50 protein-coding genes and 1 tRNA gene (1 of these 51 cut by a window edge) are annotated in these 57140 nt (G+C 70.7%); 27 read left to right on the top strand and 24 right to left on the bottom strand.

Features of this window, described 5'->3' with window-relative positions; all coding sequences use genetic code 11:
* Positions 1 to 312 precede the first annotated feature (312 nt).
* The 5 genes from ABD240_RS05185 to ABD240_RS05165 all read left to right on the top strand — a co-directional run bounded on the left by ABD240_RS05185 (position 313) and on the right by ABD240_RS05165 (position 5855).
* The gene (locus tag ABD240_RS05185) at positions 313 to 1905 is read left to right on the top strand and encodes a sodium-dependent transporter (RefSeq protein ID WP_425546996.1); all 1593 of its coding nucleotides are present in this window, start codon (positions 313 to 315) and stop codon (positions 1903 to 1905) included.
* Between the two features lies 1 nt (position 1906).
* Positions 1907 to 2020, top strand: coding sequence for a methionine/alanine import family NSS transporter small subunit (locus tag ABD240_RS05180; RefSeq protein ID WP_291798480.1), 114 nt, complete (start codon positions 1907 to 1909; stop codon positions 2018 to 2020).
* A gap of 378 nt (positions 2021 to 2398) precedes the next feature.
* Positions 2399 to 3496, top strand: a complete 1098-nt coding sequence (locus ABD240_RS05175) for an S-(hydroxymethyl)mycothiol dehydrogenase (protein ID WP_291798483.1) — start codon at positions 2399 to 2401, stop codon at positions 3494 to 3496.
* Positions 3493 to 4170, top strand: coding sequence for an MBL fold metallo-hydrolase (locus tag ABD240_RS05170; RefSeq protein ID WP_291798485.1), 678 nt, complete (start codon positions 3493 to 3495; stop codon positions 4168 to 4170). Before ABD240_RS05175 ends, ABD240_RS05170 begins: the two co-directional genes overlap by 4 nt.
* 317 nt (positions 4171 to 4487) lie before the next feature.
* Entirely contained in the window at positions 4488 to 5855 is a 1368-nt protein-coding gene (locus ABD240_RS05165; RefSeq protein WP_291798488.1) for an amino acid permease, read from the top strand.
* A gap of 162 nt (positions 5856 to 6017) precedes the next feature.
* Here the strand turns inward: ABD240_RS05165 and ispF are convergent, their stop codons facing one another.
* From ispF to ABD240_RS05150, 3 genes are all read right to left on the bottom strand, one after another.
* On the bottom strand, positions 6018 to 6509 hold the full coding sequence (gene ispF / locus ABD240_RS05160; protein ID WP_291798491.1) for a 2-C-methyl-D-erythritol 2,4-cyclodiphosphate synthase: 492 nt from the start codon (positions 6507 to 6509) through the stop codon (positions 6018 to 6020).
* Entirely contained in the window at positions 6506 to 7330 is an 825-nt protein-coding gene (gene ispD, locus ABD240_RS05155) for a 2-C-methyl-D-erythritol 4-phosphate cytidylyltransferase (protein WP_344335835.1), read from the bottom strand. Before ispD ends, ispF begins: the two co-directional genes overlap by 4 nt.
* 128 nt (positions 7331 to 7458) lie before the next feature.
* Positions 7459 to 7941: a CarD family transcriptional regulator gene (locus tag ABD240_RS05150; protein ID WP_291798498.1), complete on the bottom strand. Its 483-nt coding sequence runs from the start codon at positions 7939 to 7941 to the stop codon at positions 7459 to 7461.
* A 230-nt stretch (positions 7942 to 8171) separates the two neighbouring features.
* Between ABD240_RS05150 and ABD240_RS05145 the strand changes: the two genes are divergently transcribed.
* Positions 8172 to 8750: a hypothetical protein gene (locus tag ABD240_RS05145; RefSeq protein WP_291798501.1), complete on the top strand. Its 579-nt coding sequence runs from the start codon at positions 8172 to 8174 to the stop codon at positions 8748 to 8750.
* A 258-nt stretch (positions 8751 to 9008) separates the two neighbouring features.
* Here ABD240_RS05145 and ABD240_RS05140 read toward each other — a convergent pair whose 3' ends face one another.
* Together ABD240_RS05140 and ABD240_RS05135 are read right to left on the bottom strand one after the other, a co-directional pair.
* Positions 9009 to 9689, bottom strand: coding sequence for a response regulator transcription factor (locus ABD240_RS05140; protein WP_291793453.1), 681 nt, complete (start codon positions 9687 to 9689; stop codon positions 9009 to 9011).
* Positions 9686 to 11068 carry a sensor histidine kinase gene (locus ABD240_RS05135; RefSeq protein ID WP_291793456.1) on the bottom strand — a complete coding sequence of 461 codons (1383 nt, stop codon included), beginning with the start codon at positions 11066 to 11068 and terminating at the stop codon, positions 9686 to 9688. The genes ABD240_RS05140 and ABD240_RS05135 overlap by 4 nt, the downstream gene beginning before the upstream one ends.
* A gap of 198 nt (positions 11069 to 11266) precedes the next feature.
* On the opposite strand from ABD240_RS05135, the gene phoU reads away from it, so the two are divergent.
* Positions 11267 to 11926, top strand: a complete 660-nt coding sequence (gene phoU / locus ABD240_RS05130; protein ID WP_291793461.1) for a phosphate signaling complex protein PhoU — start codon at positions 11267 to 11269, stop codon at positions 11924 to 11926.
* Positions 11927 to 12117: 191 nt separating this feature from the next.
* Here phoU and ABD240_RS05125 read toward each other — a convergent pair whose 3' ends face one another.
* The 4 genes from ABD240_RS05125 to ABD240_RS05110 all read right to left on the bottom strand — a co-directional run bounded on the left by ABD240_RS05125 (position 12118) and on the right by ABD240_RS05110 (position 16162).
* Positions 12118 to 12864, bottom strand: coding sequence for a phosphoglyceromutase (locus ABD240_RS05125; protein ID WP_291793465.1), 747 nt, complete (start codon positions 12862 to 12864; stop codon positions 12118 to 12120).
* 119 nt (positions 12865 to 12983) lie between these two features.
* Positions 12984 to 14894, bottom strand: a complete 1911-nt coding sequence (locus ABD240_RS05120) for a glycosyltransferase (RefSeq protein WP_344335825.1) — start codon at positions 14892 to 14894, stop codon at positions 12984 to 12986.
* A 77-nt stretch (positions 14895 to 14971) separates the two neighbouring features.
* Positions 14972 to 15646, bottom strand: coding sequence for a hypothetical protein (locus ABD240_RS05115; protein ID WP_344335822.1), 675 nt, complete (start codon positions 15644 to 15646; stop codon positions 14972 to 14974).
* Between the two features lie 237 nt (positions 15647 to 15883).
* Positions 15884 to 16162 carry a hypothetical protein gene (locus tag ABD240_RS05110; protein ID WP_344335820.1) on the bottom strand — a complete coding sequence of 93 codons (279 nt, stop codon included), beginning with the start codon at positions 16160 to 16162 and terminating at the stop codon, positions 15884 to 15886.
* 430 nt (positions 16163 to 16592) lie between these two features.
* On the opposite strand from ABD240_RS05110, the gene ABD240_RS05105 reads away from it, so the two are divergent.
* Positions 16593 to 17822: a sensor histidine kinase gene (locus ABD240_RS05105; RefSeq protein WP_344335817.1), complete on the top strand. Its 1230-nt coding sequence runs from the start codon at positions 16593 to 16595 to the stop codon at positions 17820 to 17822.
* A gap of 276 nt (positions 17823 to 18098) precedes the next feature.
* Positions 18099 to 18749: a response regulator transcription factor gene (locus ABD240_RS05100; protein ID WP_291794743.1), complete on the top strand. Its 651-nt coding sequence runs from the start codon at positions 18099 to 18101 to the stop codon at positions 18747 to 18749.
* A 122-nt stretch (positions 18750 to 18871) separates the two neighbouring features.
* Here the strand turns inward: ABD240_RS05100 and ABD240_RS05095 are convergent, their stop codons facing one another.
* From ABD240_RS05095 to ABD240_RS05085, 3 genes are read right to left on the bottom strand one after another with little or no spacing between them, the layout of a single operon-like run.
* On the bottom strand, positions 18872 to 19498 hold the full coding sequence (locus ABD240_RS05095; protein WP_291794742.1) for a PIN domain-containing protein: 627 nt from the start codon (positions 19496 to 19498) through the stop codon (positions 18872 to 18874).
* Entirely contained in the window at positions 19491 to 20342 is an 852-nt protein-coding gene (locus ABD240_RS05090; protein WP_344335811.1) for an alpha/beta fold hydrolase, read from the bottom strand. The genes ABD240_RS05095 and ABD240_RS05090 overlap by 8 nt, the downstream gene beginning before the upstream one ends.
* Positions 20343 to 20352: 10 nt before the next feature.
* A complete protein-coding gene (locus tag ABD240_RS05085) occupies positions 20353 to 21354 on the bottom strand; it encodes an Lrp/AsnC family transcriptional regulator (protein ID WP_344335809.1) in 1002 nt (333 codons plus the stop codon).
* Positions 21355 to 21475: 121 nt separating this feature from the next.
* On the opposite strand from ABD240_RS05085, the gene ABD240_RS05080 reads away from it, so the two are divergent.
* From ABD240_RS05080 to ABD240_RS05065, 4 genes are all read left to right on the top strand, one after another.
* Positions 21476 to 23098: an MFS transporter gene (locus ABD240_RS05080; protein ID WP_291796593.1), complete on the top strand. Its 1623-nt coding sequence runs from the start codon at positions 21476 to 21478 to the stop codon at positions 23096 to 23098.
* Positions 23099 to 23178: 80 nt separating this feature from the next.
* Entirely contained in the window at positions 23179 to 24408 is a 1230-nt protein-coding gene (locus ABD240_RS05075) for an amidohydrolase (protein ID WP_344335806.1), read from the top strand.
* 225 nt (positions 24409 to 24633) lie between these two features.
* Complete coding sequence (locus tag ABD240_RS05070) at positions 24634 to 25743, top strand: DUF418 domain-containing protein (RefSeq protein ID WP_344335804.1); 1110 nt, start codon at positions 24634 to 24636, stop codon at positions 25741 to 25743.
* A 54-nt stretch (positions 25744 to 25797) separates the two neighbouring features.
* Positions 25798 to 26862 carry an aminotransferase class V-fold PLP-dependent enzyme gene (locus tag ABD240_RS05065; protein WP_291794894.1) on the top strand — a complete coding sequence of 355 codons (1065 nt, stop codon included), beginning with the start codon at positions 25798 to 25800 and terminating at the stop codon, positions 26860 to 26862.
* Positions 26863 to 26928: 66 nt separating this feature from the next.
* On the opposite strand, the gene ABD240_RS05060 is transcribed toward ABD240_RS05065, so the two are convergent.
* Together ABD240_RS05060 and ABD240_RS05055 are read right to left on the bottom strand one after the other, a co-directional pair.
* Entirely contained in the window at positions 26929 to 27618 is a 690-nt protein-coding gene (locus ABD240_RS05060) for a response regulator (protein ID WP_291794896.1), read from the bottom strand.
* 101 nt (positions 27619 to 27719) lie between these two features.
* Positions 27720 to 28949, bottom strand: coding sequence for a sensor histidine kinase (locus ABD240_RS05055; RefSeq protein WP_344335797.1), 1230 nt, complete (start codon positions 28947 to 28949; stop codon positions 27720 to 27722).
* 109 nt (positions 28950 to 29058) lie between these two features.
* Between ABD240_RS05055 and ABD240_RS05050 the strand changes: the two genes are divergently transcribed.
* Positions 29059 to 29904: a GAP family protein gene (locus ABD240_RS05050; protein WP_291794901.1), complete on the top strand. Its 846-nt coding sequence runs from the start codon at positions 29059 to 29061 to the stop codon at positions 29902 to 29904.
* A 90-nt stretch (positions 29905 to 29994) separates the two neighbouring features.
* On the opposite strand, the gene ABD240_RS05045 is transcribed toward ABD240_RS05050, so the two are convergent.
* Both ABD240_RS05045 and ABD240_RS05040 read right to left on the bottom strand, forming a co-directional pair.
* Positions 29995 to 30082, bottom strand: a tRNA-Ser gene (locus ABD240_RS05045).
* 93 nt (positions 30083 to 30175) lie between these two features.
* Entirely contained in the window at positions 30176 to 33199 is a 3024-nt protein-coding gene (locus ABD240_RS05040; RefSeq protein ID WP_344335795.1) for a maltokinase N-terminal cap-like domain-containing protein, read from the bottom strand.
* Between the two features lie 83 nt (positions 33200 to 33282).
* Between ABD240_RS05040 and ilvA the strand changes: the two genes are divergently transcribed.
* From ilvA to ABD240_RS05005, 7 genes are all read left to right on the top strand, one after another.
* A complete protein-coding gene (ilvA, locus tag ABD240_RS05035) occupies positions 33283 to 34566 on the top strand; it encodes a threonine ammonia-lyase IlvA (RefSeq protein WP_344336067.1) in 1284 nt (427 codons plus the stop codon).
* Between the two features lie 36 nt (positions 34567 to 34602).
* A complete protein-coding gene (locus ABD240_RS05030; protein WP_344335792.1) occupies positions 34603 to 35613 on the top strand; it encodes an NAD(P)H-quinone oxidoreductase in 1011 nt (336 codons plus the stop codon).
* 4 nt (positions 35614 to 35617) lie between these two features.
* Complete coding sequence (locus tag ABD240_RS05025) at positions 35618 to 36208, top strand: hypothetical protein (RefSeq protein ID WP_344335789.1); 591 nt, start codon at positions 35618 to 35620, stop codon at positions 36206 to 36208.
* A complete protein-coding gene (locus ABD240_RS05020; RefSeq protein WP_344335786.1) occupies positions 36205 to 37485 on the top strand; it encodes an FAD-dependent oxidoreductase in 1281 nt (426 codons plus the stop codon). The genes ABD240_RS05025 and ABD240_RS05020 overlap by 4 nt, the downstream gene beginning before the upstream one ends.
* A 93-nt stretch (positions 37486 to 37578) precedes the next feature.
* A complete protein-coding gene (locus ABD240_RS05015; RefSeq protein WP_344335783.1) occupies positions 37579 to 39228 on the top strand; it encodes a flotillin family protein in 1650 nt (549 codons plus the stop codon).
* Between the two features lie 73 nt (positions 39229 to 39301).
* On the top strand, positions 39302 to 39916 hold the full coding sequence (locus ABD240_RS05010; RefSeq protein ID WP_344335781.1) for a hypothetical protein: 615 nt from the start codon (positions 39302 to 39304) through the stop codon (positions 39914 to 39916).
* Positions 39917 to 39929: 13 nt separating this feature from the next.
* Positions 39930 to 40217, top strand: coding sequence for a hypothetical protein (locus ABD240_RS05005; protein ID WP_344335778.1), 288 nt, complete (start codon positions 39930 to 39932; stop codon positions 40215 to 40217).
* 27 nt (positions 40218 to 40244) lie between these two features.
* On the opposite strand, the gene ABD240_RS05000 is transcribed toward ABD240_RS05005, so the two are convergent.
* Both ABD240_RS05000 and serS read right to left on the bottom strand, forming a co-directional pair.
* Positions 40245 to 41072, bottom strand: coding sequence for an HAD family hydrolase (locus tag ABD240_RS05000; RefSeq protein WP_291794916.1), 828 nt, complete (start codon positions 41070 to 41072; stop codon positions 40245 to 40247).
* Entirely contained in the window at positions 41069 to 42352 is a 1284-nt protein-coding gene (gene serS / locus ABD240_RS04995) for a serine--tRNA ligase (RefSeq protein WP_291794918.1), read from the bottom strand. Before serS ends, ABD240_RS05000 begins: the two co-directional genes overlap by 4 nt.
* 37 nt (positions 42353 to 42389) lie before the next feature.
* On the opposite strand from serS, the gene ABD240_RS04990 reads away from it, so the two are divergent.
* Positions 42390 to 43580 (top strand): diacylglycerol/lipid kinase family protein, encoded by a 1191-nt coding sequence (locus ABD240_RS04990; RefSeq protein ID WP_344335773.1) that lies wholly within the window; start codon positions 42390 to 42392, stop codon positions 43578 to 43580.
* A 137-nt stretch (positions 43581 to 43717) separates the two neighbouring features.
* On the opposite strand, the gene ABD240_RS04985 is transcribed toward ABD240_RS04990, so the two are convergent.
* Both ABD240_RS04985 and ABD240_RS04980 read right to left on the bottom strand, forming a co-directional pair.
* Positions 43718 to 45418, bottom strand: a complete 1701-nt coding sequence (locus ABD240_RS04985; RefSeq protein ID WP_344335770.1) for a class I adenylate-forming enzyme family protein — start codon at positions 45416 to 45418, stop codon at positions 43718 to 43720.
* A 131-nt stretch (positions 45419 to 45549) separates the two neighbouring features.
* On the bottom strand, positions 45550 to 46503 hold the full coding sequence (locus ABD240_RS04980; RefSeq protein ID WP_291794622.1) for a cyclase family protein: 954 nt from the start codon (positions 46501 to 46503) through the stop codon (positions 45550 to 45552).
* A gap of 354 nt (positions 46504 to 46857) precedes the next feature.
* Here ABD240_RS04980 and ABD240_RS04975 point away from each other — a divergent pair, with 354 nt between their 5' ends.
* From ABD240_RS04975 to ABD240_RS04960, 4 genes are all read left to right on the top strand, one after another.
* The gene (locus tag ABD240_RS04975; RefSeq protein ID WP_344335766.1) at positions 46858 to 48003 is read left to right on the top strand and encodes an ICP22 family protein; all 1146 of its coding nucleotides are present in this window, start codon (positions 46858 to 46860) and stop codon (positions 48001 to 48003) included.
* A gap of 313 nt (positions 48004 to 48316) precedes the next feature.
* Positions 48317 to 49375: an LPXTG cell wall anchor domain-containing protein gene (locus ABD240_RS04970; RefSeq protein ID WP_344335763.1), complete on the top strand. Its 1059-nt coding sequence runs from the start codon at positions 48317 to 48319 to the stop codon at positions 49373 to 49375.
* 327 nt (positions 49376 to 49702) lie between these two features.
* On the top strand, positions 49703 to 51379 hold the full coding sequence (locus ABD240_RS04965; RefSeq protein ID WP_344335761.1) for a DASS family sodium-coupled anion symporter: 1677 nt from the start codon (positions 49703 to 49705) through the stop codon (positions 51377 to 51379).
* A 49-nt stretch (positions 51380 to 51428) separates the two neighbouring features.
* Positions 51429 to 52301, top strand: coding sequence for a maleylpyruvate isomerase N-terminal domain-containing protein (locus ABD240_RS04960; RefSeq protein WP_344335758.1), 873 nt, complete (start codon positions 51429 to 51431; stop codon positions 52299 to 52301).
* A 101-nt stretch (positions 52302 to 52402) separates the two neighbouring features.
* On the opposite strand, the gene ABD240_RS04955 is transcribed toward ABD240_RS04960, so the two are convergent.
* The 4 genes from ABD240_RS04955 to dnaK form a co-directional block, all read right to left on the bottom strand.
* Positions 52403 to 52837 carry a heat shock protein transcriptional repressor HspR gene (locus tag ABD240_RS04955; protein WP_291799242.1) on the bottom strand — a complete coding sequence of 145 codons (435 nt, stop codon included), beginning with the start codon at positions 52835 to 52837 and terminating at the stop codon, positions 52403 to 52405.
* Between the two features lie 6 nt (positions 52838 to 52843).
* Positions 52844 to 53872: a DnaJ C-terminal domain-containing protein gene (locus ABD240_RS04950; RefSeq protein WP_344335753.1), complete on the bottom strand. Its 1029-nt coding sequence runs from the start codon at positions 53870 to 53872 to the stop codon at positions 52844 to 52846.
* Between the two features lie 139 nt (positions 53873 to 54011).
* Positions 54012 to 54716 carry a nucleotide exchange factor GrpE gene (locus ABD240_RS04945; RefSeq protein ID WP_291799248.1) on the bottom strand — a complete coding sequence of 235 codons (705 nt, stop codon included), beginning with the start codon at positions 54714 to 54716 and terminating at the stop codon, positions 54012 to 54014.
* Complete coding sequence (dnaK, locus tag ABD240_RS04940; RefSeq protein ID WP_344335749.1) at positions 54713 to 56566, bottom strand: molecular chaperone DnaK; 1854 nt, start codon at positions 56564 to 56566, stop codon at positions 54713 to 54715. Before dnaK ends, ABD240_RS04945 begins: the two co-directional genes overlap by 4 nt.
* Positions 56567 to 56935: 369 nt before the next feature.
* On the opposite strand from dnaK, the gene ABD240_RS04935 reads away from it, so the two are divergent.
* On the top strand, positions 56936 to 57140 hold the 5' portion of the coding sequence (locus tag ABD240_RS04935; RefSeq protein WP_344335746.1) for a hypothetical protein. Its footprint extends 560 nt past the window's final position; only the first 205 of its 765 coding nucleotides appear in the window; the start codon lies at positions 56936 to 56938; its stop codon lies off the right edge, out of view.

Here is a 57140-nt window from a genome sequence, read left to right as displayed (position 1 = left end):
GGCCCGAGTCTATCGGTGCGCGGACGGCGGCGCGGTGCGCCGGCGCGGGCGAGCTGTGCTCTCCCCACCACAGATCCGTCCGCCCACCACAGACTGCACACAGGCATTTCCCAGCAGACGTGAACTGTGACACAGTAATGGGAACGTCTCACGTACACTCGTGACCCGCTCCTCCGAGCTCGGCGCGGAAGGAACACAGAACATACGCACGCCGCCCGCTGCCAGGCGTCACCGGAGTTCTCCGCCCCTCCGGCGGGGAAGCGTCCGCGGCACCGCATCGGACGGCCCTGACGACAAGGCAGGCACGCCCACATGTCCATGAGAGCACCCACGGCTGGGAGCGGCACCCGCGAGGTCTTCGCCACGCGGGGCGCCTTCATCTTCGCCGCGATCGGCTCCGCCATCGGCCTGGGGAACATCTGGCGGTTCCCCTACGTGGCCTACGAATCCGGTGGCGGCGCGTTCATCATCCCCTATCTGGTCGCGCTGCTGACCGCCGGCATCCCGATCCTCTTCTTCGACTACGCGCTGGGGCACCGCTCGCGCGGTTCCGCTCCCCTGTCCTTCAAGGCGATCCACAGGCGCGCGGAGCCCATCGGCTGGTTCCAGACCGGCGTCGCCACCATGATCGGCATCTACTACGCCGCCATCATCGGCTGGTCCGCCATGTACGCGTGGTTCTCCGTCACCCACGCCTGGGGCGACGACGCGGACAGCTTCTTCTTCGGCTCCTTCCTCCAGGTGCCGGACCTCGAATCGGGCGCCTCCGCGTTCGGCTTCGACTTCGTGCCCGCCGTCCTCATCCCGCTCGTCCTCGTCTGGGTGGTCATCCTGGCCATCCTGCTCGGCGGCGTGCAGAAGGGCATCGCCGGCATCAACAAGATCTTCGTGCCGCTGCTGGTGATCCTCTTCGCCATCATGGTGGTGCGCGCACTGTTCCTGCCCGGCGCGCTCACGGGCCTGGACGCGCTGTTCACACCGGACTTCGCCGCTCTGGCGGATCCGCAGGTGTGGATCGCGGCCTACGGGCAGATCTTCTTCTCCCTGTCCGTGGCCTTCGGCATCATGATCACCTACGCCTCCTACCTCAAGCGCCGGACCAACCTCACCGGCTCCGGCATGGTGGTCGCCTTCTCCAACTCGGGCTTCGAGATCCTCGCGGGCATCGGCGTCTTCGCCGCACTGGGCTTCATGGCCAACGCGGCGGGCAGCGGGGTGGACGAGGTCGCCTCCAGCGGCATCGGCCTGGCGTTCGTGGCGTTCCCCACGCTCATCTCGCAGATGCCCGGCGGCGCGCTGTTCGGCATCCTGTTCTTCGGCAGCCTGTTCGTGGCCGGCGTGACCTCGCTGATCTCCATCGTCCAGGTGCCGGTGGCGGCGATCAGCGACAAGTTCAACATCAGCAACCGCGCCTCCGTGCTCCTCGTGGGCGGCATCATGGCAGTGGTCTCCATCCTCACGATGGGCACCGCGACCGGCATGTACGTGCTCGACACCATCGACGCCTTCGCCAACAACATCGGCATCGTCGGCGCCGCCGTGGTCGCGCTCATCGTCCTCGTCTGGCTCCTGCGGAAGCTGCCGGTCCTGAAGGCGCACCTGAATGCGGTCTCCAGCTTCAAGCTGGGCGGCTACTGGACCGTCACGCTGGGCGTCATCACCCCGGTCGTGCTGATCTACATGCTGGTCTCGCAGATCATCGAGTATGCGGTCAACGGCTACGAGGGCTACCCCACGGCGTTCCTCGGCGTGTTCGGCTGGGGCATGATCGGCCTCCTCGTCGTCCTCAGCTTCGTCCTCACCGCGATCCGCTGGCCCAGGGCCACGGAGGAGCGGCTGCAGAAGACGCTCGAGGAGAACGACGACCTGGAGCAGAACCCCTCCACCTTCGGAACGGAGAAGTGACATGAGCACAGGCGCGATCATCATGCTGGTCATCGCGATGGCCACGGTCTGGGGCGGCCTCGGCGTCGCCATCGCCCATCTGCGCAACCACCCGGACGCGGCGCAGACCGACTGAGCCCGCGCGGCATCCGCCCGTTCCCGAGGCCCCGGCCGGCAGACCTCCGCGGTCGCCGGTCCGGGGCCTCGGGCGCGTGCGGAGGGCACCTCCGCTCTCCCCGCTCACGGCCGGGGCCGGGGCCGGGGCCGGAAGCATCCTCCGGCGCGGACGCGGCCGCTCGGGGCCTCACTCCCGGCGCTCGGGACACGTGCGGAATCCGCCCCGCGGACGCGGCTGTTCTGTGTCCGTCGCCGTCGTTAGAGTGGGGCCCGACACACCCCCGACGTCCCGCACTCCCGCGCGCGATGCAGCGCACCCAGGTGCTTCCTCACGCCCCGCCGGGAGCTGCGGACCCCGAGCTGCACAAGAACCCCACAGCGCACAAGAAGGAGTGACATGCCGTCAACCGTCAAGGGAGTCATCTCCCGCTCCCAGGGAGCTCCGGTGGAACTCGTGGACATCGTCATCCCGGATCCGGGCCCGGGCGAGGTCGTCGTGGACGTGAAGTCCTGCGGCGTCTGCCACACGGACTTCCACTACCGCGAGGGCGGGATCAGCGACGAGTACCCGTTCCTGCTGGGCCATGAGTCCGCCGGCGTCGTCTCGCAGGTGGGCGAGGGCGTCACGCACGTGGAGGTGGGCGACTTCGTCATCCTCAACTGGCGTGCGATCTGCGGCGAGTGCCGCGCCTGCAGGCGCGGCGAGCCCTGGTACTGCTTCGCCACCCACAACGCCGCACAGAAGATGACGCTGGCCGAGGACGGCACGGAGCTCACCGCCGCGCTGGGCATCGGCTCCTTCGCGGAGAAGACCCTGGTCGCCGAGGGCCAGTGCACCAAGGTGCCGGAGTCCGATCCCGCCGTCGTGGGTCTGCTGGGCTGCGGCGTCATGGCCGGGATCGGCGCCGCCGTCAACACCGGCGGCGTCACCCGCGGGCAGTCCATCGCCGTGATCGGCGTGGGCGGCGTGGGCATGGGCTCCGTGGTGGGCGCGCGCCTGGCCGGTGCGAGCCGGATCATCGCGATCGACCGCGACGACGCCAAGCTGGAGTGGGCCAAGGAGCGCGGCGCCACGCACACCATCAACTCCGCGGACCTCGACGAGGACGGCGTGGTCGCCGCGGTCCAGGAGCTCACCGGCGGATTCGGCGCGGACGTCGTGGTGGACGCGGTGGGCCGCCCGGAGACGTGGCGTCAGGCCTTCTACTCCCGGGACCTCGCCGGCACCGTGGTGCTGGTGGGAGTCCCCACCCCGGAGATGGAGCTCAGCGTGCCGCTGCTCGACGTGTTCGGCCGCGGCGGCAGCCTCAAGTCCTCCTGGTACGGCGACTGTCTGCCGGAACGGGACTTCCCCATGCTCGTGGACCTCTACGAGCAGGGCCGCCTGCCGCTGGACAGCTTCGTCTCCGAGCGCATCGGGATCGAGGACGTCGAGGAGGCCTTCGCGAAGATGGGCCGCGGCGAGGTCCTGCGCTCCGTGGTGGAGATCCGATGAGCGCGCGCATCGAACGCCTCGTCACCTCCGGCACCTTCTCCCTGGACGGCGGCACGTGGGAGGTGGACAACAACGTGTGGATCGTCGGTGACGACTCCTCCGTCATCGTCGTCGACCCGGCCCATGACCCCGCCGCCATCGCACAGGCGGTGGGCAGCCGGACGGTGGAGGCCATCCTCCTCACCCACGGCCACGACGACCACGTGCGCTTCGCACTCGAGGCCAAGGCCGCACTGGGCGATCCGCCCGTGCACCTCAACCCCGAGGACCGGGTGCTGTGGGACATGGTCCACGGGACGGCACCCGATGCGGAGGTGTCCGAGGGCCAGGAGTTCTCCGTGGGCGGAGTGCGCCTCACGGCCCTCCACACGCCCGGCCACTCCCCCGGCTCCACGTGCTTCTCCGTGAGCGCTCCGGTGGAGCTGCCCGCGGACGTGCTCCCGGCCGGTGCCGTGAACCCCGCACCCGTGCTGCTCTCCGGCGACACGCTGTTCCAGGGCGGCCCGGGCGCCACGGGACGGTCGTACTCGAGCTTCGACACGATCATCGAGTCGATCTCGCAGCGGCTGTTCACGCTCCCGGAGGTCACCGTCGTCCTCACCGGTCACGGGGACGCGACGACGATCGGAGCCGAGAAGCCGCATCTGCAGGAGTGGGTGGACCGCGGACACTGAGCCTCCGCACGCGCCGTGCTGCTGCATGCGCCGCGCCGTGCGGGTGCACGGCGAGGCAACCCGCTTACGCACTCAGCCGCCCACTCACAGGTGGGCGGCTGAGCCGTTTCACGGGGTGGCCTCCGGGGAGCACCCGCATACCCACCCCGCCACCCCACGTATACGTGGGTGGCCGGATGGATTCGCGGGGTGACGTCAACGCCGCACCCGCGGTGCCCGCACTGCACCCCGGAGCGCACCGTCGCGTACCCGCGCCCCGGAGCGCAGCGTCGCGTACCCGCGCCCCGGAGCGCAGCGTCGTGCCCTAGAGTGCACCTGTGACTGCGCAGAATCCTGAGACCGGCCTCCGCGCCGGGATGAAGCCTCGGCATCTCGTGATGATGAGCCTGGGTTCGGCGATCGGCGCGGGGCTGTTCGTGGGCTCCGGGGCGGGCGTGGCCGCCGCCGGGCCCGCCGTCCTCGTCTCCTACGCGCTCGCCGGCCTCATCGTCATCGCGGTGATGCGGATGCTCGGAGAGATGGTCGCCGCGGACCCCCACCCCGGCGCCTTCTCCTACTACGCGGGCAAGGCGATGGGGCCGTCCGTCGCATTCGCGGTGGGCTGGCTCTGGTGGGGCACGCTGTGCCTCGTGGTCGCCGCGGAGGCCACCGCCGCCGCCCAGATCATGGCCGGCCTCGTCCCCCTCTTCCCGCAGTGGGTCTACGCCGCGGCGTTCATGGTGCTCTTCACGTGGATCAACCTGTGGGGTGTGCGGAACTTCGGCGAGTTCGAGTTCTGGTTCGCGTTCCTCAAGGTGGCCTTCGTCGTGGTGTTCCTGGTGGTGGGGGTGCTCTTCCTGCTGAATCTCACCCCGGCACCCAGCCCGGGCCTCGGCGTGATCGGGGACTCGGGGTTCGCACCCACGGGCCTCAGCGGGATCGCGGCGGGCCTGCTGGTCGTGGTCTTCTCCTTCGGCGGGACGGAGATCGTCGCAGTCGCCGCGGCGGAGACCGCCGAACCGCAGAAGTCCATCGCCCGGGCCACCCGCACCATCATCTGGCGGATCCTGTTCTTCTACATGGGCTCCGTGGCCATCATGGTCCTCGTGCTGCCGTGGGACGATCCCCAGCTGCTCGCCAGCCCCTTCGTCGCGGTGCTGAACACCGCGGGCCTGCCTCTGCTGGGAGCCGTGCTGGGACTCGTGATCGTCGCCGCGCTGCTGTCCTCCCTCAACGCCAACGTCTACGGCTCCTCCCGCATGTTCTACTCGCTGGCACGCACCGGCATGGCCCCGCGCAGGCTCGCCACCGTCAGCGGCACGGGTGTGCCGGTCCCGGGGGTGCTCGCCTCCTCCGCATTCGGCTTCGCCGCGGTGGCGCTCAACTACTTCTGGGCGGAGTCCGCGCTGGGGACGCTTCTCAACATCACCGGCGCGACCCTCCTCATCACGTGGACCTCAGCGATCGTCTCCCACATCCTCCTGCGGCGCCGTGCAGAGGCGGAGGGCAGAGAGCTGCCCCTGCGCATGTGGGGCTTCCCGCACCTGTCGTGGCTGACGCTGGCGGGAGTGGCCTGCATCGTCCTGCTGGGCATGACGGAGCCCGATGTGCGCTTCCAGCTGCTGGGCACCTTCGCCGTCACCGCCGCGCTGTGGGGACTGGGCGTGTACGTGACGCGCCGGAACACTCACGCGGCCCAGTCCTGAGCCTCCGTGCGCACGCCGGGCGTGCGCGCTCCAGTCGCACGCGTTCCGGCCACGGTCACGAAAACTCCGCTTCGGCACGCAATTGCGCGGCGGGCCTGCGCTTTCGTGCACGCAGGAGCCAGCCGTGCGCGCCCCCGCCGCGCACTCCGGCCTGGGCGGGGGTCAGCGCACCGGCACCACGAGCGCGGTGGCGATCGCTGCGGCACCCTCACCCCGGCCCGTGAGCCCCAGGCCGTCCGTGGTGGTCCCGGAGACGGAGACGGGTGCGCCCACGGCTTCACTGAGCACGCGCTGCGCCTCCTCCCGCCGCGCGCCGATCCGCGGGCGCACGCACACCGCCTGCACGGAGACGTTGCCCACGGCGAAGCCGGCCTCCCGCACCAGCCGGGCCGCCTCTGCGAGCAGCTCCGCCCCCGAGGTCCCGGCCAGCTCCTGCCTGTCTGTACCGAAGTGCGCGCCCAGGTCGCCGATGCCTGCGGCCGCGAACAGTGCGTCACAGCAGGCGTGGGCCACGACATCGGAATCCGAATGCCCCTCCAGCCCGGTCTGCCCCTCCCAGAGGAGGCCGGCGATCCACAGCGGACGCTGCGGGTCCGCGGAATAGGCGTGCACATCCACGCCGGTGCCCACGCGGGGCAGGGCCGGAAGGGTCATGACGGGTTCTCCTCGGATAGGGGGTTCTGCATGGGAAGAGGCACCTGGGCGCTCTGCGGGGACGGGTGCGGGTCAGGCGGCGGCGTCTCCGCAGAGAACAGCTGCGGGTCCTCCAGCAGCAGTGCCGCAATGCGGAGGTCGAGCGGGTAGGTGATCTTCAGAGCCGATTCGTCCCCGGGCACCCCCACCACCTGCGCGCCGAGGCGCGCCGCGAGCCCGGCGTCGTCCGTGGCCGCAGGATCAGGGTCCTCATGGTGAAGGGCATGTGCGCGGAACAGCACCTCCCGCGAGAAGCCCTGCGGGGTCTGCACCCTGCGCAGGGCGGAGCGGTCGAGACTCCCCGCAAGAAGCTCGCCGCCGGCAGAGGTGGGAGTGCCGAGGCCTGCCTCGACCGTGCGGACGGTGTCCGTCACCGGGAGCACGGGGACCACCGCCTCCGCACCGGCGCGCAGGGCCCTGAGGACGCGGAGGTGCACGGCAGGAGGGGTGAGGCACCGCGCTGCGTCGTGCACCAGGACGTGCTCGGCGGAGGGCACGGCTGCGAGTGCGGCGGCCACGGAACCCGCCCGGTCGTCCGCACCGGGCACCACCTCCACGGCGCACGGATGCTCACCCACGGCCTCGGCGGCAATGCGTGCGGCCTCTCCGATCAGCGCGTCCGGGGCGGCGATGACGACGGCGTCCACCGCCCCGGTCCGCACCGCACCGCGGAGAGCATGCCAGAGCAGCGGCCGGCCGGCGAGGGGCACGAACGCCTTGGGCCTGGCGGCACCCAGCCGGGTGCCGGAACCGGCGGCGGGGACGAGGAGTGCGGTGCGCATGTGACGATCCTAGGCACTGCGGCGTCGCAGGCCGGAATGCGCACCCCGCGGCCGCAGGAGCCCGAATGGGAGAAGCGGCCGATCACCCGTGGTGATCGGCCGCTCTCAGCGTTCTGCGGCGGAGGGGCTCAGGAGGCGAGGACCTCGTCGAGGAGTGCCTCTGCCTCGTCCTCTTCCTTCTTCTCCGCCAGGGCCAGCTCCGAGACGAGCACCTGACGTGCCTTGGAGAGCATGCGCTTCTCACCGGTGGAGAGACCGCGGTCCTGCTCGCGGCGCCAGAGGTCGCGCACCACCTCGGCGACCTTGATGACGTCGCCGGACTGGAACTTCTCCAGGTTGGCCTTGTAGCGGCGGGACCAGTTGGTGGGTTCCTCCGTCACCTCCGCACGGAGCACCTGGAAGACCTTCTCGAGGCCCTCCTCGCCCACGACATCGCGCACGCCCACGAGGTCGCAGTTGTCTGCGGGGACCTCGATCACGAGATCGCCGTGCGAAACCTGCAGTTTCAGATAGAGCTTTTCCTCGCCTTTGATCGTCCGAGTCTTGATCTCCTGAACGGTAGCCGCGCCGTGATGCGGATAGACGACGGTGTCGCCGACCTGAAATGCCATATGTTCGAACCCCTTTCGCGAAGCTGAGTCTACCATGAGACACGCCGGGAAGATGAGGCACATCACTGCGGCTTGGTGATAGGGTCCCGCGCCCGCCGTCCGCCCTGCCCGCTCACCTCGGCCGCAGGCGCATTCACAGGGATCGCTGAGCGAGTTCTACGTTGGGTCGAATCAGCGGTACGATGAGAGGCGAATCCGACAGTCGCCCATCCGTCCTAGGAGCCTGGAACGTGAAGAAGAGGCCCGTGCGCATCGCACTCGCGCTCACCGCAGTCGCAGCAATCGTCCCCCTGAGCGGATGCGCCGCCCTGCTGTCCTCGCAGCAGACTGCCCAGTACGAATACAGCGGCGGCGACGGCGCATGGACCGAACTGGACGGCGTGAAGGTCCGCGGCCTGGTCTTCGCCCAGAACGAGCAGGGCGAGGCGCAGGTCTTCTACACCCTCGTGAACTCCACGAACGAGCCGCGCACCGTCTCCATCTCCGCCGGTGCCGGTTCGCCTCTCACGCACTCGCTCGAGCCCAATGAGGTCTTCGAGCAGTACCCCGCAGGCGTCGAGGCGCGCTCGGGTGCCGCCGCCTCGGAGCCGGTCATCGTCGAGGGCCTCGACGCGGTCCCCGGCGAGCAGGTCGACGTGGACGTGACCGTGGGCTCCGAGTCGGAGACCCTGCGGGTCCAGGTCCTCAACGACGAGATCCCCTACTACGACGGCCTCGTGCCCACCACCTCCCCCTCGGGAGACCCCACCGAGGACGCCGAGGACGCGTCCGGTGCACAGGGCGCCGGCGCCGAGGGCGCGGAGGGCTGAGACCCTCCCCCGCTCCGCGGAGCACGGCCTTCGCAGAGCACCGCATCCGATGAGCGCGGAGAAGGGCCGGCGCGGCAGGATCTCTCCTGCCGCGCCGGCCCTTCTCCGCATTCACCCGGGCTTCCGGCACCGAGGCACCGGCCGCGGCAGGCGCATCCGCAGCGGGCCTGCGCTCGGCGGGCGTCCGCCCGGTGGGCGCGCCCTTCCCCTGCGCGGGCGCGCCGCGGCAGGCGCACGCCCGCCTCCGGGCGGGGTCTCTCAGGCCTCGAACTTGTAGCCGAGGCCGCGCACCGTCACGAGCAGCGAGGGCGAGGACGGCTCCTTCTCGACCTTGGCGCGGAGCCGCTTGACGTGGACGTCGAGGGTCTTGGTGTCGCCCACGTAGTCCTGGCCCCAGATGCGGTCGATGAGCTGCCCGCGGGTCATCACGCGCCCGGCGTTGCGCACCAGCATCTCCAGCAGTTCGAACTCCTTGAGCGGCAGCGACAGCTCCTCGCCGCGGACGGAGGCCACGTGGCGGTCCACGTCGATCCGGACGCCGCCGGCCTCGATCACGGCCTCCTCCAGATCCGCGGGCTCCGCGTTGCGCCGCAGCACCGCACGGATGCGCGCCAGCAGTTCGCGTGACGAGTACGGCTTCGTCACGTAGTCGTCCGCGCCGAGCTCCAGCCCCACCACCTTGTCGATCTCCGAATCCTTGGCAGTGAGCATGATGATCGGCACGTTCGACTTCGCGCGCAGCTGACGACACACCTCGGTGCCCGAGGCGCCGGGGAGCATGAGGTCGAGGAGCACCAGGTCCGCGCCGCCGCGGTCGAACTCCGCAAGGGCGTCGAGACCGTCCGCGGCAACCGCGACCTCGTACCCCTCCTTGCCCAGCAGGTAGGAGAGCGGGTCCGAGAACGACTCCTCGTCCTCGACAAGCAGAATGCGCGTCACGTCGTCTTCCTTCTTTCTCTCGGGTCACCGGGCGGCGCCTCCTCGGCGCTCTGCGCGGCGAGCTCTTCCTGGGAGTCTAGGCGGACCGCCGCCGGGGCCTCGGCAGCCTGGTCGGTCTGCCCGCCGGCGGCGGAGGCGGAGGCCGGGCCCGCGTCCCCTGCGGGCACGTCCCCTGCAGGCCGGTCGCGTGCAGGCCCATCGCCGGGCGCAGCGTCCTCCCGGGAGGCATGACCCTCCTCCACGTGGGGCAGCTGGCCCGTCTGCGGTGCCTGCGGCAGGACGATGGTGAAAGTGGAGCCCTGCCCGGGCCGCGACCACACGCGGACCTCTCCGCCGTGCGTCGCCACGATGTGCTTGACGATGCTCAGGCCCAGACCGGTGCCGCCGGTCATCCGGGAGCGGGCGGGATCCACACGGTAGAACCGCTCGAAGACGCGCTCCGTCTCCGCCGAGGACATGCCGATGCCCTGGTCCGTCACCGTGATGACGACGCGTTCGTCCTCCAGCCGCGTGCCCACGCCCACGCGGGTGCCCTCGTTCGAGTAGCTCACGGCGTTGTCCAGCAGATTGCGCACGGCATTGACCAGCAGCTCGTAGCTGCCGTCCACATACCAGTCGCCGCCCGGCGCCACGGAGAGCTCGATGTCCTTGCCCGCGGCACCCGTGCTCGCCCGGTCCACGGCGTCCGCGATGACCTCGGTGACGGAGACGCGCGCCGTGCTCTGAGGCGTCTCGTGGTCCTGCACGCGGGAGAGGTCGATGATCTCCTGAACCAGTTGCGTGAGACGCGTGGACTCCTTCTGCATGCGGGTGCCGAACCGGGCCACGGCCTCGGGGTCGTCCGCGAAGTCCGTGACGGCCTCCGCGAGCAGGGCGATCGCGCCGATGGGCGTCTTGAGCTCGTGGGAGACGTTCGCGACGAAGTCCCTCCGGATCGCATCCACCCGGCGCGCATCCGTCTGGTCGTCGCAGAGGACGAGGACGAACGCCTGCCCCAGTGCGGCGACCCGGGCGTGGAGGAAGCGGGGATGCGAGGCCTCGCTCGCGGAGTGCTCGAAGTCGAGTTCCTCGATGAGCCCGCGAGTGCGCACCCGGGCGACGATCTCCTCGAGCCTGCGAGAGATGAGCCGGTGTCCGCGCACCAGACCGTAGGTGTAGGCGGCGGGAGAGGCCTTGACGACATCGTCCCCGGCATCCACCACGATGGCGGCGCTGGGCAGCACCGCGAGCACCTCCGCGATGCCGTCCGGCAGCTCGCTCTCCGAGTGCAGGTCGGCGGTGCTCCGGCTCGCCGCAGAGAGCCGGAAGGCCATGATGCCGGCGATTCCCACCGCGAGGCCGACCACCCCGGTGACCACGGCGACGATGAGCAGTTCCACGTGCACCAGCCTAAACGGACGGTGAACGGTCCATGCACCTCCACGGGGCCTGCACCTAAGATGAATGCAAAGGTTCACTCGGAGGACGTGAACGGTTCACCCGCCACTGAGACAGTGAGCGGCGGATCCCTGCTCGCCGGCACCGCCGAATGACGGTTCGATCCACCTCGTCCGGTACATGGGAAAGGAAACCTGCGAATGCGCGAAGTGTTCCAGAACGAGCTCGACGGGCTCGCCGACAAGCTCACCGCGATGGCCGAGAAGGTCGTCACGGCCATCGACAAGGCCAGCGAGGCCCTGCACGAGAACAACCTCGAGCTCGCGGAGGAGGTCATCGCCGCGGACGCCGCGATCGACAGGCTGCAGCTCGAACTCGACAAGTCCGCCGCGGAGATCCTCGCGCTGCAGGCGCCCGTGGCGGCAGATCTGCGCGTGGTCATCTCCTCGCTGCGGATGAGTGCCTCCCTGGAGCGCATGGGCGACCTGGCGCGCCACGTGGCCCAGCAGGTGCGCATCCGCTACCCCGATTCCGCCGTCCCCGCCGGCTTCGAGCCGGTGTTCTCGCGGATGACGGAGGCCGCCGGGCGCATCGCCCGGGCGATCCACCACCTGGTCTCCAACCCGGGCCTCGAGGCCGTGCCCACCATCGACGACCTCGACGAGAGCCTCGACACCCTGCACCTGCGGGTCTTTTCGCAGATCTCCGATTCTGACATCAAGCCCGCCGAGGTCGCGGACGTCACCCTGCTCTCCCGCTACCTCGAGCGGTTCGGCGACCACGCCGTCTCCGTCGCCCAGCGGATCGAGTACCTGCTGACCGGCAACTGGGACTCCAAGCTCATCCCCGGCACGGACTGACACAGCCGGGGCCGGGCGCAGGCAGCGCCCGTGGGTCCCACCTGCAGGCGCGCCTTCCGACTAATGCGTGTGCCGATGCCAGGTGCATGCAGAAGCCCTGCACGCATGTGCGCCCGTCACTCCACTTCCGTGGAGTGACGGGCGCACATGCGTCTGTATGGGCAGGCGGCCTGCTCAGAGGCGAGCCGGCGTCACCGGCCCTGGTTCGCGACGGCTGCGGCGGCCTCGGCGGCGGCATCTGCATCCAGGTAGGTGCCCCGCGCGGTGACCGGTGCCAGCGTCTCCTCGTCCAGCTCGTAGTGCAGCGGGATGCCGGTGGGGATGTTGAGGCCGGTGATCTCCTCGTCGCTGATCCCGTCCAGGTGCTTGACGAGGGCGCGCAGGGAGTTGCCGTGGGCGGCGACGAGCACGGTGCGACCCAGCTGCAGATCCGGCACGATGGAGTCGTACCAGTAGGGCAGCAGGCGCACGATGACGTCCTTGAGGCATTCGGTGCGGGGCAGCGCCGCGCCCAGGTTCGCATAGCGCGGGTCTCCGGCCTGCGACCACTCGCTCGAGTCCTCGAGCTCCGGCGGCGGGGTGTCGAAGGAGCGGCGCCAGGTCATGAACTGCTCCTCGCCGAACTCGTCCCGGATCTCCTTCTTGTTCTTGCCCTGCAGCGCGCCGTAGTGGCGCTCGTTGAGGCGCCAGGAGCGGTGGGTGTCGATCCAGGACCGGTCCGCGGCCTCGAGCGCGATCTGCGAGGTGAGGATCGCGCGCTTGAGGCGGGAGGTGTGGACGACGTCCGGCAGCAGGCCGCTCTCCGCGAGCAGCTCGCCGGCGCGCACGCCCTCCGCACGGCCCTTGTCCGTGAGGGTGACGTCCACCCAGCCGGTGAACAGGTTCTTCTGGTTCCAATCGCTCTCGCCGTGGCGGAGCAGCACGAGGTTGTACGCCATGCCGACATTCTGGCACGTGCTGCGGGCTGCACGCGCCACCGTCCCGCGGGTGGGACGGCAGCGGAGCCGAGGTTGGACGCTTGTGGGACGGCGGCGGGACGCCCGTTGGTCCGCGGCGTTCAGTCCTCGCGGGGCAGCGGGGTGAACGTGCCCACGAACTCGTTGTCGTCCGTGTCCACGAGGTGGCGGAACGCCTCGAGATTGCGGGTGGACTCACCGCGGGCCAGCCGCCACGCCCATTCCCGCTTCATGGAGGTGAGGAAGCCCAGGGTCAGCAGCTCGTTGAAGGACGAGTCCGCGATGGTGAGGAAGCGTCCCAGGTAGGAGTCGAGCACGTCCTCTGCGCCATCCTGGACGCGCCCGTCCTCCTGCACGAACGCTGTGGGAGGCAGGGAGGCGTTGAGGTAGACGTCGTCGTAGCCGTCCACGGAGAAGGAGAGCCCGCCCAGGCGCCCGTTCTGCTGCAGCATCCACTGGAAGAAGCGCTCGCGGTTCTCGTCCGGGCGGCGCACCACGAAGGCCTGGAAGTCCACCGAATGCCTGCCGGCGCGGATGGAGACGTTGGTCTTGAGCTTCTTCTCCCCCGGCAGCACCACGACGATCTGGTCCGGAGCCACGGACTCGACCTCGACCTCGTTCTCGGCGGCCCAGGAGCGGATGAGCCCGATGACGGGATCGGAGGCTGAGGGCATACCCGCGTCGCCTGCACCGGCCTCGGAGGCGGATGCCGGGGCGGACGCGGCCTCAGGGGCCGGTGCCGAGGCGGACGCGGGCTCAGAGACGGGCGTGGTGCCGGCCTCGGGCACGGGAGCCGTCACCACGGCCTCGAGTGCGGTGAGCATGCCCCGCTCCGCGCGGTCCCAGCCCAGGTCCGCCGCATCCGCTGCGGCGGTGGCCCCCAGCCGAGCCCGGAGCGCGGGATCGAGGAGCAGGCCGGTGAGCGCCTGCGCCCACACCACGGGGTCGTCGCCGTCCACCAGGATGCCTCCGCAGCCGTGCCGCACCACGTGCGTGAGCCCGCCCACCGCGGTGGCGAGGACGGGCGCACCGGCGGCCTGCGCCTCGGCGGCGACCAGGCCGAAGGACTCGGAGCGCGAGGGGACGACCACCAGGTCAGCGGCCCGGTACCACTGGGCCACCTGGTCCGCCGGCACGGGCGGGCGGAACTCGATGAGAGGGGCCGCGGCCGAGGCCGTCGCCGCCTCCCGCAGGCCGCTCGGGTCCGCCTCTCCGGAGGCATCACCGAGGAACACGGCGCGCACTCTGCCGGCAAGCGCGGGTTCCGTGCGGACGAGTTCGCTGAGGGCGTCGATGAGCACGTCCGTGCCCTTGATGTGCTGCATCCGGCCCACGCAGAGCACCAGGAGATCCGTGTCCTCCTCGCCCAGCGCGCGCCGGGCGTCCTGCATGGAGCCGGGGCGGAAGGTGGCGGTGTCGATTCCGGGCGGGGTCACGGCGATGCGGGAGGGAGAGGCGTGGAGGAGGTGCTGGGCGTCTGCGGCCTCGGACGGGGAGTTCGCGAGGATCAGGTCCGCCTCCGCAGCGATCCGTGCCTCAGCCTCGAGCCGAGCCTGCGGTTCGCGGTCCTCCCCCAGGTCCCGGTCCTTCACTGCGCCCAGGGTGTGGAAGGTGACGGCGAGGGGAGGCGTGTGAGTGCCCTCTGCACGCAGGAGTGCGCGGAGGTGACATGCGGTGAGTCCGGAGACCCAGTAGTGGGCCCACAGGAGATCCGCGCCGCGCAGGAGCGCACCCAGGCGGTCGTCCGCGAGCAGGGCGCGGGCGATGTCCTCCGCCTGCGCTCCCATCTCGTCCTTGGTCCGTGCCGTGGTGGGGACGTGGTGGACCGTGACGCCGCTGGGCAGCACGGACGGGCCGTGCTGTGTGGGATCGCAGGTGAGGACGTCGACGGTGTGGCCCGCGCGCACCAGCATGGCAACGGTGTGGGAGACGTAGACATTCATGCCGCCGGCATCACCGGCGCCCGGCTGCGCCGCCGGCGAGGTGTGGAGGGAGAGGACGACTGCGTGCACGGCTCCGAGTCTACCGCCGGGGCGGAGGGTCGGCGTGGGGCGGGAGCGGGGCTTGGGTCCAGGACAGGCTTGCTCCACTACAGATGCATCGAGCCCTCTTCACTGTCCGCCTGGCCACTCACCACGTCACCCCAGCGGCTCAGATCGTCCCTGGCCTCCACGATGTAGGACTCAAACCTCGCATCAGAGCGGATCGAGTGGATGAGCTGAGAGCTTCCGCCCACAATCGTGAAGTCAAGATCGACGTCACCGCCGATCACCCACTCATGAGTGGCGGGCCAGAACAATTGCGGAAACACCCCCGGGAATCCGGGACCCCAGCCAATGCCGGCAGAGTACACCCACCGAGGGTCAGAAAGCTCCGCCAGTGACGAGCAGAACAAGAGATACTCCCGACCTGGAAGTTCGAAGAACGGACCAGACGTCACAGCCTCCGCGACCTGTCTGGAAACGAGATGCACCACACCGTCATCGGCACTCAGGCAACGGACGTCCACTCCCAGCTCATTCCAACCCGCACTATCCGCAGAAAGGGACTCACGGTGATTGAGTGCGCCAAAACCGTTCCAGACTGCAGCAACAACATCCTCCGCACTTCTGGATGACCGATGAATGTGCGCAACAAGACGGGAAAGGAAGGCCGCCCCAAGGAAGTAGTCAGGCGGTCGCTCAACGCTCCACCCGTCAGGGAACGAGAGGGCGCCTTGGTCCTCTTCGTTGCTGAGCTGACGCCACTGAACCAGCGGGTGCATGCTTCTGCCGTTCCTCCGAGCAATTTCAGCCCAGGGCCAGCAGGACTCGTCGGGCGCACCTTCCGCATCCGTGTGACTCAAACGAGAGGGAGCATCGCGGCTCACAGACACCGGGTGAAGAATCCGCAGGTAGGCCTCAAATCCCGCCCCCACAATGCCGGCCGGGGTAGCCGCGCGGGCTGCGCTGACCCGCGGAATGAGCCACGATCCCAGCTCCACGTGCTCCGTAACCTCCATCTAGACCACCGCTCCACGCTTCTCTGCCTGTGCTGCTCGGCGTGAAAGCGCAATGGTGACGACGAGCGAAGCAACACCACCCAGCAGCGGCACGAGGACGGTCAGTGCAACGAGGAGTGCTTTCTCCAAGGACGTCAGAGGCGAGCGGACGGTGAGGATGATGGCGGTGATGGTGATCACCAGCATCAGGATTGGTATGACCACGAACGCCACATCGTAGAGCGGCGGAAGGATCGGATTCGCCAACTCAGCCTCGTTGCCCTTCACAGCAATCAGCATCCTGCACCGGCCTCCCTGGGCGCCTTCTCAGCTTCCCTGCGGTTTGACTATCTTGCCGTTGGCTCAGCCCCGGTTACCGGCTCCGCGACCGCTGCGGATGAGGAACCGCATCCAGAGTGCGATGGCCGCTCCACCGATGCCAAGGGCGAGCCCAATGCCCACGAGCGCCACGATGCCCGTGCCCAGGCACCGCTCCTCGTACGCGCGCGTGCTTCATGCTGAGCTCACCGGCATCCATGCGTCTCCAATCGTTGCGTTCTCAGCGCCTGTCCGGCACAGCTCGCATGACGCGAGCAACGAGGTGCTGCGCAAGTCATTCAACCTTCCTACAGGAACGCCGGGACGTCGTCACCCCTGCGGGTGATCTTGTCCCGCCTGATCGCCGGTCACGGCGGGCAGCAGCGCGTTCGGCTCCCGGTAGATTGGAGCGGTGACACGTCTTCGCCTGCCTCCGCGGCTCCAGTCCCTGTGGCGCTGGTTCCTCGGAACCCGCTTCATCGACCCCGCCGTCAGGGTCTGGTACCTGGCGATGGCGCTGCTCATGGTGCCTCCCACCACGGCGGAAGGCGATGGGGGTATGAGCGAGTACCTCGCAGTAGATCTGCTCCCCATGCTCCTGACACTCATTGCGCCGTGGCTGCCGGGAACCTCGACGTGGGTACTGACGGGCCTGGCCGTGGCCACCCTCCTGGGCATGCCGCTTCCCGGCGGGCCTTCTCAGGAACTCATGGGGCTGGTCCTCCTCGGCGCCCAGCTCGGCACAGCAACGCTGCTGATCGCATTCGGCCGCTGGCGCACAGCCGTGCTGGCCTTCGCAGCGAATGTCCTGCTCTCAACCGCACTCACCATGCAGATGATGGGTCTTTCGGTTTCGTCACTGTCCTTTCCCACGCTCGCGCAGACTGCAGCAGAGCCGTTCCCTGACGTCGCCCTCGGAATAGCCTTCCTCTACTTCGAACGCACCTTTCAGCGACGCAGGGTCGAGATCGCAGCAGCGGCCGCAGCGCATCAGCGCGAACTCGACCGTCAGCATGACTCGATCATCAGGGACACACATGACGTGGTCTCGCATACCTTCTCCGCTGCACGCTCCCTCACCGCCGTGCAGCAGCGATGCGAGGACCCTGAGCAGCGGCGGGAGATCGAAGCGGAGCTGTCCGTGGTCCTCTCCGCCGGTGAGGAGAACTTCCGCCAGTACATCCTGCGGATGCGCAGAGGGCCGGACAACAGGCAGGTCGACTTCCCCGCCGCCTTCTCCCAGTGGTGTGAGCGTCTCGCCGCGACGATGAGGATGGCGCAGCACCCGACGACGTTCCGCCTGGAGGAGCTTCCGCAGACACTGGACGACGTCCTCCTCGCCGAGGCCACCCTGCTCACCCAGGAGATATGCACCAACATCATCCGTCACTGCCCGGAAGGCGTGCCCAGCACCGTCCACGGGCACGGCACTGAGGACGCACTGGTGCTGCGCGTCGAGAGCGGCGTGCAGGCGAGAACACAGGTCACGCCCGATTTCGCCGCCTCACTGCGCCGGCGTGCCGAGGCGATGGGAGGGACTGCGACCTTCGAACTCGTGGAGAACGAAGACGGTTCCGTGCTTCGCACCGTGCTCACGCTGCCGGTGACCGGTCGCCCAGAGGAGAATCACCCTGACGGGTGACGAACCCCGCGCCGCACACAGCTACAGTTCGAATCATGCCGAAACCGACGCTCCGCCTCAGGACCGCGCCGCTCCTGCTCGCGGGACTCTCGCTGGCCTTCGCCCAGGTGGGAGCAGGTGTGCAGCCCCCACAAGCGCTCCCCACTCTGGAGCGGACTCATGCTTCCGAACAGGTGGTACCGGCGGCCGGGGCGCTGCCACACAGGCCTGCGCGATGCTCAGTGTGGAAGAAGACCAACCCCGCGCTCTACAAGAAGTACTGCAGGTGACGCTTCCGTGACCGCAGATCTGAAGCTCCTGCTGGTCGATGACGACCACTACACCCTGCGTGCGCTCCGGGCATTTCTGGGAGACCTGCCCGACACGACGATCGCAGGCACCGCCTCGGACGGCGCAACCGCCGTGGAGGAGTACGAGCGCCTGCGCCCGGACCTCACCCTCATGGACCTGAACATGCCCGTCATGACAGGGGTGGCGGCAACGCAGAGGATCCGGAAGCTCGATCCCGAGGCGAGGATCCTCGTCCTCACCACCGTGGCTCCCGGTCCCGGCCTCGCGCACGCACTGCATGCAGGTGCGCTCGCCGCCATCCGGAAGACCGCTCCGCCCGAGGTCCTCGGTCAGGCCATCCGCTCAGTCCTCGACGATGATCCCTCGGCGCTGTTCATGGATCTGCCCGGTGACCTCATCATCAGCGGCGGGCTCACGGCCCTCAACGGTCCCATCCCTCAGCTCGCGCCGGCCGAGCTGCGGGTTCTCACACTCATCTGCCGGGGAATGGGGCGGGCGGAGGCGGCAGAGGAGCTGTTCATCAGCCCCAACACGGTCAAGACCCACACCGCACGCCTGCTGCAGAAGTTCGAGGTCTCCACGCAGGCACAACTGGTGGTCCGAGCGCTCGAGTACGGCTTCGTCTCAGGGCTGTGAAGGCCGCGCTGCGACATAGAGCAGGTGACCGCTCGCGGCCCGAACAGTGCCGCTGTTCCCCTGACAGGTGACCGCGGCACGCGGTGCACCTCACCGCATGCTCCCCTCACTGCCCGCTGCGGTCACGGTCCGCTGCGGCGGAGGGCTCGGGAGACCCGTTTGGCGAAGCGACGGGCGTGGGAACGACGCAGCAGATGGCTGGCGATGCCGGCAGACGGTTCGACGCCGATCTTCCGCGCCGCCTCCGCCCTGTGCATCTCATAGTGCTCCAGGGCGGCGGCGAAATCGGCAGCCGCCCACTCCTCCGTCTGCTCGCAGAGGAAGTCGTCCGCCGTGACGACGCGGTACGGCCGCTCCGGGTGCTCGGCGAAAGCATGGACGTCATCGGTGATGATCGCATCGATGCCGGAGACGACTGCTGCAGCGTCGAGGTGCACATCTCCGGGGTCGAGCACCCACGGACTGCGCACCTCGACGATGCCTGTGGTGCTGAGCGGTGTCATCGAGAGAACCCGCTGTCTTGCGGCTTCGTACAGCTGTTCCCGCTCATAGTCCGGGCAGATCCGCCGCAGAGCAGGATAGAGCTCTCTCTTGATGCCGAACGTGCAGAGAAGGTCGAGGTTCGGCGACCGCCGTTTGCGCACAGCTCGCAACCACAGCCACAGCGGTTCCGGAGCGAGCACCGAGGTGTCCACCAGTGCCCGGCAGAGCTGCGGCACGTCCGAATCGGCACTTTCTCCCTCAGTCATTGAAGAACTCGGTGAGGATGCGCCGCACCTCCGCCCGGCCGCGCCACAGGATCGATCCCGGCGGCAGCACTTCGAGGCGCGCCCGCGGGAACGCCTGCGCGTACTCCTGTGCGACCTGAACGGGATGCGAGGGATCGTCCTCATGCGTGAGCACGAGCACCTCACCGGAGAACCGTGCGGCATCCGCCGAGGCCGTCGCCGGATCCGCCACCGCGATCTGTGCCGCCAGGCCCACACCGTCGGACATGTCCGTCTCCAGCAGCGCGTCCACCTTCTGCGCAGCCCAGGCCCGCGCGGGCTCCAGCGCCTGCACCTCCACCGGCTCCCGCGCCAGGAAGTGGGCGATGAGCCCCGCCCGGTCCCCCGCCTCCAGCAGCGCGCACACCTGCGACACACCGGCGTCGATCACCGCCTGCTGCTCCGCTGCGAACCTCGCCCACGAGGCCGGCAGGACGAACGCGACCTTCTCCAGGGCGAGCGCCGCAGCGTCGCCGGAGGTGAGCAGACGCGCGAACCCGCCCGCACTCATCGAGACCCCCAGGGCGCGGGTGACAGGCGCTCCCGCGGCGGCCTCGGCGGCGGTGAGCGCCTGCGAGAGCTGGGAGGCGATGGTCCCGTAGTCCCAGCCGGGGCCCGGCGAGGGGCGGCCGCCGTGCCCGCCCAGGTTCACCAGCGCGCGCGTCCCCTCGATCCCCGCGGCGAACGGCCGGGTGTCCCGGATCTGTCCGGAGAACCCGTGGCCGAACAGGGTCACGGGCTCGCCGCTGCCGAACACGGACACCCACCCCGTCTCCGGGCCGGGACGGTTGCGGTCGGCGGAGCGCGGGTGCGAAGCGGAGGTCATGCTTCGCAGACTATGCAGTGCAGGCCGGCGCCGCCAGCGGATGGGTGAACACTCCGGTCGCGTGGCCGTTCGCATCCAGATGGTGCCCCATGTGCTTGGCCGTCGAGAACACCACGCCGCGATCACGGATGCGTGCCCCGCGCAGCGCCGCCTCCACCGCGGCCTCGAACCGGGAGACCTCGCTGAGGTCCCGCAGCCACACGGCCATGATGAGGTTGTGCTCGCTGGCTACGGACATGGCGGTGCGCACCTCCGGCACCTGCCGCAGCAGCGTCGCCATCCGCGGGATGAGCGCGGCGGGGGCGCTCACGAAGTACCAGGTGTAGACGGGCCAGCCCGTCACCGGGCGCGCCACATCGGTGCGCAGGATGAGGTCTCCGTCCGCCAGCATGCGGGCAAGACCGTCCGCCACCCGCTGTTCGCTCAGCCCGTGCGCCTGCGCGATCCGGCTCACCGGCACGCGCGCGTCACGCGGCAGCTCCTCGCGCAGCGCGGCCTCGACCTCGGGCGCCGTCAGCCTGGGGGCGCGTCTGCGCGGAGGCCTGGGCAGAGGCACCCGCGCCTGCTCGGAGGCGGAGAGCGCTCGCATGCGCCACACCGAGGCCTCGACGTGCATGGCCGTGACGAAGTGCGTCTGCGTGCGCAGGACGCCGGGGATCGCGCCGATGCGCCTGGTGACGAGCGCGCCGACCTCCTGGTGCGAGCGGGTCATGGCGGTGGCGATGATGTCCCGCTGACCGGCGGTGTGGTCGATGGTGATGAGCTCCGGGAACTCGCTGAGCGCCGTCATCGCCCCGGCCACGTGCCGCGGCTCGCAGGAGATGTCGATGAGCGCACCGATCCCGGAGGGCAGGAACGCGGTCGTCCACGCCAGCCCCTCAGCCCGCAGCCGGTCCCAGTGCCGGGCGAGTGTGGTGGGCGCCGCACCCAGCACCGGGGCGAGCTCGCTCCACTGCGCCCGCGGGTTCACCTGAAGCGCATGGATGATCCTCTTCTCCAGCGGAGAAAGCACGGATTCCTGCACATATCCCCCTTCTTCCGAGCATTTCTCATCCTAGCGCGCACCGGGACTCGTCCCGCTCCACCGTGGTGCCGGTCACCATGTTCCAGCCCTGAACTCCCGCGGAGCGCACATGCCCACCACTACTCCTCTGTCCACCCGCGCCTCGGCGGTCGTGGGCTTCCTCGTCTGCATGGAGCTGGCCAGCGGCCTCCTGCAGGGCTGGTTCCCGCCGCTCCTCTCCTCGCTGGGCGAGAGCTACGGCGTCTCCGCCGCCTCGCTCAACTGGGTCAACGCCTCCTACATGCTCGCCACCATCATGGTGGTGCCGCTGCTGTCCAAGCTGGGCGACGTCTACGGGCACAAGCGCCTGCTGCTCATCTCCTCGATCATCGTGGCCCTGGCCTCCGTGCTGGTCGCCCTCGCCCCCACCTACTGGCTGTTCCTGCTGGGCAGGGCGATCCAGGCGCCCCTGGCCACCTTCCTCCCGCTGGAGTTCGCCATCGTCCACCAGCGCGACCCGGAGCACGCCGGCCGCAGCATCGGAAAGCTCGTCGGCGCGCTCACGCTCGGCGCCGCCCTGGGCGGGCTCGTCGCAGGCGCCCTGCTGGACGCGATCGGCAGCCTCACCCTCACCATGCTGGTCCCCGCGGCGTTCATGGCGCTGTGCGCCGTGGGCGTGGCCTTCCTCGTCAAGGAGACGCCGCTGCGCAAGGAGGGCCGGGCCGACCTCGCCGGCGCGCTCCTGCTGGGTGCGGGACTCGTCCTCGTCCTGGGCGCGGTCTCCAATCTCACGAGCTGGTCCGCGGCACTCACCGTCCCCGCCGTCGCAGCGGGACTGGTGCTCCTCCTCGTCTGGGTCCGCCACACCCGCCGCAGCGCGGATCCCCTCATCGACCTGCAGGTGCTGCTCCACGGAGGGATCGGTCTGCCCATCGTCGTGGCGTTCCTCTACGGCGCGCAGATGTTCGGCTCCCAGGCGCCCATCTCCCTCTACCTCCGGTCCGACCCCGGCCTGCTGGGCTACGGATTCGGGGTCTCCGCGACGGTCGCCGGTCTCACGATCGCGATCAACGCGGGAGCGGCGTTCCTCGGCGCCACCCTCAGCGACCGGGTGGCCCGGCTGCTCTCCGGTCCGCGCGCCGTCGCCGCGGGCGGCCTCATGTCCGCCGTGGCCTTCGCGCTCATGATCCTGGTGCCCGGCACGCTGGTCCTCTTCACCGTCTGGCTGGTGCTGGCGGGACTGGGTGCCGGCATCGTGATCGGCGCACTGCCCACCATCGTCGTGGACCGCGCGGAGGCAGACTCCGTGGGCATCGCCTCGGGCCTCTACAACACCGCACGGACTGCCGCCGGTGCCGTCTCCGGCGCCGTGTTCGCCCTCGTCATGGCCTCCCTCTCCACCACCGGTGCAGACGGTGCCGCAATCGCCACCCATGCCTCGTTCCACACCGTCTGGTGGATCTGCGCCGGCCTCTGCGCACTGTTCGCCGTGCTCGCCCTGTTCATCCGCCCGCGCGGCGCGGGCGCTGACCCCTCCGGCTCGGGCGTGGGCAGCGCTGACCCCTCCGGCGCAGGCGTGAGCGGCTCGGGCGTGAGCGGCGCAGACGCCGGCTCTCCCGGCACGGGCGCGGGCTCCGCAGGCGAGGCCGGACAGCCCGGGCACGCCCCGTCCGTGCAGCATGCGGACCGGGACGCCGCGGCGGCCGCCCGTGCGGCAGACTCTGCTGCAGGCACCTCCTCCCCTCACCGCTGAGACCCGCGGAGCCGGACCGCACCGCCGTACCGAGCAGCACCACCCGAACCCACACCCCACCCTCCGAAGGAGCCACGCAAATGACACAGAACGCCCCCGCCCCCTCCCTCCAGGAGCTGCGCAGTTCCGTGCTCGACACCGTCGACACGGCCGGAGACGCCCTCCTCGAGTTCAGCCGCACCATCCACGAACTCAACGAGCTCTCCTGGGAGGAGCACGAGTCCGCCAAGGCCGTCGCCCACGTCATGTCCGAGGCCGGGTTCGAGACGACCACGGGCGCCTACGGCGTGGAGACCGCGGTCGAGGCCGTCTACGGCACCGGCGACCTCACCGTGGTCGTCTGCGCGGAGTACGACGCGCTGCCCGGCGTGGGCCACGCCTGCGGACACAACATCATCGCCACGGCGGGAGTGGGCGCCGCGCTGGCGCTCAAGCCGGTGGCGGACGCCGCGGGGCTGCGGATCAAGCTCCTGGGCACCCCCGCCGAGGAGCACGGCGGCGGCAAGGTCGAACTGCTCAAGGCGGGCGCATGGGAGGACGCCGCCTTCTCCCTCATGGTGCACGGCTCCCCGCAGCAGGAGAACGAGATCGGCAAGACGCACTCCACTGCGGTGGAGCGGCTCGAGGTCACCTTCACGGGCAAGGAGGCCCACGCCGCGGCCGCACCGTGGGCCGCGGTCAACGCGGGAGCCGCCGCCACCCTCGCGCTCACCAACCTCGCCATGCTGCGTCAGCACCTCCCGCCGCACTCCAACGCCAACGCCTTCATCTCCCAGGCCGGTGAGGCGACCAACATCATCCCGGACTCCGCGACGCTCCAGGTGGAGTACCGCGCCGGCGACATCGAGACCTGGCGCGGGGTCAAGCACCGCGTGCTCGCCTGCTTCGAGGGTGCTGCGATCGCCACCGGCTGCTCCTGGGAGCACCGGCAGACGGAGTACCCCTACGCCCCCGTGCTCACCCACGAGGGCCTCGGCGCCGCCTGGGACGCGAACCTGGAGTCGCTGGGCCGCCCCGTGCTCCACGAGACCGCCTTCGGCGGAGGTTCGACGGACATGGGCAACGTCTCCCAGGTGGTGCCCGCCATCCACGGCATGATCTGGGTGCGCGGCTCTGAGAACGCCCCGCACACCGTCGGCTTCACGGCCGATGCGATCTCCCCCGCCGGCGACGAGGCCGCCCTCGACGGCGCCAAGGCACTCGCCCTCACCGCCCTGGACGCCGCCCTGAACCCGGAGCTGCGCGCGGAGCTGCTGCGTCTGCAGGCCGAGAGGGAGTCCGGCGCCACCACCCCCGTGCTCGAGGTCTGAGGTTCGGGAGAGCGCAGACGGGAACGCCGAGCTCCCTCGTTCCCGTCTGTGGATCGGCCGCCTCTGCGTTGCAGAACGGGCCGATCCGCAGACGGGAGTGCCTGGGGAACGGGTTCCCGTCTGCTGCTCCACATGTCGGAGGGTGTACCGGCGGCGGGTTTTCCTCCGCCGAGGCGCGGGCAAGCCCCCTGCCTCTCATACCTACCGCTCAGTAATCTTCTGGTCATGACCTCCACGCATCTCCCTGCCGTGCCACCGCAGACGGTCGCACAGACCGCGGGCCCGCCTCATGCCCAGTACCCGGAACGGCCCTCCGCACAGACCGGCGAGCGCCGGTCACACGGCGAGCGCGGTTCCCGCATCGCCGGCCTCGACGCCCTGCGCGGATTCGCACTCGCCGGGATCATCTTCGTGAACGCCCCGAGCATCCTCGGGCTCTCTCCGCTGCTGCCGGACGGTTCGCCCAATCCCGTCTCGCACTGGCTCGACCTCTTCGTCCAGCAGCGCTTCTTCCCGATCTTCAGCCTGCTGTTCGGCGTGGGCTTCGGGATGCTCTGGCGCATCGCCGGCACGCGGACGCCCCGGCCGCGGCTGGCACTGGCCCGCCGCCTCGGCGTCCTGGTCCTCCTGGGCGCCGCCCACCAGTTCCTCCAGCCCGGGGAGGCGCTGCTGCCCTACGGTCTCGCAGGACTCGTCTTCCTCCTGCCGGCCACCTTCCTCCCGGACCGCCGCTGGGCGCGGGTGCTCGTGCCCGCTGCGGGCGCTGCGCTGCTGCTGACCGCACTCCTCCTCACCGGCGGCGGGCCCGCACTCATCCCGGGCCTGTTCCTGCTGGGGTTCGCCGCAGGCGAGGCCGATCTGGCGCGCCGGATCGAGAGCTCGCCGCGCACCTGGTGGATCGCTTCGCTCCTCGCCGTGACGACGGCCGCGGCAGGCACCGCACTCCTCACCACCACGAGCTACACGGAACGCGCCCTCTGGCAGGGCTTCGCCCTCGAGTCCGCGCTCGGACTCGTCATGGCTGCGGCCTACGTGAGTGCGTTCATCGCCGTGCTCCATTCGCCGCTGCGGCGCGTCCTCACTGCGGCGTTCGGACCTCTGGGCCGCATGGCGCTCACCAACTACGTGACCGCCACGCTGCTCCTGGTGGGGCTGCGGCTTCTGCCGAGCGGCCTCGACCCCGCCGGCGCCGGCGTGCGCGACTGGACACTGACGATGGTGTTCTGCGGTGCCGTGCTCGCCGTGCAGTGGATCTGGTCCTCGCTGTGGCTGATGCGGTTCCGCCAGGGACCCCTCGAGCGGATGTGGCGCATGGCGACCTGGTGGCGGGTCTGAACCGGGGATCTGTCCGGGCCCTTCCCCCGCCGCCCGCTCTCCTAGACTGACGGGATGAGCAGCGCCGCGCGTCTTCGCCCCTTCGACCCTGCCGTGGTCCCCCACCTCTTCGCCATGCGCCCGGGCTACCTCAACGCCGCCGCGCTGGGACTGCCGTTCTACGACAGTCTCGCGGCACTGCGTAGCCACCTCGACCGCTGGGAGGCCGGCCAGGTGAGCGCCACGGACTTCGACGTCCTCGTGGACAGGGCACGCCGCGCGTACGCCTCGCTGGTGGGCGTCGCGCCGGAACGCACGGCGATCGGCTCGCAGACCTCGGTCCAGGTGTCCCTCCTCGCACAGTCCCTCCCGGCCGGGTCCACGGTGGTCACGGTGGACGGGGACTTCTCCTCCGTCACCGCTCCCTTCCACGTGCGGCCCGAGGTGACGGTGCGGCCGGTGCCGCTCGCAGACCTCGCCGAGGCCCTCACCCCGGACGTCGCCGCCGTCGTCTTCTCGCTCGTCCAGTCCGCGGACGGCAGGCAGGCGGACGCCGAGGCCGTGCGCACCGCCGCGCGGGAGCACGGCATCCTCACCCTCTGCGACCTCACGCAGGCGGCGGGCAGCGTGCCCTGCAGCGCCGAGTGGTGGGACATGGCGATCTGCCACACCTACAAGTGGCTCTCCTGCCCGCGCGGCCTGTCGTTCCTCACAGTCTCGGCCGACCTCACCGAACGGCTCGTCCCCGCGCAGGCCGGTTGGTTCGCGGGAGCGGACCCCTGGGCATCGACCTACGGACCCGCACTCGAACTCGCCGGCGACGCCCGCCGCTTCGACGTCTCACCTGCGTGGCCGTCCGTCGTGGGCGCGGTTCCGGTGCTCGAGTGGTTCGCGCAGGCGGACATCGCGGGGATCCGCGCGCACGCCGCAGGCCTGGGCGACGCACTGTGCCGCGGGCTGGGCCTGCCGGAGAGGGGCCAGGCGATCGTGGCGTGGCCGGACCCGGACGGCAGCGACCTGGCGGCACTGCAGCGTGCCGGGGTGACGGCCTCGGGCAGAGCCGGCGGCGTGCGCGCCTCCTTCCACGTGTGGAGCACGGAGGAGGACGTGGACATGGCGCTCGGCGCACTGGGGAGATAGGGGCGACGCGGAGGCTCAGCGGCCAGCAGACGGGAACACTGCGCTCCGCCGCTCGCGTCTGCAGTCCTACAGAGACACCCCGCGCGCCAGCGCTGCGGCATGGGTGCGACTCTCCGCACCGAGCTTGGCCAGGATGCTGGAGACGTGCGTCTTCACCGTGGGCACGGAGATGTGGAGTTCGGCGGCGACCTGTGCGTTCGAGCGTCCGTCGCGCACAGCCGCGAGGATCTGCCGTTCCCGGGCAGTGAGCTGGTCGAGGCCGTGCAGCCGCTTCTGGGCCCGTGGGGCGGAGTCGTCCGGGGCCGAGGCCACGGCGGCGAGCGCCCGCCGCGTCACCCTCGGGTCCAGCACGCCCTCGCCGGCGGCCACCCGGCGCACGGCATCAACGAGGAGCGCCGCCTCCGTGGTCTTGAGGAGGAACCCCGCGGCACCCGCCCGGATCGCGCCGAACACGAGTTCGTCCTCGTCGAAGCTGGTCAGCACCAGCACCTGCGCGGATCCGGCCTCCACGATCTCCCTGGTCGCCCGCACACCGTCCGTCCCCGGCATCCGCAGGTCCATCAGCACCACGTCCGGACGCAGCGCGGCCGCATTGCGCACGGCCACCGCACCGTCCGCGGCCTCGCCGACGACCACCGCGCCGTGGGACTCGAGGATCATCCGGAGTCCCTCACGGATCATGCCGTGGTCGTCTGCGACGAGCACCCGCGGTGCAGAATCCCTCGCAGTGGCGCGCCCGCCCGTGCTGCCGTCCATGTCCTCCGCCCCTTCCGTGCCTGTCCGGTCCCCACTCTGCCCTGCGCCGTCCGCCCCGGGGAGCCCCACCCCTGAGACCCGCACGGCCGATGCACCTCTGCTCATACCGTCACGTCGAGCGGGAGGACGGCGCGCACCTCCCAGTCCCCGGCCTCGGGCCCGGTTTGCAGCGCCCCTGCGGTCAGCGTCCCTCCCAGCGCCCGCGCCCGCTCACCCAGCAGTTCGAGACCGAGGCCGCTGCCGGAGAGCTCAGGTCGCCGCAGAGGGGCGCCGCCCCGGGAGGTGACGGTGACGTGCACGCCGTCCTCCTTCCTCTCCATCCGCACCTGCACGGAGGAACCGGCCGCGTGACGAACGGCGTTGGCGAGCGCCTCCTGCACGATCCGGCCCACGGCATGATCGACCGGTGCAGGCAGCGCCTCGCCCACGCGGTCGTCCACGGCGACCTCCACGCCGGAGCTGCGGGCCTGTGCGGCCAGTTCCGGAACCGTCTCGCGGCCCGGCGGCGTCACCAGCCCCTCACCGCCGGCGCGCAGCACGGCGATCATGGACCTCAGCGCCGTGTGCGCGTCGAGGCTGGCGTCGCGGACCGCATGGAGGGCACGCCGCTCAGGGCTCGGCTCCTCCGAATCTCCCACGGACAGTGCGGCCTCGCTGCGGATCGCCACCGCGGACACGTGGCCGGCGACCACGTCGTGGAGCTCCCGCGCCATGTGTTCGCGTTCGCGCTGCACGGCTTCCACCCTGTCGCGTTCGGCCAGCAGCGCGGCGTCCTCGGCACGCCTGCGGTGCAGTTCGACCAGCTCCTGCGACTGCGCGACGGCTGTGCCGTACCAGTACCCGGTGCCCAGCACCGCGCCCATCTGCAGGCCGATCGCCACGGTGAACCCCGCGTCGCGGGTGAGCGCATAGGCGGAGGCGGCGATGACCGCGGTTCCCGCAGCGACTGCCCCCAGCAGACGGGAACGCCGTCCGGCGGGGAGGGCCACGGCCGCCGTGTAGAGCAGATCGAGCACCAGGATGAAGGTGATCAGGCCGCTCGTCGTCAGCAGGTCGAGGACGAAGAATGCGGTCGCGGCGATGAGGGAGGCCACCGGCGCCCTGCGCTTCGTGAGGACGAGTGCGCACGCGGGGAGGCCCGGGGCCAGGGTCCACCAGGAGGAGACCGGTTCCGGCAGCAGCGAGAACAGGTCCCAGGTCCGGAAGCCGAATGCCGCGGACAGCACCGCCACGGTCACATAGCCGAGGAGCTCCTTCCAGGGGCTGGGCGTCCGCCACCAGGCGCGCGTGCGGCGCGAGCCCGCCGAGGTGTCCGTTCCGTTCCGACCCATGCCTCCATCCAAGCAGGGGTGGGTCCTCGCTGTCTCCGTCCAAAGTATGAGTCCGGTCTGCGTCCATCAGCCGATGCGCACCCGCGCGGGCACGCGCAGGCTCGAGGGCATGGACCTTCTCTCCGCCCTCCCCCTGCCCGCCGCGCTGGGACTGCTCGCGCTCCTCGACGGGCTCAGCGTGGGCACGCTGCTGATCCCCGTCTTCTTCCTCATCGCCCCCGGCCGGCCCCGGGTGGGACGGATATTCCTCTACCTGGGGACGATCACGCTGTTCTACCTGGCGGTGGGCGTCCTGTTCACCCTGGGCCTGGTGAGCGTCGTGGACGTGGGCCGCGAGTTCCTCGACTCGACGGCGGGACAGACGGTGCTGTTCGTGGTGGGCCTCGGGATGCTGGGCGCCGGGATCCTCATGGGCGTCTCCGACGCTCGGACGAGGAAGGCCGGCGCCTCTGTCAGCGGTGTGCCCGAGGCCGGCGGTGCGCAGGCGGCAGCGCTGGCCCGCACGCAGCCCGGGGAGCACCCTGCCGGGCACTCCGGCGGGTCCGGCAGCAGGCGCTCCGGCGGGCGCATCCTCGCGTGGCGCGATCGCCTGCTCGCACCGCACACCTCGCGCGGCACCGTCATCGCGGTGGCACTCGCCGCGGGCCTGGTCGAGGTGGCGACGATGCTGCCCTATCTCATCGGGATGACCATGCTGGCGAACTCCCCGATGAGCATGAGCCTGCGGATCGTACTGCTCGCCGGATACTGCATCGTCATGATCGTGCCCGCTCTGGTGCTGCTCGCCGCGCGCGTCGTCGCCGCCCGTGCAGTCGAGGGTCCTCTGCAGAGACTCGCCGCATGGCTGCAGCGCACCGGGGCGGAGAACACCGCCTGGATCCTCGGCATCTTCGGCTTTCTGCTTGCACGCGCCGGCGCTTCGCAGCTGGGACTGGATCTCCCCTTCGTCGGGTGACGGGAGCCCGCCCCTGCCCGCAAAGGGGGCAGGCCCGCCTCGACGCTCGAGACGGGCCTGCCTTCACTACCCCTGTGACCAGGGAAAACGCGGTGAGTGTGGGATTTGAACCCACGGAAGGGGGTTGCCCTTCAACGGTTTTCAAGACCGTCACATTCGGCCGCTCTGTCAACTCACCTGCGCGCCGAGGAACACTCCGCGCGCCACCATTCTGCCACAGCGGCACCGCCGCACTCGCAGGTGTATGCCCCACCTGGTGAGGCACGGCGGCTCAGAAGGTGAAGTCGTCCTCGCTCCACCGCCGCGCACGCACCGGCTTGGGACGCGGGGCGCCGCCTGGGCTGCCCATGTCGTCCTCCGCGAGGTCCTCGTCCTCGTCGTCCTCCGCGAGGTCCTCGTCCGGGAGATCGTCCTCCGGGAAGTCGTCGGTGGGATCTCCCGCATGGGATTCGTCGGGCTCGTCGGACTCGTGGCCCCCGCCGGCTGGATCGTCTCCACGAAACGCAGGAGGCTCGTAGGCCTGGCCGGCGGGAACGTCCTCGTGGGACTCATGGATCTGGCCGGCCTGACTGGTCTCGGCGTGATCCCCGGTCTCGGCGTGATCGCTGGACTCGGGGTGACCGCGAGTCTCAGCCACAGCCTCCGGCTCAACCTCGGGACTGTTCTCATCCTCGTCCTCAACCGCACCCTCGGGCTCGGGTTCAGGCTCGGCTCCAGCCTCGGGACTGTTCTCACCCTCGGCCTCGGCCGCGGCCGTCGCCTCGGGCTCGGGCTCGGGCTCGGGCTCGGGCTCGGGCTCGGGCTCGGGCTCGGAGCGATTCTCGACGACCTCAGACGCTCCGCCTGCCTCCCCGTCTCCAGCCTCCGCAGCCGATGCCTCCTTGGCCGCCGTGACCACAGCCGCGACGTTCCGGGCAGAGGCGTCCGGATCCAGCGGCGCGGGAACCGGAGCCGCGGCGAGCGCAGGAGGCGTGCCCACCGCAGGCATGTCCACGAGCACCGGAAGGGCGAGGCCGTCCTGTCCCGCAGACTCCTGCCGCTTCTGTGCCGGTTCCTTCTCCGACCGCTTCCGGGCAACCTCCGGCGCCGTCTCGGTGCGCTTCGCAGAGCGTTTCGCATCGTGCTGCGCGGCCGCGGGGCCGGAGGCGACCGGTAGCCCGAACGCGTTCGTGGCCCCGCCCTCCGCGCGGCTCCCGGTCACCGCGCTCTTCGCCGCAGTCGCGGTCGCGGTCTCCGCAGTGCGAGCACTCACGGCCCCCGGAGCCCGCGACGCTGCGGCCTCCGCATCACCGATGACCGAGACGGCGGCTTCCGTGTCTCCGTCGGGATCTCCGCCGGCCGAGGCGGCAGCCTCCTCATCAGCAGGTGAAGCCTCCTCATCAGCGGGCGCCTCCTCCGCGACAGACGCCGCCCCTCGGACGGGCACGTCGTCCTCGCCCGCAGCAACGGCCTCACCCGCCGCGTCGTCCTCGCCCGCAGCAAGGGCCTCGGCCGCCTCGGCGTCCGTTCCCTCGTCTTCCACAGCTCCCGGCTCAACGACTCCCGGCTCAACAGCTCCGGCCTCCGCGGTCCCCTGCTCCGCTGCCCTGAACTCCGCAGCGCCGGCTCCTGCCCCGCCGCCCACAGCGCCGCCCACAGCGTCACCGACCTCGGCTGCGGCCTCGGTGGCGGATGGGAGCACATCGGGCGCCTCCGGACAGGCGGAGGCGGAAGCGGCCTCGGCGGGCACCGGCGCGTCCGCGATCACGTCCACCGTCTCCGGCGGGCCCAGCAGCGCGCTCAGCGCCGCCAGCGGCACGATCACCCAGGCCGGACGGTTCCGCCGCTCCGTCACGATCTCCACGAGCAGCCGGTCCACCAGCGCCGCACGCAGCACCGGATCGCTGAGGCTCGCCGTTCCGCCCACCGCATGCGAATACCCGGACAACAGCGAGTTGATCGCCTGCCCGCACCACAGCCGCTCGGGTGCGCTCGCGTACTCCTCGCGCAGCTCCGCGCCCCGGCTGTCCGCGGAGAAGAGTCCCTCCGTCGCCACCTGCCTCAGCAGCGGCGACTTCTCCGCGAACCCGCCCGTGCGCCGCAGCCAGGAGTACCCGGCCGCGTAGTCCACGCTGCGCAGCAGCGCCACGAGATCCAGCGCCACCGGCCGCGGCTCGTCGTCCGCATCCGTGGAGAACGAGATGATGCGCGGGCCCTCCGCGGTGCCCGTGAGGATGTGGTCGAGGGTGAGCTCGCCGTGGATCCGCTGCAGGGGCCCCACCGAGGTGAGCGTCTCGAGGCTCCGCGCGTGCTCGCGCAGCTGCTCGTGCAGACCGGTGAGCGCGCCCGAGGCCGTCCGCAGCGCCCAGCCGATCCGGCTCTGCCACTTGCCCACCAGCCTTGCGGTGGGCTCGCCGCCGCTCTGGACCAGACCGAACTCGCCGGCGAGGTCCCCGTGCAGCTCCCCCACGGCCGTGCCGAGCACGGAGGCCTGCCGGTTGAAGGAGCCGACCGAGCCGGAGTCCGTGCGCATCGCGAGGCTCACGGCGTCCTGCCATGCCGGATAGGAACCCGGCAGCGCATGGGAGACGAAGGCGAAGGGCGCGGACAGCGTCTCCTGGGCGGTCACGTCGAACCAGCGCGTCTGCACCCAGCCCACCACCGGGTGCACCGTCTGCGAGCCCACCGCGGTGAGCGCCAGCGGAACCCGCACCGCAGGAGGCTGCCGCTCGCTGAGCGTCCGCAGGAACGTCATGACGAAGGTCCCGTCCGGGGAGTCGACGACCGTGCGGGTCTCCTGCCCCCGGGAGGCAGCCACACGGACGGTGAGCTCGTCCGACCGGCGGAGGAGCTCCCCCGGTTCCGGTGCGAACGGCGTGGGCCGTTCGGGAGCGCCCAGTTCCTCACCTGCGAGGTGACCGGACACGTGCTGCTCCGGGAGAGAGGCCGGGACCGAGGCGAGGTCCAGCAGCGCCTGCACGCAGACGGGATCCGCGGCACCGTCGTAGACCCCCACCCGGCCGAGCAGGAGGTCGTCGACCTCGCCGATCCGGTGCTCCCGCAGCGCCACGGCCTCACGGGTGCGGAAGGTCAGCGGCAGGGCGATCCGGGCGGAGCGGCGGCCTGCGGCCACGCTGAGCACCGCCGCGAGCACGCGCACCACTCCCGTGTCACGGTCCTCGGCGTCCGCCAGTCGCACCACTGAGACCGGCGTGAGGTCAGGTTCCTGACCCGCGCGGCCGCCCAGCTCCGGATACCAGCGCTGTCGCGGCAGCCAGCGCGCAAGGAGTCGCTCGAGATCGCTGCTGAAGGCCATAGCTGTCATGCTATCGGCCGCAGCGGTCGGAATGTGGGATGTTTCAGCGGAGGCTGAGGATTCTGGAGCACAATGGATCGGTGCTGATCGAACAGAGGAACCGCCGGCCGCTGCCCACCTCCGCTGATGTGGAGGACGCCGCAGCGCGGATCTCGGACGAGATCGTCACGACCCCGCTGCACGTCTCGGACCGGCTCTCGCAGCTCACCGGGGCCACCGTCCACCTCAAGCGCGAGGACCTCCAGCCGGTGCGGTCGTACAAGATCCGCGGTGCATTCAACTTCATCCTGCAGCTCGACGAGGAGCAGCACCGGCGCGGAGTGGTGTGCGCCTCTGCGGGCAACCACGCCCAGGGATTCGCACGCGCGTGCCGGGCATTAGGCGTCAAGGGCACCATCTTCGTGCCCAAGACGACGCCGCGGCAGAAGATCGAGCGCATCCGCTACTTCGGCGGGGAGCACGTCGAGGTGATCATCGACGGCTCCACCTATGACGACGCCTCTGACCTGGCCAAGCGCCACTCCGAGCTGACGGACGCCCTCGTCATCTCCGCGTTCGACGACCCGCTCACCATCGCCGGACAGGGCACCATCGCGCTGGAGATCCTCGAGCAGCTGGGCCGCGCCCCTGACGTCATCGTGGTGCCGGTGGGAGGCGGCGGCCTCATCGCCGGCATGGCCGCGTACGCGTCCGTCCACATGCCGCAGACCCGGGTCGTGGGCGTCGAGCCGCACGGCGCGGCATCCATGACCGCGGCGATCGCCGCGGGCCGGCCGGTGACCCTGGGCAACATCGACACCTTCGCGGACGGCACCGCGGTCCGCCGCGCCGGGGACTACACGCTGGAGATGATCCGGCAGTACGACGTGCCGATGACCACCGTGCAGGAGGGCCGCGCGGCCACGGAGATGCTCAGCCTCTACCAGGTGGACGGCATCATCGCGGAGCCCTCCGGCGCCATCGCCCCCGCCGCGGTGGGACCGGTGGGCTCCGGAGCGCCGGTGGAGGTGGCTCCGGGCAGCGATGTCGTGTGCATCATCTCCGGCGGCAACAACGACATCTCCCGCTACGCAGAGGTCCTCGAGCGCTCGCTCGTCCACGAGGGCCTCAAGCACTACTTCATCGTCAACTTCCCCCAGGAGCCCGGAGCGCTGCGCAGCTTCCTCAACGACGTCCTGGGCCCGGACGACGACATCGCGCTCTTCGACTACGTCAAGCGCAACGACCGGGAGACCGGGCCCGCGTTCGTGGGCATCACCCTGGGTTCGCAGGAGGATCTGGGGCCTCTCCTGGAGCGCATGGACGCCTCGCCGCTGGAGATCGAGCGGGTGAGCCAGGACTCGCCGCTGTTCCGCATGTTCGTGTGAGGCCCGCCCCTGCACCCGCGCGGCTACAGTGGTGGCATGCGCGCAATCACACTCACGGAACACGGCGGCCCCGAGGTCCTCGGCCTCGGCGAGGCCCCCACGCCCACCGCCCGCCCCGGCCATGTGGTGGTCCGAGTGCACACCGCCGGCGTGAACCGCGCCGATGTCCTGCAGCGACAGGGCCACTACACCCCGCCGCCCGGAGCGAACACGGAGGTGGAGATCCCCGGGCTCGAGGCCTCGGGCTGGATCCACGAGGTGGGTGAGCAGGTCACCGGCTGGGCAGAGGGCGACCGCGTCGCCGCGCTTCTCACGGAGGGGGGCTACGCGGAGTACGTCGAGGTGCCGGCCGGCCAGCTCCTCGCCGTTCCGGAGGAGCTCTCGCTCGAGGACGCGGCAGCGCTGCCGGAGGTGCTGTGCACCGTCCAGTCCAACGTCTTCGCCGCCGGTGCGCTGCGCCCGGGTGAGTGGCTGCTGGTCCACGGCGGCGGGTCCGGGATCGGCACCGCCGCGATCCAGATGGCCAAGGCGCAGAGCGCCAAGGTCGCCGTGACGGTGGGCAGCGAGCGGAAGGCGGAGTTCTGCCGCGAACTGGGCGCGGACGCCGTCATCAACTACCGGGAGGAGGACTTCGTGGAGCGCATCCGCGAGATCACCTCGACCGGTGAGGGCCCCGGCGACGGCGCGGACGTCATCCTCGACGTCATGGGAGCCAAGTACCTCGACCGCAACCTCCGGGCGCTCGCGGTGGACGGCCGCCTCGTGATCATCGGCCTGCAGGGCGGCACCAAGGCCGAGGCGAACCTAGGCCGCATGCTCCCCCGCCGCCTCTCCGTCATCGCCACGACCCTGCGCGCCCGGCCGGCGGAGCAGAAGGCCCGCATCGTCGCCGAGGTCGCGGACACCTTCTGGAAGCAGGCCGCCGAGGGCCGCATCCGCGCCGTCGTGGACACCGTCTTCCCTCTTGCCGAGGCGTCCTCGGCCCACGCGCGGATGGAAGCCGGGGAGAACATCGGCAAGCTGCTGCTGCGGGTCGCGGAGGACTGACCGGATGGGGCTGCGGGAGGCCCTGGGCGGACGTCTCTTCACCCGGGACCGCAGGTCCCCGGAGGAGAAGCGCTTCGGCACCGGCCTGTGGCGTCAGCACCGGGACCGCTTCTCGCGGTCCGTGGACCGCTACTTCGAGACGGCCGAGGCCCTGCACCGGGAGTTCGGGGACGTGGACGGCACCGCCGTGCAGGACGTGGGCGCCGGCGCTCCCGTCACTCCGGTCGCGGCGGCCGTCGGTGAGATCTCCGCACTCACCGCCACGCTGAACGCGCTCGACGACCGCGTCGCCGAGCTGATGGCACGCTGCCACCGCACCGTTCCCCTCGACGGCCTCGTCTTCCCCGCGGAGGGGCGGAAGCTCCTGGGGGACGTGCCCGAGGCCGTCTCCCGCGCCGCGTCACTCGTGGCCCAGGCGGCCCAGACCGCCGCGATGCTGCGCGCTCACCTGCGGATGCACGGTGCTGCGGATGCCGCACAGCTGTTGGAGTACCCCGCCTCCGCCCGGAGGTACGCGGACCGAGCGGCAGAACTGCTCCAGGCGGCCTCGGCCACGGCTGACGGGAACGGCGCCGCGAGAGGGGAACGACCATGACCGACGCCGAGGCCGGCACAGGCCCCGTCTCCCGGACCACCTGTGCGATCGCGGGCGGCGGCCCCGCCGGGCTCGTGCTCGGACTCCTGCTGGCACGTGCCGGCGTTCACGTGACGGTGCTCGAGAAGCACGCCGACTTCCTCCGTGACTTCCGCGGCGACACCGTCCACCCGACCACATTGGCCCTTCTCGACGATCTCGGGCTCTTCGGCCGCTTCGCCGCGCTGCCGCAGTCCCGGATCACCCACGTGAAGCTGCCCGGCCCTGACGGCCGGGATGCCGTCATGGCCGACTTCAGCAGGCTTCCGGTGCGTCATCCCTACATCGCCATGGTCCCGCAGTGGGATCTGCTCGACCTCCTCTCCGAGGCGGCTGCGGCCGAGCCGACGTTCACGCTGCTCACCGAGCACGAGGTGACCGGTGTGGTCCGCGAAGGCGACAGGGTCACCGGAGTCGACTACTCCTCACCGGGCGGGCCCGGCCGTCTGCTGGCCGATCTGACGGTCGCCTGCGACGGCCGCTGGTCGGCGGTGCGACATGCGCTCGACCTGCCGACGAAGAGGTTCCCCGTCGGCTTCGACGTCTGGTGGTACAAGGTGCCGACCGCACAGGACGTGGGCGAATCGCTGCTGCCCCGCATGCGAGGCGGCAGGGTGGCGATCGGCATTCCCCGTGAGGGATACCTGCAGGTGGCGCAGATCGGCCTCAAGGGGACCGACGACGCCGTCCGGGCGAAGGGGATCGACGCGTTCCGCGCCGAGGCCGCCGAGATCCTGCCCGCGCTCGCCGCGGACGTGTCCGGCATCAGGTCGATGGACGACGTCAAGCACCTCGACGTGCGTGTGGATCGCCTCCGCAGGTGGCACCGCGCAGGTGCGCTGTGCATCGGCGACGCCGCGCATGCGATGTCCCCCGTCGGCGGAGTCGGCATCAATCTCGCCGTGCAGGACGCAGTCGCCGCCGCGCGCCTGCTCGCCGGCGCGCTCGCACGCGGAGAGATGCGCGAACCGGCCGCGGAGCGCCTGCTCGGGCGCGTGCACCGCCGGCGTGCGGTCCCCACGGCCGCTGTCCAGGGGCTGCAGCGGATCATGCATGCCGGCATCATCATGCCGACGCTCTCTGGCAGACCGGTGCGACCCCCGCGCACCCTCGTCGCACTCCTGAGGCACCTGCCGGTCCTGAGCGTGATCCCCGCATTCCTCGTCGGAATCGGCCCCCGGCCCGAGAAGGCGCCTTCGTGGGCGCACCGCAGCGCGTCCCCGGCGAAGGCGGGCTGAGCCTCTCGTCCGGCAGCTGCTGCGTGTTCCAGCCCCGCCACATGCCCGCAGCTCCCTTTCGTCCGGCCTTTCGAGTCGCATAGGGTTCGGAACATGGACACTCTTCTGCTGGGCGGAGCCGGCCTCGTCGCCGTCCTCGTCATCCTCCTCATCGCGTACATCGTCTTCCGGCGCTCCTATCGGGTCGCGGCGCCCAATGAGGCGCTCATCATCACGGGCGGCAAGCAGCGCTCGCGCGGCGGGGACGTGGGCCTCGACGAAGGCTCCCGCGTGGTGGTGGGCGGACGCGCCTTCGTGCGTCCCCTCTTCGACCGCGCCCACACGCTCTCCCTGTCCTCCCGGCAGATCCTCGTCGAGATCGAGGCGCTGAGCTCCAACGACATCCCGCTCAAGCTCCGCGGGGTCGCGCAGATCAAGATCGGCGAGCGCACCACGGACGTCCGCAAGGCCGCACAGCGCTTCCTCGACCAGCAGGACGACATCGACTCCTATTCGCAGGAGGTCCTCTCCGGCACCATGCGTTCGGCGGTGGGCACGCTGACCGTCGAGACCATCCTGCGCGACCGCAAGAGCTTCGCGGAGAAGGTCCAGGAGGACGCCCTGGACTCGATGAACAACCAGGGCCTGGTGATCGACACCTTCCAGATCACCTCCATCGCGGACGACGGCGGCTCCTACCTCGAGGACCTGGGCAAGCCGGAGGCCGCTGCCGCCGCCAAGCGCGCTGCGATCGCGGAGTCCGAGGCAACACGGCAGGCCACCGAGGCGCGCAACGCGGACCAGGAGGCCATCGCGGAGTCGCAGAAGGCCCTGGAGCTCCGGCAGGCCGCCATCCAGCGCGAGACGGCGCGGGAGAAGGCCGAGGCCGAGGCGGCCGAGGATCTGGCCCGCGCTCAGCAGGAGCAGCGGATCCTCGAGGAGAAGCAGAAGATCGCGGAGCAGCAGAACGAGCTGCGCGAGCGCGAGCTGGTCGCGGAGATCCGCAAGCCCGCAGACGCCAAGAAGTACGAGGTGGAGCGCCAGGCGGACGCCCAGCGCTACCAGGCCGGCCAGAAGGCCGATGCCCAGCGCTATGCCCGCGAGCAGGACTCCGAGGCCGCGCTGGCGGAGGAGAAGAACCGTGCCGCGGCCGTCGAGGCCGCCGGTCGTGCCGAGGCCGCGAGCGTCCGTGCGCGCGGTGAGGCGGAGGCGGAGACCGCCGCCGCCAAGGGTCGTGCGGAGGCGGAATCCGCTGCGGCGCTCGGCCGGGCGGAGGCGGAGTCCACGGCCGCCCGGGGCCGGGCGGAGGCCGAGTCCATCGAGGCCGCGGCGGAGGCGTACGCGAAGTACAACGACGCCGCCGTCCTCTCCCAGATCCTCGAGGCGCTGCCCAAGGTCGCCCACGAGGTCGCCGCTCCCTACGGCAACATCGAGAACCTCTCCGTCGTCTCCTCCGACGGCGAGTCGAAGCTGTCGAAGAACGTCGCCGTGGGCATGCAGGAGACACTCAGGATGGTCCAGTCCACCACCGGCCTGGACCTGGGCGAGTTCCTCCAGAACGCCATGGCCTCCCGGACGGAGGCGGGCGGCGGCTCCACCGGCCGCTCCGGCACCACCGGAGGCACTGGCACCGGTCGCTCCGGCAGCGCCCGCTCAGCCGAAGGCACCGCGCCCGAGGCCGTCACCGGTGCGGCTGACACCGCCCGTGCCGCCAGCGCCTCCGGTGCGGCAGGCGCTCACGACGGCGAGGACGCCACGCAGTAGCAGTCCTCTCCGGCAGCACCACCGCGCCTCCGCCTTGCCACGCTGCAGCGCGGCGAGGCGGAGGAGCAGCATCGTGAAGCCGAACGACAGCGGCAGCGTGGGAGCTGCAGCGCACAGCGATGTCCGGCATATGCCACGGAGAACCTCGCCGGGCAGGCAGCGGGAGCTGTGGCTCTCCCTGGTCGCACTGCTCGTCCTCGCCGCGGTCCTCACCCTGCGCGGTGCGATCCCCGCGGACATGGTCATGCTGATCCTCATGGCCGCCTTCGTCGTCCTCTGGGCGGTGATGATGGATCCCGTCCTGCGGAGTATGTTGGGGCACCGCGTCCCCGGAGCCCGCAGGCCGGGAACTGCTGCGGAAGAGACCCGCAAGAACTGGCCCTCCGGGAAGCCGGGCCTCGAAGCCGCCGCGGAGTACGGCTACTTCACCGGCCTCCACCGCCACTGGGTGCTGGGGATCGTCCTGCCGCTGCTGGCCGCAGTGCTGGTGCCGCTCGTGTACCCGGGGCAGGAGATCGTGGGAGTCTCCGCCAAGCTGCCGGCCTGGACGCTCATCCTGCTCGTCTGCTCCGTCGTCAGCTGGTTTCTGGGATACGTGGCGTGGATCCTCGTGGGCGCGCTGCTGCGGCTGTTCGCAGACAGCATCGTCCGCATCCGTCGCAGCGAAGCGCGGAGCGCTGAGCGCTGAGCGGGAATCCGGCGTGGGCAGCCTCTTCCTCGCCCTCATCTGGTTCACCCTGCTGTTCGCCTGCGTCGCCGCGCCGCTGGGCACGGAGGTCTCCGGCTCGTTCGGGAGCCCCGGATACGCGGGCGGTCAGCTGCGTGCGCTGCTGGGGCTCGATCCCTGGGTCGTCAGCTCACCCGCCTGGCTGCTGACAACGCAGCTGTCCTTCATCGCGGGACTGGTCGTTCTCCCCGTGCTCAGCTGGATCGTCGGAAAGGTCATGAAGAAGCGGCGCACCGCAGAGGATCCGCCGGCACAGGCCTGACCCCGCTGGACACTCCCTGCACCCCGCTCAGAGCTCCAGGAGGGACTCCAGCGCAGTCGCGAGGCCGTCCTCCTCGATGGGGCCGGCGACGAGCGTCGCGGCCTCCTTCACCACGTCGCGGGCCTGGCCCATCGCGATGCTCTGCGCGGTCCAGCCCAGCATCTCCAGGTCGTTGAGGCCGTCGCCGGCGCTGATCGTGTCCGCGTGGTCCACCTCGAGCAGCGGCGCGATGATCTCCAGACCGTGTGCCTTGCTCACCCCGTCCGGCGCGATGTCCAGCCAGTTGCTCCAGCCCACGGCGTAGGACACCCCGTGGAGACCGATCCGCTCGACCGCCTCCTGGAACTCCTCCGTGGTGCCGTTGGGCTCGCGCAGGACGATGCGGGTGGCCCGATGCGCACGCAGCTCGTCGAAGGGCACGATCTCCATCGAATCCATGTCCGCGAGCTCGTTGTCCGGGAACTCCCCACTCGCGTACCGGACGAGGTTCGCGTCCTCGACCATGTAGAGCGCGGTGGGCAGCACCTCCGACATGCGGTCGAGCGCGTCCGCCGGGTCGAAGGTCTCCGCGCGGATGACCTCCCAGCCGTGCTCCAGCTCAGGATCCAGCCGCAGGAGCACCGCTCCGTTGGAGGCCACGACGTAGCCGTGGGTGAGGTCCAGCCGGTTCGCGGTCTCCAGCGCACCGTGGGCGGACCGGCCGGTGGCGATGACGACGTGGTGGCCGGCGTCCACGGCGGCTCGCAGCACTGAACGCTGCCGCTCGGAGAGGCGGTTGTCGTAGTCGACGATCGTGCCGTCGACGTCCAGCGCGATGAGCTTGGGCCCCGCGCCGTTCTGCCCTGCCTGCCTCATGCGTACCGTGCACCCTCCGGGCCGTAGGCCGTCATTCCGCCCAGGTAGGGCCGCAGCGCCTCCGGGATGCGGACGGAGCCGTCCGCCTGCTGATGGTTCTCCAGGAGCGCGACGAGCCACCGGGTGTTCGCCGCCGTGCCGTTGAGGGTGGCGACGGGGCGTGTGCCGTCCTCCCCGCGCTCACGGATCTTGAGACGGCGGGACTGGAAGGTCGTGCAGTTCGAGGTGGAGGTGAGCTCGCGGTAGGTTCCCTGCGTGGGGATCCAGGCCTCGGTGTCGAACTTGCGGGCCGCGGAGTCGCCCAGATCGCCGGCGGCGATGTCCAGCACGCGGTAGGCGAGCTCGCACTTCGCCAGCATCTCCTCCTGGATCGCGAGCATGCGGGCGTGTTCGGCCTCGGCGTCCTCGGCCCGCACGTAGGAGAACATCTCCACCTTCTGGAACTGGTGGACGCGGAGGATGCCGCGGGTGTCCTTGCCGTAGGAGCCCGCTTCGCGGCGGTAGCACGGGGACCAGCCGGCGTAGCGCCTGGGCCCGCCGGAGAGGTCGAGGATCTCGTCCATGTGGTAGCCGGCCAGCGGCACCTCGGAGGTGCCCACGAGGAACAGGTCGTCCGCCTCGAGGCGGTACACCTCGTCCGCGTGCTCGCCCAGGAAGCCGGTGCCGCCCATGACCTCCGGCTTCACCAGGGTGGGGGTGATGGTGGCGGTGAAGCCGTGCTTCTCCACGACGTCGAGCGCCATGGTGAGCAGCGCCAGCTCCAGCCGCGCACCGAACCCCGTGAGGTAGTAGAAGCGGGCCCCGGAGACCTTGGCGCCGCGAGAGGTGTCGATCGCGCCGAGCAGCTCGCCCAGCTCCTGGTGGTCCTTGGGCTCGAAGCCGTCCGCGGAGAAGTCGCGCGGCGTGCCCTCGCGGCGCAGCTCCGCCGAATCCTCCTCGCCGCCGGCCGGAACGCCGTCGATGATGAGGTTGGGCAGCTTGCGCAGCAGCGCGTCGAAGGCGAACTCCGCCTCGTCCGCGTCCGCCTGCAGCGCCTTCACCCTGGAGGAGAGCTCCTTCGCCTGTGCCACCAGCGCGGCCTTCTCCTCGCCCTTGGCCTGGGCGACCTGCTTGCCGAAGCCCTTCTGCTCCGCGCGTGCGGCCTCGAACGCGGTGAGGGCGGAGCGGCGGGAGGCGTCCGCGGACAGGATCTCGTCGACCAGGGACTCGCTCGCCCCGCGGGCTCGCTGTGAGGCCTTGAAACGGTCCGGGTTCTCGCGCAGCTGCGTCAGGTCGATCATGGAGCCAAGCCTACAGTTCGCCGGGTACCGTTTCATCATGGTCCTCGAGCTCCACATCGCGCTTCTCGCGCTTCTCCTCGTCGCCGCCCTCGTCGTGGGTGCGCTGGTCGGCCGTACGGCCGCCGTCCGCAGCCGGGGACGGCCGGAGCCGGGTGCCGCTGCAGCGGCGGGAGCGGCCTCGGATGCGGAGACGGAGGACGCCGCCGAGGCCCCGGTCCCGGCCCAGCCCGCCCCCACCCAGGCGGCGCTCGTCCTCAACCCCGTCAAGGACGCCGCTCGCGCCGCGCGGGAGCAGCTCGTGCAGCTCTGCCGGGAGGAGGGCATGCCGGAGCCGCTGGTGTTCGAGACGACGGAGGAGGACCCCGGCCGCGGTCAGGCGCGCGCCGCGCTGGAGGCCGGTGCGGATCTCGTCATCGTCGCGGGCGGGGACGGGACCGTGCGGCTCGTCGCGGAGCAGCTGGTGGGCACCGATGTGCCCATGGGCATCGTGCCGGCGGGCACGGGCAACCTCCTCGCGCGGAACCTCGACGTGGTGCGCGACCGCACCGAGTGGGCGCTGCGCACCGCCCTGCACGGACGGGACACCGCGATCGACACCGGCACCATCCTGCTCGCGGACGAGGAGACTCCCCACACCTTCCTCGTGATGGCCGGGATCGGGTTCGACGCCGCCGTCATGGCCGATGTGAGCTCGGACAGGAAGTCGAAGGTGGGCTGGCTGGCGTACGTGGAGGAGGGTTCGCGGAAGCTGCTGGGCAACCGGGTGACCGTGCACGTGGCCGTCGACGAGGACCCGGAGAAGGAGCTGAAGGTGCGCTCCGTCGTCGCGGGCAACTGCGGGAAGCTGCAGGGCGGGGTCTGGCTGTTCCCGGACGCGGAGATCGACGACGGGCAGCTGGACCTGCTGGTGGTGAGCCCCAAGAACCTCGCGGAGTGGGTGGGCGTGGTGGCCTCGATCGCGGGCAAGCGCGTGCGGCGCGGACTGCACACCGCCACCGCCCAGGGCGAGCGGTTCACGGTGCGGGCCGAGGAGCCGGTGGAGGTCCAGATCGACGGGGACCCCTTCGGCCTCACCACCTCGATGGAGCTGCGGGTGGTCCCCGCCTCGCTGATGGTCCGCACGCCCACCCCGGAGCTCAAGCGGCAGATCCGGCTGGACGCCTTCCGCCTGGCCGGGGGCGGATTCACCTCCGAGGACACGCGCCTCCTGGGCAGCCACGTGGGCTGAGGCGGCGGGGCCGAGGCGGGCGGGCTGAGGCGGCGCGAGGCCGCAGCGTGCGGGGCTGAGGCCGGCGCGGCGTGGCGCCCAGACCGGCGCGGCGCGGGGCCGGGAGAACGCCCTGCGGCCCGCCGCGCCCGCCCCGCTCAGTCGCGCAGAGACCTCCGCATGATCTTGCCGGTGGCGGTCTTGGGCATCTCGTCGATGATCTCCAGCACCCTGGGCCGCTTGTAGGCGGAGAGATTCTCCCGGCAGAACTCCGCGAGCTCCTCCACGGTGGTGTGCGCCCCGGCCTTGAGGGTGACGTACGCCTTGACGGTCTCGCCCCGGTACTCGTCCGGTGCTCCCACCACCGCGGCTTCGGACACCGCCGGGTGGTCGTAGAGCACGCCCTCCACCTCCCGCGGCCACACCTTGTAGCCGCTGGCGTTGATCATGTCCTTCTTGCGGTCCACCAGGTAGATCCAGCCGTCCTCGTCGCGGACCGCCACGTCGCCGGTGTGGAGCCAGCCGTCCGTGATCTCCGCGGCCGTGGCCTCGGGCCGGTTCCAGTACTCGGGGGTGATCTGCGGGCCCCTCCCCCAGATCTCGCCCTGCTCGCCCACGGCCACGTCCACGCCGTCCGGATCGACCAGCCGCACCTCGGTGTCGTAGACGGGCTTGCCCACGGACAGCGCGCCCGAGGCCGGGTCCACCGGTCCGCGCACTCCTCGCGGGGTCGCCGTGAACGGGGAGGCCGTCTCGCTCATGCCGTAGATGTTGTGGATGTAGGTGCCGTAGACCTGCTCCAGGCGGTCCCCCAGCGAGGGCGCGATGGGTGCCCCGCCGGAGTAGATGACCTCGAAGCTCTCCAGATCGCCCTCCTGCAGGGCGGGTGAGTCCGCGAGCGCCATGAGCGCCGTGATCGCCCCCACCGTGAAGGCGGGCCGCCACGCGCGGATGGTCCGGAGCATGGCCTCGGGCTGGAACCTGTGGCTGAGCACGAGCGGCGAGCCGAGCCGGATCGCATAGGCCAGGTGGCCCACCGAGCCGGTGATGTGGAACAGGGGCGCGATCGCCAGGATGGGCTGCCCGGACGCGATGCCCACCAGCCGGGTGTAGGTCTCCGCGTTGAAGGTGACGTTCGCATGGGTGTTCACGGCCCCCTTGGGGCTGCCGGTGGTGCCCGAGGTGTAGGTGAGGAACGCGGGGTCACGGCCGGTGAGACGGGGTTCGGGGACGGAGCCGGCGGTCGGATAGGCTCCCGTCCGGCCGTCGCCGGAGCCCCCTGCCTGCGCCGGATCCGCGGCCGCACGCGGCTGTGCGGCGTAGAGCTCCTCGGCCCGCAGCAGCGTGACCCCGGCCGGGGCGGAGACGCGTGCGTCCAGGACCGCGGCGACCCGCTCGGTTCCGATGCCGCCTTCGTCCTCGGTCCAGCGCGTGAAGTCACCCGTGATCACCACGTCCACCCCGGTGTCGCCCACCACGCCGGCGGCCACCTCGTCCCAGAGGGTGGGCAGCGTGACGAGCGCCTTCGCCCCGGAGTCCTCCAGGTGGTAGCGGAGCTCCCGCGCGGTGTTCATGGGGTTGATGGGGACCACGATCGCCCCGAGCTTCCAGCCGGCCAGCACGCCCACCACGAACAGCGGATCGTTCTGGGCGTACAGCGCCACCCGGTCCCCCTGCGCCAGGCCTGCGGCGGCGAGCGCCCGGGCCAGCGCCTCGGCCTGCGCGTCCGCCGCGGCGAACGTGACGGTCTCGTCGAAGACGTGGAGGAACGGCGCCTCCGGGGTGTCCTGCACGCGGCTGTTCCACAGCGCGAGCATGGTGGGGTGCGAGGGCGTGAGATGGGCGTCGAAGCCGGACATGTGCTGCTCCTGGGGATGAGTGGTGAGTCACGGAGGCGTGGGCGCTCCTGCGCAGGAGCGCCCACGCCGGGTGAGCCGGGGCCCGCCGGCGGGCCCCGGCTGGAACCGGAGAACCGGGGCCGAGGTGCCGGTCAGCGGATGGCGACCGGATTCACCGGCGAACCGCTGGCGCCGTGGATCTTCAGCGGGGCCGCGACGTAGAAGAAGTCGTAGCGCCCGTCCGCGGCGGCCGCCTCCGCAAGGCTCTCCAGGTCGCAGATCTCCGTGAACACGACGCCCAGGTTGCGCATCAGCGCATTGTGGAGGGTCAGTGCCACACCGGTGTCCGGATCCGAGGTGACCTCGTTGGCGATCGTGTCCGTGACGAGGTTGGGGATCTCCTTGTCCTTGAACCACTGCACCAGCTCCGGGGAGTACTGGAGCCCCGGCTCGCAGAAGTCGTCGTAGAAGGCGTCCCCCTGCTCGAAGAAGAGCTTGAGGTGATTGGTGCGGAGGACGAGGATGTCGTGCGGCTCGATGGTCAGGCCCTGCGCCTCCGCGCACTCCTCCAGATCCGTGTGGTCGAAGGTGCGGCCGGCCTCCACCGCCTCGACGCCCCAGTGGCGGGCGAGGTCGAGGAGGATCCCGCGCCCCACCACGCCCCGCTGCCCGATCGGCTCCACGCTCGCCTTCTCGAGCTTGCCCACGGTGGTGCGTGCGTCGTAGCCGTTGTAGATCTGGCCGCCGTACCAGACGTGGCCCAGCGCGTCGTACTGCGTGGATCCCTGCAGGAAGGCGACGAGCTTGTCGTCCGCATAGTGGAGACCGCCGGGGAACTGCGGGGCGTCGTCCGAATCCCAGGTGGACTCGTCGAAGACCACCTCGCGGACGGCGGGTTCCCGCGAGGGCCAGACGGGATCCCCGTTCGGATCGCCGATCAGCCGCTGGAGCGTGTGGACCTCTCCGTCCCGGATGCTCCGAGCACCCCGCAGCACCTCCTGGCTCGTGAGGAAGTTGAGGGCTCCCACCTCGTCGTCGGGGCCCCAGCGGCCCCAGTTGGTGGGGGCGTCGGCGAGGAGTTCGGTGAGATCAGGGGCATCTGCCATGTGCGTGTCCTTTCCGGTTGCCCGACTGCGCCGTCGGTTGTCCGACAACACTGTCGGTTGCCCGACTGCACTGTCGGTCGTCCGACGGCTCTGTCGGCTCTCCCGGCAGCTCTGCGCGGGACGTCGGTCGCCGAGCGCCGTCGCTCGGTCGTTCGAGTTTTTCTCCGCAGCCGTCAGGTGTCAACACCGGCGAGGCACACGTCGCGGCCCTCGCGGCGCACATCCGCGTCTCCTCCCGAGGCGGGCCCGCGCAGAGGTCGTCCCCGGTGCCACCGGACCGACGGAGCCGTCTAAGCTGTACTCGTACAGTTGTCGAAAGGGCGGAATCCGCCCCCGGCCGGACGAGAGGCCCTCATGAAGTCCACGCACCTGATGGCTCCGCTCGCAGCGATCGCACTGACCGGGCTCGCGGCCGCCCCCGCGTTCGCCGCTCCCGGCTCCGGCGCTCCGGCGGCCTGCCCCACCAGCATCGACCTCTCGGAATCCGCGTTCTGCGCGGAGCTGAGCGGTGAAGCGCTGACGGACGGCACCATCGGCGCAGAGGATTTCGCGGACCCGTCGAAGGGCGTCTCGCTGTCCGTCTACGGTCTGCGCACCTACACCGCGGAGGAGGGAGAGCCGGAGCAGGTGACCTACACCGTCACGGCGGAGGACGGCACCGCAGTCCTCACGGGCACGGCCTCGGCCTCCGTCCTGGGCATCGTGAGCGGTGTGACGCTCTCCGCCGGTCCGGTGGACCCCGGCGAGTACGCGGTCACCGTCGCTGCGGAGGGCCGCGCGCTCCTCACGCAGACCTTCACCGTCACGGACGAGCAGGACACGACCGAGCCTCCCGAGGCGCCGGAGGGCACGGAATCCCCCGAGGGCCCGGAGGCGGAGGAGAGCGCGGAGCCCGAGGACGACGGCGTGCCCACGGAGGACCCCGCAGACCCCGAGGCCACGGCGGGCCCCGATGCACCGGCAGACCCTGATGCGCCTGGCCTGGGCTCGCGTGCGGATGAGGGCGAGGACGGTGCGGAAGGGAACTCCGCCGAGGAAGGCGCTGCGGAGGAGGTCGCGGACGGCGGCCTCGAACCCGATGCAGAGGACCAGGAATCACCGGAGAGCCCAGACGGGAACGCGCCGGGAGCCGGCACGGGCGACGACGCCGAGGTCGCGATTCCGCAGGTGCCCAGCGTGCTCGCACCGTCGGCGGACGCGGAGTTCGGGCTCGCCACCAGCCGGGCCGCCGTCTCCGCGGACGAGCTGCGGGACGAGGGCATCAGCTTCTCGCTCTACGGCCTCACGCCGGGCACTCTCGTCTCCGTCTCCGGCCTGCCCGGCAGCGGCGCACCTGCGATCGCCTACGCGGACGATCTGGGCACCGCACAGCTGACCTGGGTGCAGCCCCTCTGGGCGGCGGAGCTCTCCCCGGGCACCTACGGCTACGCGGTCACGGCCACGCCACTGGGCTCCACCGGAGCCGGCACCGCGAACTCCGCCTTCACGGTCACGGACTGACGCTCCGCCCGGAGGCCGCGAGCGTTCCTCACGGGTTGCCGCCCCGGGACACCTGACGGTGTTCCGGGGGCGGCTCCTGCCGGACCGGCGGCGGGAGACCGCCGCTGCTCGGCCTTCTGACCCGAAATGCCCGGCCTTCCGGCCCGAATTGCACTGACCAGAAGTGATCAGAAGTTTCGCCCGCCGAACCCTCCGCATAACGTGGGGCCGTACGCACTCGCAGAACCGTCCGTCTCCCTGTGATCACCGGCTCCCCGCGGAGCGCTTCCCGCTGATGACCACACGAAGACGAGAAGTCGAAAGGTCTCACTCCGTGAAGAAGAGTACCCTCCTCGCCCCGGCAGTCGCCGTCGCCATCGCCGGCCTCGCAGTGGGCCCCGCCGCCACGGCGAACGCCGCCCCTGCGGGTGGCGCTTTCGCCGAGATCCCGGCAACCGCTTCCGCCAGCGTCGGCACCCAGGCGGAGGACTTCACCCTTTCCGTTGACCCGGAGACCATCACCTACACGGATCTCGCGGACCAGGACAAGGGCGTCACCCTCACCGCCGCAGGCGTAGAGGCGAACAGCGAGGTGACGTTCTCGGTCACCACAGATTCACAGGTCGAGGACTTCGAGTCCGCTGAAACCGCAGACGAAAACGGAGTCGCCGTCCTCGGGATCGTGGTCGGCCAGGGCGACCCGGCTAGCTTCGTGGGCACCTACAACGTCACGGCCACCGATGAGAACGGCAACACCCAGACCGGTTCCTTCACCGTGACCTCCGACGAGACGGCCGAGCCGACGCCGTCGGAGACCCCCTCCGAGGAGCCCAGCGAGACGGCTGAGCCCACGGAGACCGCCGAGCCGACCGAGACGGCAGAGCCGTCGGAGGAGCCCACCGAGGACGAGACCGACGAGGCCGTGGAGTACGCACTCTCCGTCGACCCGCAGGAGATCTCCCCCGCGGACTTCGTCAACCAGGACAAGGGCGTCACGCTCACCGCCGAGGGCCTGGAAGCCGGCGAGGAGGTCGAGTTCGCCGTCGCACCCGAGGGCGAGAACGTCCAGCCGCTCACAGACACCCAGACCGCGGACGAGAACGGCGTCGCAGCCTGGACCGTCTACGGCATCGACGACTCGGACCCCTCCGCCTACCTGGGCGAGTACGCCGTCACCTCCACCAACGAGGCGGGCGAGGAGCTCACCGGCTCCTTCACCGTCACGGACGGTGCCGGTGACGACGGCAGCGCCGGTGAGGACGAGGACAAGGGCGACGACGACAGCAAGCTGCCCCGCACCGGTATGGAGCTCACCGGCCTCGCCGCCGGCGGCGTGCTCCTCGCCGTGGGAGCCGCGACCGTGGTGCTGACCCGCCGCCGCCAGCAGGCCTGAGACACACGGCGCTGAGTCCCTCCGGCACGGCCGGGAAGGCTGACGCACAGCGCTGAGGAGCATACGGCCTCGCGCCTGCACTCCGCCTCCTGACACGTGGGGTGTCCTTCTCCGGAAGGGCACCCCACGGTCGTGTCTGCGCGCCGCACCGGCCCCACTCCCGGCAGCACGGGGGCACCGCGGCGTCCATGCTGAGACAGGTGGTGAGACGCCGGGTCCCGCCCGAGACCCCCGCGCTCGGCACTCATCTCACCCAGCGGTCTCAGGCCCCTCCTCCCTAGGCTCGAGGTGCATCGCGCTCACGATGCACCCGTCCGAGGAGGAAGCATGACAGTGCCGTCCGGATCATCCCCTGAGAAGGACACGCAGACCGCCCCGCAGAGGCCGAGCAGCGCCCGGACAGGCGTGTCCAGGCTCCGTGCGCGTGCGGCGAAGCGCGCACAGCTGTCCGCGGAGGCGCGCAGCGAGAGGGCGGTCGTCGAGACCGCGCAGCAGGAACAGGCCAGGCCCAGCGGCCCCCTCGGCTTCCTCGCGCATCTCAACCTCAAACCGCTCTGGTTCCTCGCGGCCTTCGCCGCGTTCGGCCTCGTGTTCCTCATCCCCGTCGATCCCGCTGCGGAGGGCGGCCTCACCGCTCCCGGCCGCACCGCTCTGGCGATCCTCGCCTTCGCCGTCGTCATGTGGATCACGGAGGCCGTGTCCTACTCCGTGAGCGCCGTGATGATCATCGGCCTCACCGCGCTGTTCCTGGGGTTCGGCCCGGGCATCGAGGATCCCACGGAGCCCATGGGCACCTCGGCGGCTCTCGGCCAGGCTCTGGGAGGGTTCTCCTCCAGCGCCGTCGCCCTCGTCGCCGCGGCCCTCGCCCTCGCGGCGGCGATGCAGGCCACCGGTCTGCACAAGCGTCTCGCGCTCCTGGTGCTGCGCTTCGCCGGGGAGAAGACGTCGAACATCGTGATCGGCGCGATCGTCATCTCGATCATCCTCGCCTTCTTCGTCCCGTCCGCCACCGCACGGGCCGGAGCCGTGGTGCCCATCCTGCTGGGCATGGTCGCCGCCTTCGGCCTGTCCGTGAACTCGCGGCTGGGCGCGCTCCTCATCATCACCGCGGCACAGGCGGTCTCCATCTGGAACGTGGGCATCAAGACGGCCGCCGCGCAGAACCTCGTCGCCGTGGGCTTCATCGAATCCGAGATGGGCATCGACATCCCCTGGGGCCAGTGGTTCCTGTGGGCCGCGCCGTGGTCCGTCGTCATGTCCGTCGCGCTCTTCTTCATCATGCGCTGGGCGATCAGGCCGGAGACGGAGCGGATCGAGGGCGGCCGTGCCGCGGTCACCGCCCAGCTCGCGGAACTGGGGCCGGTCACCGCCAAGGAGAAGCGGCTCATCGCCGTGGCAGTCGTCCTCCTGCTGGCCTGGGCCACCGAAGGCGTCCTCCACCCCGTCGACTCCTCGACCATCACCCTCGTCGCGATCGGCTTCATGCTCCTCCCCCGCGTGGGAGTCTTCTCCTGGAAGACCGTGGAGTCCCTGGTGAACTGGGGGACGCTCATCGTCTTCGCGGTCGGCATCTCGCTGGGCTCGCTGCTGCTCAGCACCGGCGCCGCCGCGTGGCTGTCCAACCTCGTCTTCGGCTCCCTGGGGCTGAGCAGCATGCCGCTCCTGGCGACGATCGCGCTCATGTCCGTCTTCACGATCCTCATCCACCTGGGGTTCGCCTCCGCGACCGCCCTGGCCTCGGCGCTCATCCCGGTGTTCATCGCCTTCGCGGCGACGCTGCCCGGCGCCGCCGACGGCGGGTTCGGATTCGTCGTCATCCAGCAGTTCGTCATCAGCTTCGGCTTCCTGCTGCCCATCTCCGCCCCGCAGAACATGCTCGCCTACGGGACCGGGGCCTTCACCGCCAAGCAGTTCCTCAAGACCGGCATCCCGCTCACGGTGCTCGGCTACCTGCTGGTGCTGCTGTTCTCCGCCACGTACTGGAAGTGGGTGGGGCTGGTCTGACCGTCCGCAGGCGGTGCCCTCCCGCTTCCCGAATGCATAGAGTGGGACCATGACACTCGACGCCCCGCCGCCGTTCGACGCGGAGAAGCTCCGCGCAGACCTCGACCTCTGCACCCTGGGAGAGCGCTTCTACCTCAAGACGCTCGACCAGATCTCCCCCGCGGGCATGGCCCAGCCCTCGATCCTGCCCGGCTGGTCGCGGGTCCACGTGGCGATGCACGTCGTCCACAACGCGGAGGGCTTCATGCGCCTGCTCGAGTGGGCGCGGACCGGGACAGAGAACCCCATGTACCCGTCCCGGGCGGAGCGGGACGCGCAGATCGAGGAGTCCGCGGCGCACACGAGCGGCGAGGACGCCATCGCCATCGCGCACGAGGTCGTGGCCGAGCTCGAGGGGGACTTCGCGCGCATGGACGACGCGGCCTGGTCCGCGACCGTCGTCTCCGGGCGCGGGGACGACATCCGCGCCGCCGAGATCCCCTGGCTGCGGGCGCGTGAGGTGTTCGTCCATGCGCTCGACCTGGGAATCGGTGCGACGACGCTGGACTTCCCGGCCGCTGTCGTGGACCGCCTGCTGGGCGACATCGCACCCATCTGGGAGAAGAAGGGCCTGCGCACGCACTACGTCCTCACGCTCACGGACCGGGACGGCGACCTCGTGATCCGCACCGGCGAGGAGAACCCGGCCGGGGCCTCGGGCGCGGGCTCCCCTGCTGCCAACTCCTCAGACGGGGGTTCCCCGGCAGACGCCGCCTCCCCGGAGGCGTCCGAGGCACCGGTGGAGGTGAGCGGTGAGGCTGCCGAGGTGCTCTCCTACCTCATGGGCCGCGGCTGGCCCCGCTCTACCGCCGAACGCACGGACAAGGGCGTGGGCGGCGCCGGCACTCCCCGCGACCTCCCCACACCGCCCGCCTGGCTCTGAACCCGTGGGCCTGCGAAAGCGGCGGCGTACGGAATGCCATATGCATTCCGTACGCCGCCGCTTCTGCGTGAGGCTGCTGCGCCGGCCCACCGGCGGACTCGTCAGCGGCGCGGGCCCCGGTAGATGACGAGGTCCGAACCCGTCCGGCGCCGGCGCGGCCGCTCGCCGCGGAGGATCGAGAACACGTCTCCTCCCCGCCCGGCGGCGAACACCCGGCCGCTCGCAGCGCCGGCCTCCGCAGAGGAGTCCGCCCGCTCCCGCAGCCGCCGGACCTCCGCCCGGGTCTCCTCGAGCTCGTCCTGCAGCTCGAGGATGCGCCGGATGCCCGCGAGGTTGATCCCCTCGTCCTGGCTCAGCCGCTGCACCTGCTGGAGCTTGGCGATGTCCTCAGCGGAGTACCGCCTGCCGCGGCCGGCCGTGCGCTCCGGTGTGACCAGTCCCAGCCGGTCGTACTGCCGCAGGGTCTGCGGATGCATCCCCGCCAGCTCCGCTGCCACGGAGATGACGTACACGGCTGCGTTCGAAGAGATGCGCATGACCGATCACGCCCTTCTCGCTCGCTCCGTCAGTCCGGCCCGCGGATCGAACTCCGCGGTGGCCTCACGGTAGGCCCTCACGGCGGACAGGGCGTCCTCGGAGAGGTCCTTGGGCACGGAGATCTCCACCGTGACCAGCAGGTCACCGCGGGTCTTCTTCCCCTCGATGCCCTTGCCCCGCACGCGCAGCACACGGCCGGACGGCGTGCCCGCGGGGATCTTCACCCGCACCGGCGCCCCGCCCAGGGTGGGAACGTCCACCTCCGCGCCCAGCACGGCTTCGTCGAAGCTCACCGGGAGCTCGATGCGCAGGTTGTCCCCGTCCCGGGTGAAGACCGGGTGCGGCTCGACCTTGACGGTGAGGATGAGGTCGCCCGGCTCGCCGCCGCCGGGCCCGGGCTTGCCCTTCCCCTTGATGCGGACCTTCTGCTCGTCCTTCACGCCCACCGGGGTGCGCACCGTGAGCGGCTTGCCGCCCGGCATGTTCAGCTTCACGGACGCGCCCTGCGCGGCCTCGGTGAAGCTCAGTGTGGTCGACGCCTTGTAGTCGCCGCCCTTCATCGGCGCCTGCGTGTGCCCGCCGTAGGGCGAACCCCCGAATCCGCCTCCGAACCCGCCGCCGGAGCCGAATCCGCCCAGCAGGTCCGCCAGGTCCGGCGGGACGTCGCCGCCCGCACCGGTGGTGCGGTAGCGCGTGCCCCGCGCACCGCCCTGGTTGAAGAGGCCGGAGAAGATGTCCTCGAATCCTCCGCCGCCCTGGCCCCCGCTGCCTGCGGTGAACCGGGCGCCGCGGCCCATCTGACGCACCTGGTCGTACTGCTCGCGGGATTCCGGGTCCGCGAGCACCTGGTGGGCCTGGCCCACCTCCTTGAACTTCGCCTCGGCCTTCTCGTCGCCGGGGTTCTGGTCAGGGTGGTACTTGCGGGCGAGCTTCCGGTACGCCTTCTTGATGTCCGCGTCCGACGCATCCGAGGAGACGCCGAGAACCTTGTAGAAGTCCTTCTCGAACCAGTCGTTCTGAGGTCCCTGATTCATCTGGCACCTCCTTTCGTCAATGCTTGTCACCGTGGGGCGGCGGGTGTGCCGTCCCGCAGCGGCCGAGCTTCCGCTCACCCGCCTCCGGTATGGACGACCCGGGCCGGTGTGCACCGGCCCGGGTCAGTGGCCGAATCCTTCAGTCAGCCGGCTGCTGGACGCCCACGCGGGCGGCCCGGATCACTCGCTCACCCAGCCGGTAGCCGGGCTGCATCACCATGAATACGGTGGGTCCGTCCACCTCCTCGCTGGGCTGCTGCATGAGCGCCTCGTGGTGGGCAGGATCGAACTCCTCCCCCACCTCACCGAACTGTTCGACGCCCAGCTTCTCCAGCGCCTCGAACAGCTTGGTCACGTGGACCTCGAAGGGTCCGGTGACGTCGCCGTTCTCCCGCGCCAGCCGCACCTCGTCGAGGACCGGGATGAGCGCTTCCGCGACGGAGACGACTCCCGCCTCCCGGGCGCGCTCCTGGTCGCGGCCCGCACGCATGCGGTACGCGGCGTACTCCGCGTTGAGGCGCTGCAGATCCTCGAGCGCCTCCGCGGCGCGCTTGGCGTCGCCGGTCAGCTCCTCGCCGGTGCCGGCAGCGGGCTCACCGTCCAGCTCCGAGGCGTCGTCCGGGATCTCGACGCCCAGGTCGGAGGCGTCGGCACCGGCCGGGCTCTGCTCCGGCTGAGCGCCCTCCGCGCCGGAGGCGGCTGCCTCCGATGCGGCGGGTGCCTCGTCCGCGTCCTGCGCTGCGCCCTCCTGCGGCCGGACCTCGCCCGTCTCCGGGTCGATCCGACGCTTGTCGCTGAACGAGAAGCCCGGGCCGCCGTCCTGGGTTCCCTCGTTCTCGCTCACTTCTTCTCCTCGTCCTCGTCCACGACCTCGGCGTCGATGACCTCGTCCTCGGCGGACGCGGAATCGTCAGCCGGGGCACCCTCGGCACCGGCGTCGCCGCCCTGTGCGTAGATGGCCTCGCCGATCTTCTGCTGGTTGGCGACCAGCGCATCGTAGGCGGACTTCACGGCGTCGTCGTCCTCGCCCTTCAGCGCCTCCTTGACCTTCTCGACGTCAGCCGTGATCTCCGACTTCACGTCCTCCGGGAGCTTGTCCTCGTTCTCGTTGAGGAGCTTCTCCGTGGAGTAGGCCAGGGTCTCCGCGTTGTTGCGGACGTCCTGCGCCTCGCGCCGCTTCTTGTCCTCCTCGGCGTGCTCCTCGGCCTCGCGGACCATGCGCTCGATGTCCTCCTTGGGCAGTGCGGAACCGCCCGTGATGGTCATCGACTGCTCCTTGCCGGTGCCCTTGTCCGTGGCGGACACGTGCACGATGCCGTTCGCGTCGATGTCGAAGGAGACCTCGATCTGCGGGACGCCGCGGGGAGCCGGGGCGATGCCCGTGAGCTCGAAGGTGCCCAGCGCCTTGTTGTCGCGGGTGAACTCGCGCTCGCCCTGGAAGACCTGGATGGACACGGAGGGCTGGTTGTCCTCCGCCGTCGTGAAGGTCTCGCTGCGCTTGGTGGGGATCGGGGTGTTGCGCTCGATGAGCTTGGTCATCACGCCGCCCTTGGTCTCCAGACCCAGCGACAGCGGGGTCACGTCGATGAGGAGGACGTCCTTGCGCTCGCCCTTCAGCACGCCGGCCTGGACGGCGGCACCGATCGCCACGACCTCATCCGGGTTGACGCCCTTGTTGGGCTCCTTGCCGCCGGTGAGCTTGGTGACGATCTCCGAGACGGCCGGCATACGGGTGGAACCGCCCACCAGCACGACGTGGTCGATGTCCGAGAGCTTCACGCCGGCGTCGCGGATGACGGCCTCGAAGGGCTTCTTGGTCCGCTCGAGGAGGTCCTTGGTGAGATCCTCGAACTTGGCGCGGGTGAGCGACTCGTCCAGGTGGATGGGCCCGTCCTGGCTCATGGAGAGGTACTGCAGCGAGATGTTGGTGCTGGAGGCGGAGGAGAGCTCCTTCTTCGCCTGCTCGGCCGCGTCCTTGAGACGCTGCAGCGCCGTGGCGTCCTTGGAGAGGTCCACGCCGTCCTTGTCCTTCACCTGCTTGATGAGGTAGTCGACGATGCGCTGATCCCAGTCGTCGCCACCCAGCTTGTTGTCGCCGCTGGTGGCGCGGACCTGGATGGTGGAGAAGTCGTCCTCGTCCTTGCCGACCTCCAGCAGGGACACGTCGAACGTGCCGCCGCCGAGGTCGAAGACCAGGATGAGCTCATCCTCCTTGCCGCGTTCCAGGCCGTAGGCCAGCGCCGCGGCCGTGGGCTCGTTGATGATGCGCAGGACGTTGAGGCCCGCGATCTCACCGGCATCCTTGGTGGCCTGGCGCTCCGCGTCGTTGAAGTAGGCCGGGACGGTGATGACGGCGTCCGTGACCTCCTCGTTCAGGTACTCCTCCGCGTCGTGCTTGAGCTTCTGCAGGATGCGGGCGGAGATCTCCGGAGCGGAGAGGGTCTTGCCGCCCAGCTCCGTCTTCCAGTCCGTGCCCATGTGGCGCTTGACCGAGGCGACCGTGTTCTTCACGTTCGTGACGGCCTGACGCTTGGCGATGTCACCCACGAGGGAGTCGCCGTTCTTGTTCACCGCGACCACGGACGGGGTGGTGCGAGCACCCTCCGCGTTCGCGATGACCTTGGGGTCGCCGCCCTCCAGGACTGCCACGACCGAGTTGGTGGTGCCGAGGTCGATGCCGACTGCACGAGCCATGCTTGTCACTCTCCTGTTCGTCTCTGCCTGAGCCTCGTCGGCTCAATGTCCGGTGCAAGTCTTGTGCGGGGCTCCCGGTGTGTCAACCGGAGCCTCACCAATCTTGCGTACACCTGACTCAACTCTCAGGATGCGAGGGTTATTCCACAGCGGAGGCGCACTTCTTCCGTGAGTTGCGTCACCGATTGCGGGGAGGGTGGCGGACGGGCGATGGCTCCGGCGGCGGGGCCGGGCGGTGTGGCAGGCCGTGCGGCGGACGGTGACGCGGGCAGGGCGGCGGGCAGGCTCGGGCGGACGCCCCGGCGTCTCCCAGGCCGGGAACCCTAGGATGGGGAGGGCATCAGCCGGACCACCGAGGAAGACATGCCAATGGCGGAGACCACCTGGACACTGACGGAAGCCGCGCGGAGATGCGAGACGCCCCGTCCCGCGATCAGGCGCAGCCTGGACCGCGGAGACTTCCCGCACGCCGCCAAGGGCCCGGGCGGCGCGTGGCAGATACCGGTGGGCGATCTGGTCGCCGCCGGTTTCCTCACGGCGGAGGCCGCGCGCGAGGCCGGAGCGCCGGTGGAGG

The organism is Brevibacterium salitolerans (assembly GCF_039531405.1).
GTDB classification, from domain to species: domain Bacteria; phylum Actinomycetota; class Actinomycetes; order Actinomycetales; family Brevibacteriaceae; genus Brevibacterium; species Brevibacterium salitolerans.
This window is presented reverse-complemented; position numbering and strand designations above follow the sequence as displayed.

Coding starts and splice junctions, on each gene's coding strand:
- ABD240_RS05185 (WP_425546996.1), top strand. CDS start 313: ATGTCCATGAGAGCACCCACGGCTGGGAGCGGCACCCGCGAGGTCTTC.
- ABD240_RS05180 (WP_291798480.1), top strand. CDS start 1,907: ATGAGCACAGGCGCGATCATCATGCTGGTCATCGCGATGGCCACGGTC.
- ABD240_RS05175 (WP_291798483.1), top strand. CDS start 2,399: ATGCCGTCAACCGTCAAGGGAGTCATCTCCCGCTCCCAGGGAGCTCCG.
- ABD240_RS05170 (WP_291798485.1), top strand. CDS start 3,493: ATGAGCGCGCGCATCGAACGCCTCGTCACCTCCGGCACCTTCTCCCTG.
- ispF (WP_291798491.1), bottom strand. CDS start 6,509: ATGACCCTTCCGGCCCTGCCCCGCGTGGGCACCGGCGTGGATGTGCAC.
- ispD (WP_344335835.1), bottom strand. CDS start 7,330: ATGCGCACCGCACTCCTCGTCCCCGCCGCCGGTTCCGGCACCCGGCTG.
- ABD240_RS05150 (WP_291798498.1), bottom strand. CDS start 7,941: ATGGCATTTCAGGTCGGCGACACCGTCGTCTATCCGCATCACGGCGCG.
- phoU (WP_291793461.1), top strand. CDS start 11,267: ATGCGCGAAGTGTTCCAGAACGAGCTCGACGGGCTCGCCGACAAGCTC.
- ABD240_RS05125 (WP_291793465.1), bottom strand. CDS start 12,864: ATGGCGTACAACCTCGTGCTGCTCCGCCACGGCGAGAGCGATTGGAAC.
- ABD240_RS05115 (WP_344335822.1), bottom strand. CDS start 15,646: ATGCACCCGCTGGTTCAGTGGCGTCAGCTCAGCAACGAAGAGGACCAA.
- ABD240_RS05110 (WP_344335820.1), bottom strand. CDS start 16,162: ATGCTGATTGCTGTGAAGGGCAACGAGGCTGAGTTGGCGAATCCGATC.
- ABD240_RS05095 (WP_291794742.1), bottom strand. CDS start 19,498: ATGACTGAGGGAGAAAGTGCCGATTCGGACGTGCCGCAGCTCTGCCGG.
- ABD240_RS05090 (WP_344335811.1), bottom strand. CDS start 20,342: ATGACCTCCGCTTCGCACCCGCGCTCCGCCGACCGCAACCGTCCCGGC.
- ABD240_RS05080 (WP_291796593.1), top strand. CDS start 21,476: ATGCCCACCACTACTCCTCTGTCCACCCGCGCCTCGGCGGTCGTGGGC.
- ABD240_RS05075 (WP_344335806.1), top strand. CDS start 23,179: ATGACACAGAACGCCCCCGCCCCCTCCCTCCAGGAGCTGCGCAGTTCC.
- ABD240_RS05070 (WP_344335804.1), top strand. CDS start 24,634: ATGACCTCCACGCATCTCCCTGCCGTGCCACCGCAGACGGTCGCACAG.
- ABD240_RS05065 (WP_291794894.1), top strand. CDS start 25,798: ATGAGCAGCGCCGCGCGTCTTCGCCCCTTCGACCCTGCCGTGGTCCCC.
- ABD240_RS05060 (WP_291794896.1), bottom strand. CDS start 27,618: ATGGACGGCAGCACGGGCGGGCGCGCCACTGCGAGGGATTCTGCACCG.
- ABD240_RS05055 (WP_344335797.1), bottom strand. CDS start 28,949: ATGGGTCGGAACGGAACGGACACCTCGGCGGGCTCGCGCCGCACGCGC.
- ABD240_RS05050 (WP_291794901.1), top strand. CDS start 29,059: ATGGACCTTCTCTCCGCCCTCCCCCTGCCCGCCGCGCTGGGACTGCTC.
- ABD240_RS05040 (WP_344335795.1), bottom strand. CDS start 33,199: ATGGCCTTCAGCAGCGATCTCGAGCGACTCCTTGCGCGCTGGCTGCCG.
- ABD240_RS05030 (WP_344335792.1), top strand. CDS start 34,603: ATGCGCGCAATCACACTCACGGAACACGGCGGCCCCGAGGTCCTCGGC.
- ABD240_RS05025 (WP_344335789.1), top strand. CDS start 35,618: ATGGGGCTGCGGGAGGCCCTGGGCGGACGTCTCTTCACCCGGGACCGC.
- ABD240_RS05020 (WP_344335786.1), top strand. CDS start 36,205: ATGACCGACGCCGAGGCCGGCACAGGCCCCGTCTCCCGGACCACCTGT.
- ABD240_RS05015 (WP_344335783.1), top strand. CDS start 37,579: ATGGACACTCTTCTGCTGGGCGGAGCCGGCCTCGTCGCCGTCCTCGTC.
- ABD240_RS05000 (WP_291794916.1), bottom strand. CDS start 41,072: ATGAGGCAGGCAGGGCAGAACGGCGCGGGGCCCAAGCTCATCGCGCTG.
- serS (WP_291794918.1), bottom strand. CDS start 42,352: ATGATCGACCTGACGCAGCTGCGCGAGAACCCGGACCGTTTCAAGGCC.
- ABD240_RS04990 (WP_344335773.1), top strand. CDS start 42,390: ATGGTCCTCGAGCTCCACATCGCGCTTCTCGCGCTTCTCCTCGTCGCC.
- ABD240_RS04985 (WP_344335770.1), bottom strand. CDS start 45,418: ATGTCCGGCTTCGACGCCCATCTCACGCCCTCGCACCCCACCATGCTC.
- ABD240_RS04980 (WP_291794622.1), bottom strand. CDS start 46,503: ATGGCAGATGCCCCTGATCTCACCGAACTCCTCGCCGACGCCCCCACC.
- ABD240_RS04975 (WP_344335766.1), top strand. CDS start 46,858: ATGAAGTCCACGCACCTGATGGCTCCGCTCGCAGCGATCGCACTGACC.
- ABD240_RS04965 (WP_344335761.1), top strand. CDS start 49,703: ATGACAGTGCCGTCCGGATCATCCCCTGAGAAGGACACGCAGACCGCC.
- ABD240_RS04960 (WP_344335758.1), top strand. CDS start 51,429: ATGACACTCGACGCCCCGCCGCCGTTCGACGCGGAGAAGCTCCGCGCA.
- ABD240_RS04955 (WP_291799242.1), bottom strand. CDS start 52,837: ATGCGCATCTCTTCGAACGCAGCCGTGTACGTCATCTCCGTGGCAGCG.
- ABD240_RS04950 (WP_344335753.1), bottom strand. CDS start 53,872: ATGAATCAGGGACCTCAGAACGACTGGTTCGAGAAGGACTTCTACAAG.
- dnaK (WP_344335749.1), bottom strand. CDS start 56,566: ATGGCTCGTGCAGTCGGCATCGACCTCGGCACCACCAACTCGGTCGTG.